Annotated in this window: 53 protein-coding genes (1 of these 53 cut by a window edge); 14 read left to right on the top strand and 39 right to left on the bottom strand. The window is 62.4% G+C overall.

Annotated elements, in window-relative coordinates; translation table 11 throughout:
- Positions 1-7 precede the first annotated feature (7 nt).
- Together BM321_RS09050 and BM321_RS09045 are read right to left on the bottom strand one after the other, a co-directional pair.
- Positions 8-3073 carry an efflux RND transporter permease subunit gene (locus BM321_RS09050; protein WP_092442258.1) on the bottom strand — a complete coding sequence of 1022 codons (3066 nt, stop codon included), beginning with the start codon at positions 3071-3073 and terminating at the stop codon, positions 8-10.
- A gap of 6 nt (positions 3074-3079) precedes the next feature.
- The gene (locus BM321_RS09045; RefSeq protein WP_092330718.1) at positions 3080-4180 is read right to left on the bottom strand and encodes an efflux RND transporter periplasmic adaptor subunit; all 1101 of its coding nucleotides are present in this window, start codon (positions 4178-4180) and stop codon (positions 3080-3082) included.
- Positions 4181-4274: 94 nt separating this feature from the next.
- Here BM321_RS09045 and BM321_RS09040 point away from each other — a divergent pair, with 94 nt between their 5' ends.
- Complete coding sequence (locus BM321_RS09040) at positions 4275-4910, top strand: TetR/AcrR family transcriptional regulator (protein WP_092330720.1); 636 nt, start codon at positions 4275-4277, stop codon at positions 4908-4910.
- 125 nt (positions 4911-5035) lie between these two features.
- Here BM321_RS09040 and BM321_RS09035 read toward each other — a convergent pair whose 3' ends face one another.
- Entirely contained in the window at positions 5036-5818 is a 783-nt protein-coding gene (locus BM321_RS09035; RefSeq protein ID WP_092253813.1) for a class I SAM-dependent methyltransferase, read from the bottom strand.
- 91 nt (positions 5819-5909) lie between these two features.
- Here BM321_RS09035 and BM321_RS09030 point away from each other — a divergent pair, with 91 nt between their 5' ends.
- A complete protein-coding gene (locus BM321_RS09030; RefSeq protein WP_092442257.1) occupies positions 5910-6530 on the top strand; it encodes an energy transducer TonB in 621 nt (206 codons plus the stop codon).
- Between the two features lies 1 nt (position 6531).
- On the opposite strand, the gene BM321_RS09025 is transcribed toward BM321_RS09030, so the two are convergent.
- The 7 genes from BM321_RS09025 to ppc all read right to left on the bottom strand — a co-directional run bounded on the left by BM321_RS09025 (position 6532) and on the right by ppc (position 13810).
- On the bottom strand, positions 6532-7230 hold the full coding sequence (locus tag BM321_RS09025) for an extensin-like domain-containing protein (RefSeq protein ID WP_092330728.1): 699 nt from the start codon (positions 7228-7230) through the stop codon (positions 6532-6534).
- Positions 7231-7246: 16 nt separating this feature from the next.
- Positions 7247-8068: an isocitrate lyase/PEP mutase family protein gene (locus BM321_RS09020; RefSeq protein ID WP_092330731.1), complete on the bottom strand. Its 822-nt coding sequence runs from the start codon at positions 8066-8068 to the stop codon at positions 7247-7249.
- 33 nt (positions 8069-8101) lie between these two features.
- The gene (locus tag BM321_RS09015) at positions 8102-8962 is read right to left on the bottom strand and encodes a DUF72 domain-containing protein (RefSeq protein WP_092442256.1); all 861 of its coding nucleotides are present in this window, start codon (positions 8960-8962) and stop codon (positions 8102-8104) included.
- Positions 8962-9270: a hypothetical protein gene (locus BM321_RS09010; RefSeq protein WP_092442255.1), complete on the bottom strand. Its 309-nt coding sequence runs from the start codon at positions 9268-9270 to the stop codon at positions 8962-8964. The genes BM321_RS09015 and BM321_RS09010 overlap by 1 nt, the downstream gene beginning before the upstream one ends.
- Positions 9271-9469: 199 nt before the next feature.
- A complete protein-coding gene (tsaB, locus tag BM321_RS09005; RefSeq protein ID WP_092442254.1) occupies positions 9470-10147 on the bottom strand; it encodes a tRNA (adenosine(37)-N6)-threonylcarbamoyltransferase complex dimerization subunit type 1 TsaB in 678 nt (225 codons plus the stop codon).
- 93 nt (positions 10148-10240) lie between these two features.
- On the bottom strand, positions 10241-10888 hold the full coding sequence (adk, locus tag BM321_RS09000) for an adenylate kinase (protein WP_092165800.1): 648 nt from the start codon (positions 10886-10888) through the stop codon (positions 10241-10243).
- Positions 10889-11179: 291 nt separating this feature from the next.
- Positions 11180-13810 carry a phosphoenolpyruvate carboxylase gene (gene ppc, locus BM321_RS08995; protein ID WP_092442290.1) on the bottom strand — a complete coding sequence of 877 codons (2631 nt, stop codon included), beginning with the start codon at positions 13808-13810 and terminating at the stop codon, positions 11180-11182.
- A gap of 180 nt (positions 13811-13990) precedes the next feature.
- On the opposite strand from ppc, the gene BM321_RS08990 reads away from it, so the two are divergent.
- The 3 genes from BM321_RS08990 to BM321_RS08980 all read left to right on the top strand — a co-directional run bounded on the left by BM321_RS08990 (position 13991) and on the right by BM321_RS08980 (position 15974).
- Entirely contained in the window at positions 13991-14335 is a 345-nt protein-coding gene (locus tag BM321_RS08990; protein ID WP_025212083.1) for a hypothetical protein, read from the top strand.
- A 385-nt stretch (positions 14336-14720) separates the two neighbouring features.
- Positions 14721-15134, top strand: coding sequence for a DUF4398 domain-containing protein (locus BM321_RS08985; RefSeq protein ID WP_092202253.1), 414 nt, complete (start codon positions 14721-14723; stop codon positions 15132-15134).
- 51 nt (positions 15135-15185) lie between these two features.
- Positions 15186-15974 (top strand): lipotoxin F family OmpA-related lipoprotein LptF, encoded by a 789-nt coding sequence (locus tag BM321_RS08980; RefSeq protein WP_092202370.1) that lies wholly within the window; start codon positions 15186-15188, stop codon positions 15972-15974.
- A gap of 167 nt (positions 15975-16141) precedes the next feature.
- Here BM321_RS08980 and BM321_RS08975 read toward each other — a convergent pair whose 3' ends face one another.
- The 15 genes from BM321_RS08975 to BM321_RS08905 form a co-directional block, all read right to left on the bottom strand.
- The gene (locus BM321_RS08975) at positions 16142-16471 is read right to left on the bottom strand and encodes a PA3694 family proteiin (RefSeq protein WP_092253816.1); all 330 of its coding nucleotides are present in this window, start codon (positions 16469-16471) and stop codon (positions 16142-16144) included.
- On the bottom strand, positions 16468-17373 hold the full coding sequence (locus BM321_RS08970; RefSeq protein WP_092442253.1) for an alpha/beta hydrolase: 906 nt from the start codon (positions 17371-17373) through the stop codon (positions 16468-16470). The genes BM321_RS08975 and BM321_RS08970 overlap by 4 nt, the downstream gene beginning before the upstream one ends.
- 147 nt (positions 17374-17520) lie before the next feature.
- Positions 17521-18798: a flavohemoglobin expression-modulating QEGLA motif protein gene (locus BM321_RS08965; RefSeq protein ID WP_092442252.1), complete on the bottom strand. Its 1278-nt coding sequence runs from the start codon at positions 18796-18798 to the stop codon at positions 17521-17523.
- Positions 18799-18834: 36 nt separating this feature from the next.
- Entirely contained in the window at positions 18835-19389 is a 555-nt protein-coding gene (locus tag BM321_RS08960) for a hypothetical protein (RefSeq protein ID WP_092202259.1), read from the bottom strand.
- Positions 19390-19432: 43 nt separating this feature from the next.
- On the bottom strand, positions 19433-20149 hold the full coding sequence (locus tag BM321_RS08955) for a TetR/AcrR family transcriptional regulator (RefSeq protein ID WP_053118752.1): 717 nt from the start codon (positions 20147-20149) through the stop codon (positions 19433-19435).
- Between the two features lie 101 nt (positions 20150-20250).
- On the bottom strand, positions 20251-21753 hold the full coding sequence (gene lysS / locus BM321_RS08950) for a lysine--tRNA ligase (protein ID WP_092442251.1): 1503 nt from the start codon (positions 21751-21753) through the stop codon (positions 20251-20253).
- 108 nt (positions 21754-21861) lie between these two features.
- Positions 21862-22957 (bottom strand): peptide chain release factor 2 gene (gene prfB / locus BM321_RS08945; protein ID WP_106273574.1). Its coding sequence is split into 2 segments (ribosomal slippage): positions 21862-22884 and positions 22886-22957, totalling 1095 coding nucleotides; the frame shifts between segments, so codons are not numbered across the junction.
- Positions 22958-23217: 260 nt separating this feature from the next.
- Positions 23218-24219 (bottom strand): response regulator, encoded by a 1002-nt coding sequence (locus BM321_RS08940; protein ID WP_092442250.1) that lies wholly within the window; start codon positions 24217-24219, stop codon positions 23218-23220.
- 45 nt (positions 24220-24264) lie between these two features.
- Positions 24265-25275: a chemotaxis response regulator protein-glutamate methylesterase gene (locus tag BM321_RS08935; RefSeq protein ID WP_092330754.1), complete on the bottom strand. Its 1011-nt coding sequence runs from the start codon at positions 25273-25275 to the stop codon at positions 24265-24267.
- Positions 25272-27536: a hybrid sensor histidine kinase/response regulator gene (locus BM321_RS08930; protein WP_092442249.1), complete on the bottom strand. Its 2265-nt coding sequence runs from the start codon at positions 27534-27536 to the stop codon at positions 25272-25274. The genes BM321_RS08935 and BM321_RS08930 overlap by 4 nt, the downstream gene beginning before the upstream one ends.
- Positions 27533-28201 (bottom strand): chemotaxis protein CheW, encoded by a 669-nt coding sequence (locus BM321_RS08925; protein ID WP_092442248.1) that lies wholly within the window; start codon positions 28199-28201, stop codon positions 27533-27535. Before BM321_RS08925 ends, BM321_RS08930 begins: the two co-directional genes overlap by 4 nt.
- Entirely contained in the window at positions 28198-29454 is a 1257-nt protein-coding gene (locus BM321_RS08920; RefSeq protein ID WP_092442247.1) for a CheR family methyltransferase, read from the bottom strand. Before BM321_RS08920 ends, BM321_RS08925 begins: the two co-directional genes overlap by 4 nt.
- Positions 29451-29987, bottom strand: a complete 537-nt coding sequence (locus BM321_RS08915) for a chemotaxis protein CheW (protein ID WP_092442246.1) — start codon at positions 29985-29987, stop codon at positions 29451-29453. Before BM321_RS08915 ends, BM321_RS08920 begins: the two co-directional genes overlap by 4 nt.
- Positions 29987-31609 carry a methyl-accepting chemotaxis protein gene (locus BM321_RS08910; protein ID WP_092442245.1) on the bottom strand — a complete coding sequence of 541 codons (1623 nt, stop codon included), beginning with the start codon at positions 31607-31609 and terminating at the stop codon, positions 29987-29989. The genes BM321_RS08915 and BM321_RS08910 overlap by 1 nt, the downstream gene beginning before the upstream one ends.
- A 491-nt stretch (positions 31610-32100) precedes the next feature.
- Complete coding sequence (locus BM321_RS08905) at positions 32101-32811, bottom strand: tellurite resistance TerB family protein (protein ID WP_092442244.1); 711 nt, start codon at positions 32809-32811, stop codon at positions 32101-32103.
- A 183-nt stretch (positions 32812-32994) separates the two neighbouring features.
- Here BM321_RS08905 and BM321_RS08900 point away from each other — a divergent pair, with 183 nt between their 5' ends.
- The 7 genes from BM321_RS08900 to BM321_RS08870 all read left to right on the top strand — a co-directional run bounded on the left by BM321_RS08900 (position 32995) and on the right by BM321_RS08870 (position 41367).
- Entirely contained in the window at positions 32995-33909 is a 915-nt protein-coding gene (locus BM321_RS08900; protein ID WP_092442243.1) for a LysR family transcriptional regulator, read from the top strand.
- Positions 33910-34112: 203 nt separating this feature from the next.
- On the top strand, positions 34113-35570 hold the full coding sequence (locus tag BM321_RS08895) for a gamma-aminobutyraldehyde dehydrogenase (protein WP_092442242.1): 1458 nt from the start codon (positions 34113-34115) through the stop codon (positions 35568-35570).
- 90 nt (positions 35571-35660) lie between these two features.
- Positions 35661-36812: a putative ABC transporter substrate-binding protein YdcS gene (gene ydcS, locus BM321_RS08890; RefSeq protein ID WP_092442241.1), complete on the top strand. Its 1152-nt coding sequence runs from the start codon at positions 35661-35663 to the stop codon at positions 36810-36812.
- Positions 36813-36989: 177 nt separating this feature from the next.
- Positions 36990-38027 (top strand): ABC transporter ATP-binding protein, encoded by a 1038-nt coding sequence (locus tag BM321_RS08885; RefSeq protein WP_092202285.1) that lies wholly within the window; start codon positions 36990-36992, stop codon positions 38025-38027.
- Position 38028: 1 nt separating this feature from the next.
- Positions 38029-38976 carry an ABC transporter permease gene (locus BM321_RS08880; RefSeq protein ID WP_092442240.1) on the top strand — a complete coding sequence of 316 codons (948 nt, stop codon included), beginning with the start codon at positions 38029-38031 and terminating at the stop codon, positions 38974-38976.
- Positions 38966-39784 carry an ABC transporter permease gene (locus BM321_RS08875; protein ID WP_092442239.1) on the top strand — a complete coding sequence of 273 codons (819 nt, stop codon included), beginning with the start codon at positions 38966-38968 and terminating at the stop codon, positions 39782-39784. The genes BM321_RS08880 and BM321_RS08875 overlap by 11 nt, the downstream gene beginning before the upstream one ends.
- A 158-nt stretch (positions 39785-39942) precedes the next feature.
- On the top strand, positions 39943-41367 hold the full coding sequence (locus BM321_RS08870) for a gamma-aminobutyraldehyde dehydrogenase (protein WP_092442238.1): 1425 nt from the start codon (positions 39943-39945) through the stop codon (positions 41365-41367).
- 55 nt (positions 41368-41422) lie between these two features.
- On the opposite strand, the gene BM321_RS08865 is transcribed toward BM321_RS08870, so the two are convergent.
- The 3 genes from BM321_RS08865 to BM321_RS08855 all read right to left on the bottom strand — a co-directional run bounded on the left by BM321_RS08865 (position 41423) and on the right by BM321_RS08855 (position 42433).
- Positions 41423-41824 (bottom strand): type II toxin-antitoxin system VapC family toxin, encoded by a 402-nt coding sequence (locus BM321_RS08865; protein WP_092442237.1) that lies wholly within the window; start codon positions 41822-41824, stop codon positions 41423-41425.
- The gene (locus BM321_RS08860; protein ID WP_256573426.1) at positions 41824-42057 is read right to left on the bottom strand and encodes an AbrB/MazE/SpoVT family DNA-binding domain-containing protein; all 234 of its coding nucleotides are present in this window, start codon (positions 42055-42057) and stop codon (positions 41824-41826) included. The genes BM321_RS08865 and BM321_RS08860 overlap by 1 nt, the downstream gene beginning before the upstream one ends.
- A 190-nt stretch (positions 42058-42247) precedes the next feature.
- Positions 42248-42433: a hypothetical protein gene (locus tag BM321_RS08855; protein WP_003198116.1), complete on the bottom strand. Its 186-nt coding sequence runs from the start codon at positions 42431-42433 to the stop codon at positions 42248-42250.
- A gap of 361 nt (positions 42434-42794) precedes the next feature.
- Here BM321_RS08855 and BM321_RS08850 point away from each other — a divergent pair, with 361 nt between their 5' ends.
- The gene (locus tag BM321_RS08850; RefSeq protein ID WP_092331522.1) at positions 42795-44423 is read left to right on the top strand and encodes a glucan biosynthesis protein D; all 1629 of its coding nucleotides are present in this window, start codon (positions 42795-42797) and stop codon (positions 44421-44423) included.
- Positions 44424-44607: 184 nt separating this feature from the next.
- Here the strand turns inward: BM321_RS08850 and BM321_RS08845 are convergent, their stop codons facing one another.
- The 3 genes from BM321_RS08845 to BM321_RS08835 all read right to left on the bottom strand — a co-directional run bounded on the left by BM321_RS08845 (position 44608) and on the right by BM321_RS08835 (position 48495).
- Positions 44608-45714: an NADH:flavin oxidoreductase/NADH oxidase gene (locus BM321_RS08845; protein ID WP_092331525.1), complete on the bottom strand. Its 1107-nt coding sequence runs from the start codon at positions 45712-45714 to the stop codon at positions 44608-44610.
- A 361-nt stretch (positions 45715-46075) separates the two neighbouring features.
- Positions 46076-47785 (bottom strand): single-stranded-DNA-specific exonuclease RecJ, encoded by a 1710-nt coding sequence (gene recJ, locus BM321_RS08840; protein WP_063322820.1) that lies wholly within the window; start codon positions 47783-47785, stop codon positions 46076-46078.
- A gap of 167 nt (positions 47786-47952) precedes the next feature.
- Positions 47953-48495, bottom strand: coding sequence for a YaeQ family protein (locus BM321_RS08835; protein ID WP_092442235.1), 543 nt, complete (start codon positions 48493-48495; stop codon positions 47953-47955).
- A gap of 148 nt (positions 48496-48643) precedes the next feature.
- Here BM321_RS08835 and BM321_RS08830 point away from each other — a divergent pair, with 148 nt between their 5' ends.
- Positions 48644-49843 (top strand): CaiB/BaiF CoA transferase family protein, encoded by a 1200-nt coding sequence (locus tag BM321_RS08830; protein WP_092442234.1) that lies wholly within the window; start codon positions 48644-48646, stop codon positions 49841-49843.
- 324 nt (positions 49844-50167) lie between these two features.
- Here the strand turns inward: BM321_RS08830 and BM321_RS08825 are convergent, their stop codons facing one another.
- The 8 genes from BM321_RS08825 to trmD form a co-directional block, all read right to left on the bottom strand.
- Entirely contained in the window at positions 50168-50455 is a 288-nt protein-coding gene (locus BM321_RS08825; protein ID WP_092442233.1) for a DUF3509 domain-containing protein, read from the bottom strand.
- Between the two features lie 163 nt (positions 50456-50618).
- On the bottom strand, positions 50619-52007 hold the full coding sequence (locus tag BM321_RS08820) for a transporter substrate-binding domain-containing protein (RefSeq protein WP_092442232.1): 1389 nt from the start codon (positions 52005-52007) through the stop codon (positions 50619-50621).
- A gap of 120 nt (positions 52008-52127) precedes the next feature.
- Positions 52128-53537, bottom strand: coding sequence for a threonine synthase (gene thrC / locus BM321_RS08815; RefSeq protein ID WP_060739054.1), 1410 nt, complete (start codon positions 53535-53537; stop codon positions 52128-52130).
- 104 nt (positions 53538-53641) lie between these two features.
- On the bottom strand, positions 53642-54946 hold the full coding sequence (locus tag BM321_RS08810) for a homoserine dehydrogenase (RefSeq protein WP_092442231.1): 1305 nt from the start codon (positions 54944-54946) through the stop codon (positions 53642-53644).
- 132 nt (positions 54947-55078) lie between these two features.
- Positions 55079-55810, bottom strand: a complete 732-nt coding sequence (locus BM321_RS08805) for a DsbC family protein (protein ID WP_092202309.1) — start codon at positions 55808-55810, stop codon at positions 55079-55081.
- A gap of 300 nt (positions 55811-56110) precedes the next feature.
- Positions 56111-57007 carry a site-specific tyrosine recombinase XerD gene (gene xerD / locus BM321_RS08800; protein WP_092202311.1) on the bottom strand — a complete coding sequence of 299 codons (897 nt, stop codon included), beginning with the start codon at positions 57005-57007 and terminating at the stop codon, positions 56111-56113.
- Positions 57008-57139: 132 nt separating this feature from the next.
- Positions 57140-57490 carry a 50S ribosomal protein L19 gene (gene rplS, locus BM321_RS08795; RefSeq protein WP_003175895.1) on the bottom strand — a complete coding sequence of 117 codons (351 nt, stop codon included), beginning with the start codon at positions 57488-57490 and terminating at the stop codon, positions 57140-57142.
- A gap of 45 nt (positions 57491-57535) precedes the next feature.
- Positions 57536-57671: the 3' end of a tRNA (guanosine(37)-N1)-methyltransferase TrmD gene (trmD, locus tag BM321_RS08790; protein ID WP_170842268.1), read on the bottom strand. Its footprint extends 638 nt past the window's final position; the window shows 136 of its 774 coding nt (coding positions 639-774); its start codon lies beyond the right edge, outside the window; the stop codon is at positions 57536-57538.

The raw sequence follows: 57671 nt of genomic DNA, 5'->3' as shown, positions 1-57671 counted from the left end.
GATCGGTTCAGGTTTTCTTGACCCTGAACCACGCCGCATACAACGCCGGCAGGAACAACAGCGTCAACGCCGTGGCCACGATCAAGCCGCCCATGATCGCCACCGCCATCGGCCCGAAGAACAGGCTGCGTGACAATGGGATCATCGCCAGCACCGCGGCCAGTGCGGTGAGCACAATCGGGCGGAAGCGGCGTACCGTGGCTTCGATGATCGCCTGCCAGGGCGTCAGGCCAGCCTTGATGTCCTGTTCGATCTGGTCCACCAGGATCACCGAGTTACGCATGATCATCCCCGACAGCGCGATAGTGCCGAGCATGGCGACGAAGCCGAACGGCTGGCGGAACACCAGCAGAAACAGCGTGACGCCGATCAACCCCAGGGGAGCGGTGAGAAACACCATGGCCGTGCGGGAGAAACTGCGCAGTTGCAGCATCAGCAACGTCAGCACCACCACGATGAACAACGGCACACCGGCATTCACCGACTTCTGGCCACGGGCCGAATCCTCCACCGTACCGCCCACCTCCAACAAATAACCATCCGGCAGTTCGGCACGAATCGGCTCCAGGGTCGGGAAGATCTGCTGGACCAGGGTCGCCGGTTGCTCCTTGCCGTAGATATCGGCCCGCACAGTCACGCTCGGCAGGCGATTGCGGTGCCAGATCACACCCTCTTCGAAGCCGTATTCCAGGGTCGCGATCTGCGACAGGGCCACGCTCCGGCCGTTGTCGGTTGGCACCGCCAGGCTCGACAGCAACGACAGCTCGGTGCGTTCATGCACCGTACCGCGCAGCAGGATTTCGATCAGTTCGTTGTCTTCCCGATACTGGCTGACGCTGGAGCCGGTGAGGGAGCTGCGCAGGAAACTCGCCAGATCGGTGGTGCTGACGCCCAGGGCCCGGGCGCGGTCCTGGTCGACGTTCAGGTACACCACCTTGCTCGGCTCTTCCCAATCCAGGTGCACATTGACCACGTAGGGGTTTTCGCGAACTTTCGTCGCCACTTTCCGCGCCAGGGCCCGGACTTCTTCGATGTGCTCGCCCGTGACGCGGAACTGCACCGGATAGCCGACCGGCGGGCCGTTTTCCAGGCGCGTGACCCGCGAGCGCAGGGTCGGGAATTGCTCGTTCAGGGTCGCGATCAACCAACTGCGCAAAGGCTCGCGGTCTTCGATGGTCTTGGCCAGCACCACGAACTGGGCAAAGCTGGAAGCCGGCAGTTGTTGATCCAGCGGTAGATAGAAACGCGGTGAACCGGTACCGACGTAGGCCACGTAGTTGTCGATGCCGGCATGGTCCTTGAGCAGCGCTTCCAGGCGCTTGACCTGTTCGGCGGTGTTGCTCAGGGAGGCGCCTTCCTGCAGCTTCAAGTCGACCATCAGCTCCAGCCGCCCCGATGCCGGGAAGAACTGCTGCGGCACGAACCGGAACAACACCACCGAGCCGACGAACAACAGCACGGTCAGCAGGATGACGGTTTTGCGCCGACGCACGCACCATTCCACCATCCGCCGGACGCGCTGATAAAACGGCGTGCCGTAAGGGTCGGTCTGGCCGTCAGTCGTGCCATGTTTGGCCGCATGAATTTTCGCCAGGTCTGGCAGGAGCCTTTCCCCCAGGTACGGCACGAACACCACGGCGGCCACCCAGGACGCCAGCAACGCCAGGGTCACCACCTGGAAAATCGAACGGGTGTATTCGCCAGTGCCCGATTGCGCGGTGGCGATCGGCAGGAAGCCCGCCGCCGTAATCAACGTACCGGTGAGCATCGGAAATGCGGTGCTGGTCCAGGCGAAGCTGGCGGCCTTGATCCGGTCGAAGCCCTGCTCCATCTTGATCGCCATCATCTCCACCGCAATGATCGCGTCGTCCACCAGCAGTCCCAGGGCCAATACCAGCGCGCCGAGGGAAATCTTGTGCAGGCCGATCCCCAGGTAGTACATGGCGGCGAACGTCATCGCCAGCACCAGCGGGATCGCCAGGGCCACCACCATCCCGGTGCGCAACCCCAGGGAGAAGAAGCTCACCAGCAACACAATCGTCAGCGCTTCCACCAGCACTTGGACGAACTCTCCGACCCCGGTCTTTACCGCCGCCGGCTGGTCCGAAACCTTGCGCAACTGCATGCCGGCCGGCAGGGTGTTCTGGATACGGGCAAAGTCGGCTTCAAGGGCCTTGCCCAGAATCAGGATATCCCCGCCTTCCTTCATCGCCACGGCCAGGCCGATGGCGTCCTCGCCCATGAAGCGCATGCGTGGCGCTGGCGGGTCGTTGAAACCACGACGCAAGTCCGCCAGGTCGCTGATGCGGAACGTACGATCGCCGACCCGGATCGGGAAGTTGCGGATCTCTTCCACCGTCTGGAAATTCCCCGAAACCCGTAGCTGCAAACGCTCGCTGTCAGTTTCGAAGAAACCCGCGGTGGAAACCGTGTTCTGCGCCTCAAGCGCCTGCTGGACCGCGGCCAAGGGCAGGCCGAGGGTCGCCAGCTTCACGTTCGACAATTCGATCCAGATCTTTTCATCCTGCAAGCCGAGCAGCTCGACCTTGCCCACGTCCTTGACCCGCTGAAGCTGGAGCTGGATGCGATCGGCGTAGTCCTTGAGCACGGCATAGTCGAAGCCGTCGCCGGTCAGTGCGTAGATATTGCCGAAGGTGGTCCCGAATTCGTCGTTGAAGAACGGCCCCTGGATACCCGGCGGCAAGGTGTGGCGAATATCGCCGATCTTCTTGCGCAACTGGTACCACAGCTCGGGGATCTGCGCCGAATGCAGGGAGTCGCGGGCCATGAAGGTCACTTGGGATTCCCCCGGCCGGGAGAACGAGACGATCCTTTCGTAGTCGCCGGTTTCCATCAGCTTCTTTTCGATGCGCTCGGTGACTTGCCGCGAAACTTCTTCGGCCGTGGCGCCTGGCCAGTTGGTGCGGATGACCATGGCCTTGAAGGTGAACGGCGGGTCTTCGCTCTGGCCAAGCTTGGTGTAGGAAAGCGCGCCGACGATGGCCAGCAATAGCATCAGGAACAGTACGATCTGGCGGTTACGCAGCGCCCATTCGGAAAGATTGAAACCCATCGCGGATTACTCCTTGGCCGTCAGGTTGACCACGCGGTTGGAGCGATCCACCGGCCGCACCTGCTGGCCGTCGAGGAGCACATGCACGCCGGCAGCCACCACCCAGTCATCGGGGCTGAGGCCTTCCAGCACCGGCACCGTCTTTTCGCCGAAGGCGCCGACCCGCACCGGGACTTTTTTCAAGGTGTTGTTGGCGTTGACCACCCAGACATACGTCGCGCCGTTTTCAGCCGTCAGGGCCGACAAGGGCACCGACAGCGGCACATTGTCGGCGGTCTGGATGAACACCCGCGCGCTCTGGCCCAACTCGGCCGGAACGCTGCCGGCGGTGAAGGCCACGCGGGCGGCGAAGGTACGGGATCTGGGGTCGGCGGCGGGTGACAGTTCGCGAATACGCCCGCTGAAACGCTGGTCAGGCTGGCTCCACAGTTCGACCGAGACCGGCTGGCCGATCTTGAACCGCCCAAACCCCTGTTCCGGCAGACTGATCAGCACCTCACGTTCACCGTCGGTGGCCAAGGTGAAGACGGTTTGCCCGGCCGAGACCACCTGCCCGACTTCCACCGAACGCCGTGCCACCACGCCATCCTGGGGCGCACGCAGCACCGAATAGCTGGCCTGGTTGTTGGCGACATCGAACTCGGCCTTGATCTGCTTGAGCCGCGCGGTGCCGGAGCGATAAAGGTTTTCAGCGTTGTCGTACTGGGAGCGGCTGACCATCTGCCGCTCCATCAATGTCTTGTAGCGGTCACGCTCGGCGCGGACCAGGTTCAGGTTGGCCTCGGCGGCGGCGACCTGGGCACGGGTCGCTTCCAATTGCAGGCGCACGTCTTCGGGATCGAGCTCGGCCAACGGTTGATTGGCTTTGACCCGCTGCCCCTCTTCCACCAGTCGTCGGCTCACCTTGCCGCCAATGCGAAAGGCCAGGTCGGGCTCGAAACGCGCCCGCACTTCGCCAGGGTAACTGTCCATCGCCTGGGCCGACGGCTCGGGCTTGACCACCATGGCCGGGCGCACGGCAACGGGCACCGGCTCGTCATGACCGCACGCAGACAATAAAAAAACCAAGGTGACTGGCACAGCGAGGGGCAGGGCATAGCGGAACATGGCGAGTGACCTTTCGCTAATGGTGCTTGGAATAATTATACTGGCGAGTATGTTATTAATAGCAAACTCACCAGTCCAGTATTAAAGCGAAGAAATGTCGAACAATCCTTCACCCCCCAGCGGCCCTGGTCGCCCCAAGGACCTGGCCAAGCGCCAGGCCATTCTCGACGCGGCGAAACGCCTGTTCCTGAGCCTGGGTTATGCCAATACCAGCATGGACGCCGTCGCCACCGAGGCCGGGGTTTCTAAACTGACGGTCTATAGCCATTTCAACGACAAGGAGACGCTGTTCTCCGCTGCCGTGATGGCCAAATGCGAAGAGCAAGTGCCGTCGCTGTTTTATGAATGGCCCGACGGCGTTCCGGTCGAAGAGGTATTGTTGAACATCGCCCGCGGGTTCAACCAACTGATCAACAGCGACGAATCCCTGAACCTGCATCGGCTGATCATGGCCCTGGGCAGCCAGGATCCGAAGCTGTCGACGATTTTCTACGAAGCAGGCCCACAGCGGATGCTCTCAGGCATGGAGCGCCTGCTGACCAAGGTCAACCAGAGCGGTGCCCTGAGCATCGATAAACCGCGCAATGCCGCCGAGCATTTTTTCTGCCTGATCAAGGGCGCGGCGAATTTCCGGTTATTGTCTGGCTGCGGCGAACCCCAGGAACCGGAAGCGGCCGAGGCTCATGTGCAGGAAGTGGTGGGGTTGTTCATGCGGGCTTATCGGCCTTAGCTCGACCGGTAGCCTTTCGCAGGCTGGAAGGGCCTCATCGCGAGCAAGCTCGCTCCCACATTGGATCTGTGGTGCACATCAAACCCTGTGGGAGCGAGCTTGCTCGCGATGCAGGCGACCCGGTCTCAGGGCTTGAGCGCTTTCTTCGGGTAGATGTCGTAGCGACTGGATTTGCCGTCGAGCCCATGGCTCGGCTTCGGCCCTTCGATGCACGGGGCTTTGCGCGGGCGCTTGACCACCACCCGGTGCGTCGCCAGCGCCAGGGCCGCGGCGAGCAGTGCCGGGGCGTCCGGGTCGTCGCCCACCAGGGGGCGGAACAGGCGCATTTCCTTTTTCACCAGGGCGGTTTTCTCACGATGAGGGAACATCGGGTCGAGGTAGATCACCTGGGGCGGTTCGCCTTCCCAGTTGCGCATCACCTCGATGGAATTGCCCTTGAGCAAACGCATGCGCGCTACGATCGGCGCCACCTCGAAGTCCTCGGCCCCGCGGGCCAGGCCATCCTCCAGCAAGGCGCCAATCAACGGCTGGCGCTCGATCAGGCTCATGTCGCAGCCCAGGCTGGCCAGCACAAACGCATCCTTGCCCAACCCGGCCGTGGCATCCAGCACCCGCGGACGCACACCCTGGGCGATGCCGACCGCCTTGGCGATCATCTGGCCGCTACCGCCGCCGTACAAGCGCCGGTGGGCCGCACCGCCTTCGACGAAGTCCACGCGCACCGGCCCGGGTGCATCCGGGCCCAACTGCTGCAATTGCAAACCCTGCTCACCGACCTGCAAGGCAAACTCGCCATCGTCCACTTGCAAAGGCAGGCCAAGCCGCTCGGCCCAGTGTTCGGCCTGCGGTTGGAAGGCCGGGGCCAGGGCCTCGACATGGATGCGGCAGGCCGCGGGTTGCTCACTCATGGAAACATGCTCAAAAAATTAAGGATCGGCAAAAACGGCCGATAACAACGGTGAACGGCATTTTGCCAGAGCTGAGCGTCGACCGAGAAAAATGTCAGACATTCAATCCACATCGATAGGCGTTATCTCCCCTTACGGCGATTACAGCCTGCGTAACACCCAAGCGCTGAGCGGCGTCAGTCACCTGTGGCAGGATTTTTTTGCCCGGGCCCTGGCCGATCAACTGGGTGATAACGCACCGGCGCCTGGCAGCTACCAGCCAGAGCCCCTCGATGAGGCCGTTGAACCGACCCTCGGCGCCGAGCTGCTGGCGCACATCGTCAGCCAGCGCACCTGTGAAGTGACCGAAACCCCGGTCAAGCCGCCTGAACCGCTGTTCCTGCCCATCGCCGAATTCGAACTCGACCTGCTGGACAAGCCCTTCCCCCCCTTCCCGCCGGAAGAAATCGCCGCCCAGCAAAAACAGCAGACCTTCGAAAGCAACTGGGTTCGCCCACTCGTCCTCGCCAACGGCCAACCGCTGCCAGAGCCAGGCCCGGCACCACAACCGCGCCCCTTGCACTTGCCGATCGCCGAGTTCGAACTCGACCTGCTGGACAAACCGTTCCCGCCCTTCCCGGGAGAAGAGCTCGTGGCACAACAGAAACAACTGGACTTCGACACCCGCTGGGCGCGTCCGATCGTGCTGCAGAACCTGCGCATCGCCGCCTGAATCAGCGACAGATCCACCATGGCCCCACGTCCAGATGAAAATGGTTGCGGTGCGCCGCGTTGTAATCCGGGCTCAAGACCACACTGAACATATCGCAGGCGCTATCCCGTGCCTGCCGCAGAAAACGTGCATCGGCATTGTCCTTGGGCCAGTCCCTGAGCACGCTGATCGTGCGCCCATCGGCCAGGCGAAACCCGGCGATGTCCAACGCACTGGCGGTGGCGTGCTGGCTACGCGCACCGCTCTCACGCCCGTACATGTTGCGGCAGGCGAAACTGCCAAGGTGATCGACCCGCGTCACTCTCTGTCCGTAGGCCGCCACCGCCGCCGGCTGCAACCCATGGCGCTCGAACAGGGCGAATGCCACCGCCAGCGGACAACTGGCGAGGAAACTGCTGCTCAGCGCCACCTCACCGCCCTGCACCCTCAACACATTGGTCAACGGGCACGACGTATTGGCGCCACTGTCGGCCTGGCGCGCGGTGCGCAGCCCCGAGGTGGCGAGGGCCTGGTCACACAGCTGCGGGTCGTTGCGCAGGGCCATGAGCTTGTAGCGGGTCAGCAGATTGGGCGCCAGGTTGACGTCCAGGGGCGCCCAGGGGTTCCACTGTGGCGGCAGCGACAGCCAGCCGCGCCATACCGCCAGCACGGCAACGCCAACGAGCAGTGCCACGATCGCAAGAGCTTTCAAAAACCGCACGACAATGCCTCGGGCATCAACCCTTGAATAATTGGTTGGCCTGCTTGAACGGCATCGAGCGGCGCGTGAAGGTGAACGTGCCCTGTTGCTGGATTTCCTCGGCGGCGCGGAAGAACTCGCCATACGCGGCCAGGGCCAGCGCCGACCCGACGCTGATGCGCTTGACGCCCAGCTCGCTCAACTGCGCGACAGTCAGGTCCAGCGCCCCGGACATCAGTACATTCACCGGTTTCGGCGCCACGGCCTGCACCACTGCGAGCACTTGCTTGGCGCTGCTCAGCCCCGGGGCGTACAGCACGTCGGCCCCCGCGTCCGCGAAAGCCTTCAGGCGGCGAAGGGTGTCGTCCAGATCCAGATTGCCGTGCAGGAAGTTTTCCGCCCGGGCCGTCAGCAGAAAGGGATACGGCAAGCTGCGCACGGCCTCGGCGGCGGCCTTGACCCGCGCCACGGCGTGGTCGAAGCAATAGATCGGGCTGTCTTCGCGCCCCGTGGCATCCTCGATCGAACCACCCACCGCACCGGCCTGCGCCGCACGGAGCAGGTTACGGGCGCAGTCCTCGGGGGCATCGGCAAAACCGTTCTCCAGGTCGACGGCCACCGGCAGGTCAGTGGCCGCCACAATCGCCCGTACGTTAGCCAGCGTGTCCTCCAGGCCCAGCGCGCCATCGGGTCGGCCCAAGGAAAAGGCATGACCGGCACTGGTGGTCGCCAAGGCTTCGAAGCCGAGGCTGGCCAGCATCTTGGCCGAACCGGCATCCCACGGGTTGGGAATGACAAAAGCCCCTTCGCGTTCGTGCAAGGCCTTGAACGCCTGGGCTCGACGAGTTTGCGCATCCATGTAGTTCGCTCCTGAGCAGAGAAGGAGTGGGCCTCAGAGCAAACCCAGTTGCTCGGCGGCGGGCTCTCTGTATAGCGCAGGCAGGGCCGGCAAGCCAGGCAGTCGACTCATCAAACGCTCGTGAAAGCGTTGCGCGAGCCGGGCCGCCAGCCGGTTGTCGGCAGTGTGCAGGAAGATATAGGGCGTGCGCCCCTCTTCGATCCAACCGGCGATTTTCTCCACCCAGGGCGTCAGGAACGGCTCGTTGGCTTCCAGCACCGGATGGCCGATGAAGCGCACTTGCGGACATTGGGTGAACGCCGCGGGGCGGGGCGGCACGCGGGGCTTTTTCGATTGCGCGTGAAGCACGGCGGGATCAAGGGAGGTGCAACTGAACAAGGCCCGGGGATCGAGGCAGATGCGTTCGACGCCGCGATCGAGCAACAGACGATTGAGGCGTCGCTCGGCATCGCCCTTGGCAAAGAACTCATCGTGACGGACTTCCACGGCCAAGGGGCGCTGCAAGGCGTCGATGAACCCCGCCAGTTCCGCTAACCGATTCGGGGTAAAGGCCTTGGACAGTTGCAGCCAGTACGGCGCGACGCGCTCGCCCAATGGGCTGAGCAGTTGCAGGAAGGTTTCGGTGGCCGTCAGGCGCTCGCGCAAGTCGCCATTGTGGCTGATATCACCGGGAAACTTGGCGGTGAAACGAAAGTGTTCGGGCATGATGTCGGCCCAGCGCTGGACCGTGGCCGCAGACGGGCTGGCATAGAAGGTCGTATTGCCTTCCACTGCGTTGAACACTTGGGAATAGAGATCGAGGAAGTCGGTGCTTTTGGCGTCCTGGGGATAAAGGTAATCGCGCCAGGCGTTTTCGCTCCAGGACGGACAGCCCAGGTAGTAAGGCAAGACCATCAGATGTAGAGATCGAGTCCCAGCACTTCCATATCCCAATCGACGAAACCGGCGGTGCTCAGGTAGCTCGCCAGGGCCGTAGCGACACTGCGGCTCATCGCACGGTGATAAAGCATGTCTTGCTGACGGGCGGGAAGATTGCTCAGGCGTTGCGCGGAAGCTTTGGCGGCGCGGGCGGCCAATTGTTCCTCGGACGGAAATTCCAGGTCACCGTCGATGTCATCGAAGTTTTCCGGCTCAGTGGCTTTACCCGCACGAGGCCGACGCTTGATGGGGTAGGACTGGGATGAAAAGCCGTCTATACGCATAACAGAATGCTCGGTATCAATGATGGCAATTTAGCGGCACTTTCGCAGCCGCGCAAATGCGCAAGTGATAACTAGAACACATAAAATCCAAAAGGTTTAAAAACGGGCCGAAAAAGTGACGACTGGCAATATCGGGTGTGACTTTTGGAGGTGCAAATGACTTTGTGGCGAGGGAGCTTGAATACCCGTCGCTGTCGAGTTACCGCTCGGACTTGGGTGTTGCAACCTTGTCCCGCAGGTACACCGGCTGCGCATCATCGGCTGGAATGGCTTCGCCGCGTGCCCAGGCGAAACGGGCCAGGGCCAGCAGGTCTTCGGCGTGAGGCAACAGGGTGGCGTCCTGGCCGGCCAGGCTGACCGCGATGCGCTCGCCGTAACCCCAACCTGTGCCGGCGCCAAACCAGTCACCGTCGGCCCCGCTTGGCAACGCCGCGGCCTCGGGTGGCAATACCGCCTCGGAACCGACCAGGCGCATCTCACCGGCGGTTTCGCGGTAGCAACCCCAGTACACCTCGTCCATACGCGCATCGATGGCCGCCGCCACCTGGCGAGCGCCGTGCTCACGCATCGCCCGCTGGGCCAGTACCGCCAGGTTCGAGACCGGCAACACCGGCCGCTCCAGGGCAAAGGCCAACCCCTGCACCACTCCGATGGCGATGCGCACGCCAGTAAATGCCCCTGGCCCGCGACCGAAGGCAATCGCGTCCACCGCCTGCAAGGTCGTCCCGGCATCGCTCAACAGTCGCTGGATCATCGGCAACAGTTTCTGCGCATGCAGGCGCGGGATCACCTCGTAATGGCTCGTGAACTTGCCGTTGTGCAGCAAGGCAACGGAGCAAGCTTCAGTCGCGGTGTCCAGGGCCAGCAAGGTGCTCATCGATGTGTCCGTAAATCAGGTGGAAAAAAGTGCGCCAGTATAAACAACTACGGCCCGCAAGCGGGCCGTAGTTGATGCAACGGATCAGACTTTTCAGCTCAAGGCTGCAAGCACCTTGGCCGTGATCGCTTCAACCGAACCGACACCTTCGATGTGGCTGTATTTCGGCTTGCCATTGGCAGCCGACAGTTTCTGGTAGAAATTCACCAGCGGCTTGGTCTGGGAATGGTAGACCGACAGGCGATGACGCACGGTTTCTTCGGTATCGTCCTTGCGTTGCACCAGGTCTTCACCTGTCACATCGTCCTTGCCTTCGGTTTTCGGCGGATTGTAAACGGTGTGGTAAACGCGACCGGAAGGCTCATGAACGCGTCGACCGGCAATGCGCTGGACGATTTCCTCGTCTTCGACGGCAATTTCAACCACCGCATCCAGCTCGACGCCAGCCGTCACCAGGGCTTCAGCCTGGGGAATGGTGCGCGGGAAGCCATCGAACAGGAAGCCATTGGCGCAGTCGGGTTGAGCGATGCGATCCTTGACCAGGGCGATGATCAGGTCATCCGACACCAGGCCGCCGGCATCCATGATGCTCTTGGCTTGAACGCCCAGTGGAGTGCCCGCCTTGACCGCGGCACGCAGCATGTCGCCAGTGGAGATTTGCGGGATACCGAATTTTTCGGTGATGAACTTTGCCTGAGTACCTTTACCGGCCCCGGGAGCTCCCAGCAGAATGACGCGCATCGATGTGCTCCTCAATTTTTTTATGTAAAACGCTCGGATTCGCCTCGTGGGGCCAATCTTCGAAAAACAGGATCGTGACCGCCCAAACGGCCAAAGGCTGATCAAGATACACAGCAGGCCCGACCCACACAAGCCGCCGAAAGTCGGAGGAACCCGCGCCCGATACGACCTTCGGAGGGGGTGGCGAGCGTCGCAACCGAACAACAAACTGTCGCCTGCTCGACCTGCCCCCTCCCCCTGCAGGCAACGCCCGGCAATGCCGGACGAGCCGTTTCGGTGCGCTGCCTGATGTTAGCCGGTATTACGCAAACCGGCGGCGATCCCCGCCACAGACACCAGCAACGCCTGTTCCACGGGGCTGCCCTGGGCCACGTCCTGCTGCCGCGAACGCGCCAACAGTTCGGCCTGCAACAGGTGTAACGGGTCGAGGTAGGTGTTGCGCAGGCGAATGAATTCCAGTGTGGCTGGGCTATGTGCCAGTAGCTGCGACTGACCGGTCAAGCCAAGGACCACCGAGCAGGCCTGCGACAATAGGTCGCGTAAGTGCGCACCCAAAGGCAGCAGCCCAGGTTCCACCAAACGCTCGTCGTAAGAGCGCGCGATATCGGCGTCGGCCTTGGCCAGCACCATCTCCAGCATATCGATGCGGGTCCGGAAGAACGGCCATTGCTCGCGCATCTGCCCCAGCAACTCACCTTCGCCGCGCTCCAGGGCCTTGCTCAGCGCGGTTTCCCAGCCGAGCCAGGCCGGCAGCATCAGACGGGTCTGGGTCCAGCCGAAGATCCACGGGATCGCCCGCAGGCTTTCGATGCCGCCGGCCCGACGCTTGGCCGGACGACTGCCCAGGGGCAGGCGCCCGAGTTCCTGCTCGGGGGTGGACTGGCGGAAGTACTCGACGAATTGCGGGTTCTCCCGCACCGCGGCGCGATAGGCACTGACGCCATCGGCCGCCAGTTCGTCCATCAAGTCCCGCCACTGCGGCGTGGGTGGCGGCGGTGGCAGCAACGTCGCTTCAAGCACCGCGGCGAGGTAAAGATTGAGGTTCTGTTCGGCGATGTCCGGCAGGCCGAATTTGAAACGAATCATTTCGCCTTGCTCGGTGGTGCGGAAACGCCCGGCCACCGAACCGGGTGGCTGGGACAGGATCGCCGCGTGCGCCGGACCGCCGCCACGGCCCACGGTGCCGCCACGGCCGTGGAACAACAGCAGTTCGACTTGCTGCTCGCGGCAGATATCCACCAGCCGCTCCTGGGCCCGATACTGTGCCCAGGCCGCCGCCGTGGTTCCGGCATCCTTGGCCGAGTCGGAGTAGCCGATCATCACTTCCTGAGGACCTTGCAACCGCGAGCGATAGCCGGGCAGCAGCAACAGCCGCTCGATCACCGGCCCGGCGTTGTCCAGGTCGGCCAGGGTTTCGAACAGCGGCACCACCCGCATCGGCCGCAACACGCCAGCGTCCTTCAACAACAATTGCACGGCGAGGACATCGGAAGCCGCGCCGGCCATGGAGATCACATAGGAACCCAGGGACGCCGCCGGCGCCGCCGCCACTTCCCGGCACGTCGCCAACACTTCCGCGGTGTCGGCCGAGGGCTTGAAATGGGCCGGCAGCAGCGGGCGCCGGTTGTTCAGCTCCTCGAGCAGGAAGCCGATGCGCTGCTCCTCGTTCCAATCCTCATAGCGGCCCAGGCCCAGGTAGTCGGTTATTTCCGTCATGGCGGCGCTATGGCGCGTCGAGTCCTGGCGCACATCGAGGCGCACCAGGAACAAGCCGAAGGTCACCGCCCGGCGCAGGCAATCGAGCAACGGCCCGTCGGCAATCACGCCCATGCCGCACTCATGCAGGGAGTGGTAGCACAGCTCCAAGGGGTCCAACAGTTCGCGGTTGTGCTGCAACACCTCGGCGCCGGGTGGCGTGGCGGCACTCAAGGAGGCGTGGGCCCAGTTGCGGGTGGCGCGCAGGCGTTCGCGCAGTTGCTTGAGCACGGCGCGATACGGTTCGGCGCTATCGCCGGCCTGGGCACGCAAGGCCTCACTGGCGTTTTGCATGGACAGCTCGGCCGCCAGTTGGTCGACGTCACGCAGGTACAGGTCGGCCGCCATCCAACGCGCCAGCAACAGCACCTCGCGGGTCACGGCGGCAGTGACATTCGGGTTACCGTCACGGTCGCCACCCATCCACGAGGCAAAGCGGATCGGTGCGGCCTCCAGCGGCAGACGCAAGCCGGTAGCGGCATGCAGGGCCTGATCGGCCTTGCGCAGGTAATTGGGGATGGCGTGCCACAGCGAATGCTCGATCACCGCGAACCCCCACTTGGCTTCATCCACCGGGGTCGGCCGGGTGCGGCGAATCTCTTCGGTGTGCCAGGCTTCGGCGATCAAGCGTTGCAGCCGTTCGTGAATCTGCGCGCGCTCGGCGCTGGTCAGGTCGCGGTGATCCTGGGCGGCCAGTTGCGCGGCGATGGCGTCGTATTTCTGGATCAGCGTGCGGCGAGCCACTTCCGTGGGGTGGGCCGTGAGGACCAGTTCGATCTCCAGGCGACCCAACTGCCGGGCCAGGGCCTCGGCGCCATGGCCCTCGGCCCGCAACCGGGCGAGCAGCTCGGGCAGGACCCGTGCTTCGAAGGGCGCCGGTTGCGACTCGTCGCGACGATGGATCAGTTGGTACTGTTCGGCAATGTTGGCGAGGTTGAGAAACTGGTTGAACGCGCGCGCCACCGGCAGCAATTCGTCCTCGCTCAGTTGGTTGAGGCTGGCGCTGAGTTCGGCGTCCACGGAGCCGCGTCGGTCAGCCTTGGCCCCTTTGCGGATCTGCTCGATCTTGTCGAGAAACGTGTCCCCGTACTGTTCGCGGATGGTATTGCCCAGCAGTTCGCCGAGCAGGTGGACATCCTCGCGCAAGCGGGCATCGATATCGGTCATCAGCATTTCTCCAGCAAAAAAGTCCGGACAGCTCTTGGCTTAGAGAGTGCCGATGCCCGCCGCTTATGACAAGCGACGAAGGGACTTTAAACCTTGTCCAACAAAGCTAGTCTCATGAGTAAGCCACACAACGGCTTGTCACTCACCGCGCCTGCCACGAGCAGACTGATTGAGGTCATCATGAAAATTCGTGAGCTTGCCCAGCATTGGGAAGAGAACGCCAAGGGTCGCCTGACCCAGACTGGCTACACGATCCATCTGGACGTGGAAGCCGCCGCGCGCCTGGCGGCGATTTGCGACATGTACCCCAAGCGCCACCCCGAGGAGCTACTGGGCGAACTGATCGGGGCGGCGCTGGAAGAGCTGGAAGCGAGCTTCCCCTACATCAAGGGTTCGCAGGTGGTGGCCACCGATGAAGAAGGTGACCCGCTGTACGAAGATGTGGGCCCGACCCCGCGATTCCTCGCGTTGTCCCGTCGGCATCTGCACGAACTTTCCTCGCAGAACGACAAATCCAAACACTGATTTCCCAACGGCGCAAAGCGTTGTAGGCGCTACCGAAGGCTGCGATCTTTTGATCTTTCGCTTGAGACTCAAGCGGCAAGGGAAAGATCGCAGCCTCGCTTCGCTCGGCAGTGCCTACACACGCCCTCCAAAAAACACACGTCTCCCTACGCCGGGAATACCGCTGCGCGCCCTGAAAGTTCAGCTTTTCTGTCGCTGACCGATCAGTCAGTCATTCCTTTTGGCGAATGGCCATCCTCGCTGAACTTTTGAAAAACGCCTCGGGTCACACCGAGTAACCATACTGGAACGGTTGTTTAAATAAACGCGCCTTGGCGCCAGCGCCTAACCAGACGTCACGGTTTCGGTCCCAGCATGGATTTGTCGTTTTTTCAGGAGTTTTCCAATGGAGTTGAAGCCTATGAATACCTGCACTGCCAAACCCTCATCCACTGGCCTGCGCGGCTTGAAGCTGGCTGCCCTGGCGATCGGTAGCAGCTTCATTCTCGCCGGTTGCGCCGGTAATCCACCGTCTGAGCAGTACGCGGTGACCCAATCGGCGGTCAACAGCGCGGTCAGCGCCGGCGGCACCGAATTCGCCGCTGTGGAAATGAAATCGGCCCAGGACAAACTGAAGCAAGCCGAAATCGCCATGCATGACAAGAAGTACGACGAAGCCAAGCGACTGGCCGAACAGGCCGAGTGGGATGCCCGCGTCGCCGAGCGCAAGGCCCAGGCCGCCAAGGCTGAACAAGCACTCAAGGATTCTCAGAAAGGGGTTCAGGAACTGCGTCAGGAAGGCATGAACAAGCTTCAGTAATCCGTTCACGCCACGACGTACTTCTCATTGATAAAAGGACGACAGACTATGATGCACAAACACTTGATGATGCCCGCCCTGCTCGCAGCCTGCGTAGCCCTGGCCGCTTGCTCCCATGACCCGAACGCGAACCTGGAACAGGCGCGGACCAACTTCAACGGCCTGCAGGCCGACCCGGCGGCGACTAAAGTGGCGGCCCTGGAAACCAAAGACGCGGCGGACTTCCTGGCCAAGGCCGACAAGGCCTACCTGGACAAGGAAGACGAAGCCAAGGTCGACCAGTTGGCCTACCTGACCAATCAGCGCGTCGAAGTGGCCAAGCAGACCATCGCCCTGCGCAACGCCGAAGCCGAGCTGAAAAACGCCGGCGACGAACGCGCCCGTGCGCTGCTCGACGCTCGCAACGCGCAGATCAAGCAACTGCAGGACAGCCTGAACGCCAAGCAGACCGAACGCGGCACCCTGGTGACCTTCGGCGACGTGCTGTTCGCCACCAACAAGTCCGACCTGCGCGCCAGCGGCATAACGAACGTGAACAAACTGGCGCAGTTCCTCCAGGAAAACCCGGACCGCAAGGTGATCATCGAAGGCTACACCGACAGCACCGGTTCGGATTCCTACAACCAGTCGCTGTCGGAACGCCGCGCGAGCTCCGTGCGCACCGAGCTGGTGAAGATGGGCGTCGACCCAGCCCGTATCGTAACTCAGGGCTACGGCAAGGAATTCCCGGTGGCTGACAACACCAGCGTCTCGGGCCGCGCCATGAACCGTCGCGTGGAAGTGACCATCTCCAACGACAACCAGCCAGTGGCTCCGCGTTCGACCATGAGCGCCAACTGATCGGCTGAGAGCAACAAAAAAGCCCCGCCTGACTTCAATCAGGCGGGGCTTTTTAATGGCTTATTCCCCTGTGGGAGCGAGCTTGCTCGCGATGGCGGCAGGTCAGTCGACATAGGTGTCGACTGATCCACCGCTATCGCGAGCAAGCTCGCTCCCACAGGGAATTGTTACGGCTGAAGCTTCTGCGGCGTCTCCTGGCCCATGCAGCGCACCGCGCGTTTCTTCTCGTTGATCAGCACACCGGTCAGGCCTTTCTGCTCGGTGTCGAACAACACCAGCACACCATCGATGCACTGGGCGACCTCGGGGGCCGGCTCCAGGGAGACCTTGTAGTCCTCCCCCGGCACGGTCTTGAGCATGGTGAATTGGTTGAGCAGCAACGCGTCCTCGGGCTTGGCGAAGTGCAGGTAGCCGTAGTACCACAGCACCGCAACGGTGCCGAGGATGCTGCAGATACCGGTGATGATCAGGGGGATGGCGTTACGTTCTTCGCTCATTGCGGATTCTCTGGTGATTCAACGGGTGATTTCGGGTAGTTCGGGACTTCGCCCAGGCGGCGCAGGCCGTCAAAGTGCTGGGGGTCGTCGAGGTAGCGCAGCATCACGGTGCGCCAGGTCGGGTCGGCGAATGTCTGTACATGGCCGCCGCGGGTCAATTGCAGGACCCGCGGTGGCGGCGCAGCTTGATACAGGCGGATGCCGTTGGAAAGAGGCACGATAGGGTCATCCAGGCTGTGGTAGATCAATTTCGGTACGCCATTCAATTGCGCCACGGAACTGATCGCGCTGTCACCGTCCGGCACCAGCCAGGACAACGGCACCTGGAACGGCCAGGTCAGCCACGATGTGCTCAGGGCAAAACGTCCGACGTCGCGGTAACTGGCGGGCACGCCATCGAGCACCAAGGCCTTGAGCTGCCGTTGCCGCTGGGGATGTTCCACCAAGTAATGCACCGCCAGCGCGCCGCCCAGGCTCTGGCCGAGCAGCACCAGCGGCTTGCCCTGGACCTCGGGCGACTGGTCGAGCCATTGGAACGCGGCGTCGATGTCCTGGTAAATCGCCGGCAGGCTCGGCTCGCCTTCGGACACGCCGTAACCCCGGTAATCGACCATCAACACCTGGTAACCCTGCTCCGGCAACCACCAGCTCCCGCCCAGGTGCCAGGCCAGGTTGCCGCCGTTGCCGTGCAAATGCAGCACCGTGCCCTTGACCTCCACGCCTGGCTTGACGGGCAGCCACCAGCCTCGGAGCTTGAGGCCGTCAGCGGTGGTCAGGGTGACGTCGCGGTACTCGAGCTTGGCCCGCTCGGGGGTAAACGGCAGACCGCGCTCGGGGTAGAACAGCAGTGAGCTGCAGCCGCTCAGGGCCAGCAGCAGGCAAAAGATGCCGAGGATTCGCATCCGGTGAAACCTCGCAAGATCAGGTTGAAACATAACCCCCTTGTGGGAGCGAGCTTGCTCGCGATAGCGGCGGTTCAGTCACGGCTGTGTTGACTGTCCTGCTGCTATCGCGAGCAAGCTCGCTCCCACAGGGGGTGGGTGTTGTGTTCAAAGGATATTGGAATAATCCGCCTCGATCCGGTCCAGGCTCAGGTGGTTCAGGAAGTTGGAGAAACACATCCAGGCCGACAGGGCGTTCATGTCGCGGAACTGCTCGGGCAGGTATTTGGGCGGCACCACCAGGCCTTCGTCCACCAACTGGCGCAACGTGCGCATGTCCTCCAGGGTGGTCTTGCCGCAGAACAGCAGCGGCACCTGCTCCAGCTTGCCTTTGCGCACGGCCAGCTGAATGTAGTTGTAAACCATGATGAAGCCCTTGAGGTAGGACAAGTCTTTGGTGAATGGCAGCCCGGTCGGCACCGAGCCACGGAACACCCGGCTGGCGTTGCCGTAGCTTTCGGCCATTTCAAAACCCTGCTCGCGGAAGAATTCGAAGATCTGCAGGAAATCGGCGCCCTCCTCCACCATATGAATGGCCCGGGTGCGGTTGGTCAGTTTGCGCAGGCGACTCGGGTAAGAGGCGAAGGTGATGATTTCCATCAGGATCGCCAGGCCTTCCTGGGTCACCGTTGACGAGGGCGGGCCCTTGGACAGGAAGGTGCAGATCGGCTGGTTCAGGCCGTTGAGGGTGGTGCCGACGTGCACCAGCCCTTCATGGACCTCCAGCGCCCGCACATCGCGTTCGTTGAACATCGCATCGGTGCGGATCTTGATGTAGTCCGCGCCCGCCGCCGCGTCGGCCACGATGCCGTCGGACTCGAACACCCGGATGGTTTCCTCGGCTTCGCCGAACACCCGGTTGAGACGGTGTTGCAACAGGTTGACGGCTTCCTTGGCGCTGAGGAGTTTCGGCTCGTCCTTGAGGTCGCCACGGCCATCGATGTTATTCAGGTAATCGGAAAGCATCAGGCCCAGGTCGGCCAGGGTCGGGTCGCCGGCGTGGAAGGCATCGGAGGCGGCGCCATAGAGTTCCTGGGAGATCAGCCCGAAATCCTCGGTGCCACGCGCTTCGAGCATGCGCACCACCATGCGGTATTCCTTGCACATGCGGCGCATGATCTGGCCAACCGGGTTGAACTGCCCCAGTTGACGGGTGATGTCACGCTCGATGTTCTGGAACTCCAGCTTCACTTTGCTGGAATCGAAGGACAGTGGCCGGTTGAGGTAATAGTCGCGATCCACCGCAGGCATTTCCTTGCCCTTGGCCTTGAGAAACCCTTTGCGGATGTTCTCGTCCCACTTCACCGCATCGAGGATGCGAATCGGCGTTTGCGCCAGCACAATGCGATCGGACAAGTTGCGTATCGTCTGCTGGTAATCGTCCACCCGGAACTCCTGTGAAAAAACGTCCGCTTGTAGCAATTATTGGGATTTGGCCGGTCTTTGGTAACGCACGGCTTCCGAGAACACATCGGAATTGGCCGGGTCGTCGAGGTAGCTGAAAACCTTGTTCATGTCGCTGTCCACCAACACGCCTTCGCCCTCCTCGCTCTGGTTCGGCTGGCCGCTGAGGAGCTTCTGGTCGATCGCCTGGTTGATCTGTTCCAGATCCAGGTTGTAGACCACCAGTTCCTGTTTATCGGTCAATTCGAAACCGGCGATCAGGAAATGTCCGCCATAGCGGGCCGGCACCTTGGCCGACAGGTACCAGCGGCTGCCGTGCCGGGACACCGTCAGGGGAATGGCTTCGCGTTCATGGGGCCTGGCCCTGAAGTAGCTGATGGCCTGGTAGCGGTGCTTGCCGACCTGCGTCAGTTCCAGGTTCAACGGTTCACCCCAGGCATTGGTGCTGGTCCAGTGGCCGAGCAGGCCCGCGGGCGCGGCTTCGCTGTCAGGCAACGGCGCCTTGAACGACACCAGGCAGCCACTGAGCAGCAGCAACGACACGGCCAGTACAACGGCACGCCAGGCTTTCATTTGAACTCCCTCGCCACAAAGGCTGTGGTGGCCCACAAATGGGTCACACCGACGCCAGTACCAGATGCATGTAGCGGGTCAGGATGCCGAGCATATCTTCATCGGCGACCGGCTCGGCACCATTGAGCAAGCCCTGATATTCCATCCGTCCGATAATCGCCGTCAACACTTTGGCATCCTGTTGCGGCTCGCGGGAGCCTAATACCTGGAAAAACTGACACGTGCCGTGCAGCAAAATCTGCTGGTGGGAACGCACCAACTCCGCCAGGCGCGGGTTGAGCAGGGCTTCCTGGCGAAAGGCCTGCTCGGCCATCAGGTATTCACGACGACTGTCCAGCTGATGCCGCACGTAGTCGGCGGTCATCCGGGCAATGTCGTCAGCCAGCTGCGAGCGCGATTGGGCGCTGCCGTCACCATAGGCGACCATTTCCCGCAGCAGGCCTTCGTTGTTGGCCCACAGCTTGCCCATGAACGCCGCGCTACGCTCCACGTACTGGGCGAAGGTGTCGGTGAGCAGGTCGTCGATGTCCTTGAAATAATAGGTGGTGGCCGACAGCGGCACGCCCGCTTCGGCGGCCACCGCGCGGTGACGCACCGCACGCACGCCATCGCGCACGACAATGCGCATGGCCGCATCGAGAATCTCCTGGCGACGCTGCTCACTGCCCTGTCGGCTGGCCTTGCGGCCCTGGTACTGAACACTTTCAGCGACAGCCGTGGCGACGCCCGCTGCACCTTCTGAAGCCATTGCACGATTCACGACAGGTCTTCCTCGCTCTTTGAAAAACTAACCAATTGATACGTTTGTACCAGACAGGCAATAAAAAGCCGCCCATCGAGGCGGCTTTTTAATTGAAGCACTTACGCTTGAGGCCGCATGTGCGGGAAGAGAATGACATCCCGGATCGACGGTGAGTTGGTCAGCAGCATCACCAGGCGATCGATGCCGATGCCTTCGCCGGCGGTCGGCGGCATGCCGTACTCCAGGGCGCGCACGAAGTCAGCATCGTAGTGCATGGCTTCGTCGTCGCCAGCGTCCTTGTCGGCCACCTGGGCCATGAAACGCTCGGCCTGGTCTTCGGCATCGTTGAGCTCGGAATAGGCGTTGGCGATTTCACGACCACCGATGAACAGCTCGAAACGGTCGGTCACGCTTGGGTTCTCGTCGTTGCGACGGGCCAGCGGCGACACTTCGAACGGGTACTGGGTGATGAAATGCGGCTGTTCCAGCTTGTGCTCGACCAGTTCTTCGAAAATCATCACTTGCAGCTTGCCCAGGCCTTCGAAGCCGAGCACCTTGGCGCCGGCCTTCTTGGCGATGGCGCGGGCCTTGTCGATGTCCTGCAGGTCGGCGGCGGTGATCTCAGGGTTGTACTTGAGGATCGAGTCGAACACCGACAGGCGCACGAACGGCTCGCCGAAGTGGAACACCTTGTCGCCGTACGGCACATCGGTAGTCCCGAGAACAAGCTGCGCCAGCTCGCGGAACAGCTCCTCGGTCAGGTCCATGTTGTCTTCGTAGTCGGCGTAGGCCTGGTAGAACTCGAGCATGGTGAACTCGGGGTTGTGCCGGGTCGAAACGCCTTCGTTACGGAAGTTGCGGTTGATCTCGAAGACTTTCTCGAAGCCACCGACCACCAGCCGCTTGAGGTACAGCTCCGGCGCGATGCGCAGGAACATTTCCATGTCCAGGGCATTGTGGTGGGTTTCGAACGGCTTGGCCGCGGCGCCGCCAGGGATGGTCTGCAGCATCGGCGTCTCGACTTCCAGGAAGTCGCGCTTCATCAGGAAGCTGCGGATGTGAGCGATGACTTGCGAACGCACGCGGAACGTCTGGCGCACGTCTTCATTGACGATCAGGTCGACGTAGCGCTGGCGATAGCGCTGCTCGGTGTCGGTCAGGCCGTGGTGCTTGTCCGGGAGCGGGCGCAGGGACTTGGTCAGCAGGCGCACGCTGGTCATCTCGACGTACAGGTCACCCTTGCCGGAACGGGCCAGGGTGCCTTCGGCGGCAATGATGTCGCCCAGGTCCCAGGTCTTGACGGCCGCCAGGGTTTCTTCCGGCAGGGTCTTGCGGTTGACGTAGACCTGGATACGCCCGGTCATGTCCTGGATCACCATGAACGAACCACGATTGAGCATGATACGACCGGCCACCTTGACTGGAATCGCCGCCTCGGCCAGCTCTTCCTTGGTCTTGTCCGCATACTGCTTCTGCAAGACGTCGCAGTAGGCGTCGCGGCGGAAGTCGTTGGGGAAGGCCTGGCCCTTGGCGCGCTCGGCAGCAAGCTTTTCCTTGCGCAGGGCGATCAGGGAGTTTTCTTCCTGTTGCAGGGCTTGCGGGTCGAGTTCTAGGTCGCTCATGTCTTTAAGGTTTCCATCACAGGTTCGTTGCCCCCGGCCCGGGCCGGAGTTTGCGGGCGAGCCGCGCGTCCTGATGGAAGCGTGCCCGACCGCCGCATGGGTGTCGCGTTACAGCCCTTGTTTGAGGCTGGCGATCAGGTATTCATCGATATCGCCGTCGAGTACCTTGTCGCAATCGCTGCGTTCGATGCTGGTACGCAGGTCCTTGATCCGCGAGGCGTCGAGCACGTACGAACGGATCTGGTGACCCCAGCCGATGTCCGACTTGGTGTCTTCCAGCGCCTGGGACGCCGCGTTGCGTTTCTGCACTTCCTGCTCGTACAGGCGGGCCCGCAGCATCTTCATCGCGGTGTCTTTGTTGGCGTGCTGGGAGCGCTCGTTCTGGCAGCTGACCACGGTGTTGGTCGGTACGTGGGTAATCCGTACCGCCGAGTCGGTGGTGTTGACGTGCTGGCCACCGGCCCCGGAGGAACGGTAGGTGTCGATGCGCAGGTCCGCCGGGTTGATCTCGATCTCGATGTTGTCGTCGATTTCCGGCGAAACGAACACGGCCGAGAACGAGGTGTGGCGACGGTTGCCGGAGTCGAACGGGCTCTTGCGCACCAGGCGGTGCACGCCGATCTCGGTCCGCAGCCAGCCAAAGGCGTATTCGCCCTTGATGTGCACGGTGGCGCCCTTGATCCCGGCGACTTCACCGGCCGACAGTTCCATGATGGTGGCGTCGAAACCGCGCTTGTCTGCCCAGCGCAGGTACATGCGCAACAGGATGTTGGCCCAGTCCTGGGCCTCGGTGCCGCCGGAACCGGCCTGGATGTCCAGGTAGGCGTTGTTCATGTCCATCTCGCCGCTGAACATGCGACGGAATTCCAGCTTGGCGAGGTTCTCGTCGAGGCGTGTCAGCTCGGCGACGACATCGCCGACCGCGCCTTCATCGTTCTCTTCGACAGCCATGTCCAGCAGGTCGCGGCAATCGGCCAGGCCGCTGGACAACTCGTCCAGGGTCTCGACGATCTGCGCCAGCGCAGAACGCTCGCGGCCCAGTTCCTGGGCGTACGAAGGGTTGTTCCAGACACTCGGATCTTCAAGCTCGCGATTGACCTCGGTCAGGCGCTCATGCTTTTGATCGTAGTCAAAGATACCCCCGAATAGTTTCGGAGCGCTCGGACAGGTCCTTGATGGTGTTCAGGATCGGGTTGATTTCCATGGCGGGCAGCACTCGTTGGCGAACTTTTGAAAGCCGGCGAGTATAACGTAATCAAGCGCCAGCGGCAGCCCGCCTGGCGGCTTTAGGGGATTGAGGTTTGCTCAGCGCAGATCGCTCGTGGCAAGTGAGCTGTGGGAGCAAGGCTTGCCCGCGATGAAGTCGGTGCGGTTTCAAGTGGAACCAAGGTGCCTTCATCGCGGGCAAGCCTTGCTCCCACAAGCTTATGCCTCGCCACATAACACCTCTTCAGCAACCGCTAGCTACTCGAAGCCCACCCGATTACGCCCATTGTGCTTGGCCAGGTACAGCCCCTTGTCCGCCGCCGAGATAAGTTGCCGCCAATCGCCACCTTGCTGCGGGGTGACGGTCGAGACGCCAATGCTGACGGTCAGGTTCTCGCCGCCGTCGGGCGTGGTGTGGGGGATTTTCAGGGCGACGACGCTCTGGCGCAGTTTTTCGGCCATCAACCGGGCGCCGCCCGGCGAGGTGCCCGGCAGCACCAGGGCGAACTCCTCGCCGCCGTAGCGGGCCGGCAAGTCGGACGGACGGCTGCACGCCTCGCGGATCGCCGTGGCGACCTTGCGCAGGGCTTCGTCGCCCTCCAGGTGACCGAAATTGTCGTTGTAGGCCTTGAAGTAGTCCACGTCGATCATCAGCAGCGACAGTTGGCTCTGGTCGCGCAGCGCCCGGCGCCATTCCAGTTCCAGGTACTCATCGAAATGCCGGCGATTGGACAACCCGGTCAGGCCATCGGAGTTCATCAACCGTTGCAGCACCAGGTTGGTGTCGAGCAGTTGCTGCTGGCTGACCCGCAGTGCGCGATAGGCCGCGTCGCGCTGCAACAGCATCATGTAGGAACGCGAGTGATAGCGGATGCGCGCCACCAGTTCGATGTTGTCCGGCAACTTGACCAGGTAGTCGTTGGCCCCGGCCGCGAACGCCGCGCTCTTGACCAGCGGGTCCTCCTTGGTGGACAGGACAATGATCGGGATATCGCGGGTGGAGGGATGGTTACGGTACTCGCGCACCAGGCTCAGGCCATCCAGGCCGGGCATCACCAGGTCCTGGAGAATCACCGTCGGCTTGATGCGAATCGCGTGGGCGATGGCCTGATGGGGGTCGGAGCAGAAATGGAAGTCGATGTTTTCTTCATTCGACAGCCCGCGCCGCACCGCTTCGCCGATCATCGCCTGATCGTCGACGAGCAAGACCATGGCGGCGTTCTCATCGCGCTTGAAATCGTCGAGCTGCAGATCATTCATGATGGCTTACCTGGGTACGGCCCGGGGCAAGGCTCGCGGGGTTCTTCATGGGGTCACAATCTCCAACAGCCGTGGCGCGATGGCGTCCAGGGCAAGAATATGGACGGCGGCATCGATAGCGGCCGCTGCTTTGGGCATGCCGTACACCGCGCTGCTGCGCTGGTCCTGAGCGATGGTCACATAGCCCTGCTGGCGCATGAGTTTAAGCCCTTGCGCACCGTCGCGGCCCATGCCGGTGAGCAATACGCCCACTGCGTCACCGCTCCAGTACTGGGCGACACTTTCAAAAAACACGTCGATGGAGGGCCGGTAGATCTCGTTCACCGGCTCGGCGGTATAGGCCAGGGTGCCGTTCTTCAACAAACGCAGATGATGGTTGGTCCCGGCCAGCAACACCGTGCCACTTTGCGGCGTTTCGCCGTGCCGGGCCAGGCGCACCGTGTGGCCCGACACGCTGCCCAGCCACTCAGCCATGCCCGCGGCGAACACCTCGTCGACATGCTGGACCAGCACGATCGCTGGGGCAAAGTCCCGTGGCAACGCCTTGAGCAGCACTTCCAGCGCCGCCGGCCCGCCCGCCGATGACCCGATGGCCACCAGGCTCTTGCGCGACACCGCCGTACGCTGCGCCGCTGGCGCGGGGCGCTCATGCTTGTTGCGCTCGCCGATCAGCCAGCCGATGTTGGCGATCTTGCGCAGCAGCGGTGCAGCAGCGTCCGCCGGATTACCGACCCCCAGGGCCGGGGTGTCGACCACATCCAGTGCGCCATGGCCCATGGCCTCGAACACCCGGTGGACATTCTGCTGGCTGTCCCCGGTGACAATCACGATAGCGCAGGGGCTGTCGGCCATGATCCGCCGAGTGGCCTCCACCCCGTCCATGATCGGCATGAGCAAGTCCATCAGGATCAGGTCCGGGGTGTACTCGGCGCAGCGCTGCACCGCCTCGGCCCCGTTGGCGGCCACCCAGACCAGTTGGTGCGCCGGCTCGAACGCCAGGGCCCGGCGCAGGGCCTCGACCGCCAGGGGCATGTCATTGACGATGGCGATCTTCAAGCGCGCGCCCCTCCGATCAGTTCAACCACGGCGTCGAGCAAGGCGTCGTCGTGGAAACTCGCCTTGGCCAAATAATAGTCGGCGCCGGCGTCGAGGCCACGGCGACGATCTTCTTCGCGATCCTTGTAGGACACCACCATCACCGGCAGCGACTGCAAGCGGTTGTCGCGCCGCAACAGCGACACCAGCTCGATACCGTCCATGCGCGGCATGTCGATATCGGTGATCAACAAGTCGAAATCCTCTGAACGCAATGCATTCCAGCCATCCATGCCATCCACCGCCACTGCCACGTCATAGCCGCGATTGAGCAGCAACTTGCGTTGCAGCTCGCGCACGGTCAGGGAATCGTCCACCACCAGGATCCGCTTGCGCGGGGCCAGGGCCTGGTTCTGCCGGGCGATGCGCTCCAGGCGCCCGGTATCGAGCAATTTTTCCACCGAGCGCAACAGGTCTTCGACATCGATAATCAACACCACCGAGCCGTCGTCGAGCAGGGCCCCGGCGGAAATGTCCTGGACCTTGCCCAGGCGTTCGTCCAGGGGCAGGACGACCAGGGTTCGCTCGCCGATGAACCGCTCCACCGCCACCCCGTAGATCGTCTCGCGCTCGCGGATCACCACGACCTTGAGGGTCTGGCCGCCGTTCTGCGTCGACGGGCGATCGAGCAACTGGCTGGCGGCGACCAAGCCGATATGCCGGCCTTCGTGCCAGAAATGCTGACGCCCTTCGACCTGGACGATGTCTTCCGGCGCCAGGTCGCACATGCGTTCGATGTGGGCCAGGGGAAAGGCGTACGCCTCATTGCCGACTTCCACAACCAGGCTGCGCACCACCGACAGCGTCAGTGGCACCTCCAGATGGAAACGACTGCCCTCGCCCGCCGTCTGCTCCAGCACCACCGCCCCGCGCAACTGCCGGACCATGTGCTGGACCGCGTCCAGGCCGACGCCGCGCCCGGACACTTCGGTGACTTTGTCGCGCAGGCTGAAACCGGGCAGGAACAGGAAGGTCAGCAGTTCCTCTTCGCTCAGGCTGGCGGCGGTTTGCTCAGGGGAAAGACCGCGCTCGACGATGCTGCGGCGCACCCGCTCCAGGTCCACCCCGGCGCCGTCATCCACCAACTCCAAGACCAGCAGACCCGCCTGATGAGAGGCGCGCAGGCGGATCAGGCCTTCGGCGGGCTTGCCGGCCAGTATTCGTTGCTCCGGGGCTTCGATGCCGTGGTCCACGGCGTTGCGCAGCAAGTGGGTCAGTGGCGCTTCGAGCTTTTCCAGGACATCGCGGTCGACCTGGGTTTTCTCGCCTTCGATTTCCAGGCGCACCTGTTTGCCCAGGCTGCGGCCCAGGTCACGGACCATACGCACCTGGCCCGAAAGCACATCGGCGAACGGCCGCATGCGACAGGCCAGCGCCGTATCGTAGAGCACCTGCGCCCGTTGGCTGGCCTGCCAGGCGAACTCATCCAGCTCGGCGGTTTTCTGCGCCAGCAACTGCTGGGTCTCGGCGAGCAAGCGGCGGGCATCGCCAAGGGCTTCCTGGGCCTGCAGGCTCAGGGCGTGATCCTTGAGGTGCATGTTCAGCTCTTCAAGGGCGCGCAAGCCAGTGCCTTGTTGGCGCTTGAGCCGTTGCATCGTCGCCAGCCAGGGCTTGAGGCGGTGGGTCTCGACCAAGGACTTGCTCGACAGGTCGAGCAAGCTGTTGAGGCGTTCGGCCGTGACCCGCAAGACCCGCTCGCCGCCTTCGGTGACCCGTTTATTCTTCGGAGCCGGCTCCGGTGCCGCGAACGGTTCCGGAACGGGCAGCTCGACACTGACGGGGTCGACGGGCACCTCGATGCTTGTCGGCACCGGCGCTGGCATTGGTGCGGCGCTAGGGTCGAGCAAACGCCCCATCAACGCCACATAGGCGTCGATGTCCGGGGCGCCGACGTTGTTGCCCGGCGTGGCGATGCGCGTCAGCAGGTCGGTGCCTTGCAGCAAGGCATCGATGTGCTCGGCCCCCAGCATAAGGCGCCGTTCCTGGGCACCGACCAGGCAATCCTCCATGACGTGGGCCACGCTGACGCCGGCGTCCACCCCGACGATACGTGCCGCGCCCTTGAGGGAGTGCGCCGCGCGCATGCACGACTCAAGGTAATCGGCCTGGGTCGGATCGCGCTCCAGGGCCAGCAAACCGGTGCTCAGCACCTGGACCTGGGCTTCGGCCTCCAGGCTGAACAGTTCCAACAACGAAGCGTCGCGCATCTGGTCAGGGGTCATGACAGACTCCGGGCCACGGCGGACAACAGTTGTTCTTCATCCAGCCAGCGCAGGCTGCGGCCTTTGTAGGGCAACACGCCACGGGTGTACTTGCCCGCCGATGGCGAAGCGTTCGCCAGGATGCGCTCATCGATGGCGTGAATGCCGTCCACCTCATCCACCGGCACCACCACCGGCCCGCCCTTGGCCGCGACAATCAACATGCGCGGCATGACCCGTGTACCGGCCACCGCCGCGCCGGGCTCCAGGTCCAGCAGCTCCACCAGCGACAGGCAGGCCACCAGTGCCCCGCGTACATTCACCACGCCCAGCAAGGCCCGTGAGCGTTGGTGGGGCAACGAGTGGATCGGCTGCAACGGTGCCACTTCCACCAGGCTGCGCGTTGTCAGGCCCAGCCATTCCTCGCCGAGGCGGAACATCAGCAGCGAGCGTGTGACCACCTCGTTGTCCACCGGGGCCAGGGACAAGTCCCGTTGATCCTGCGGCAAGGTGTAACGGTCGAGCAGCCGGGTAGCGGCCGCCGAGTACACCGAGCAATTGCGGCAGTGGATATGCTCGACCAACAGTGGACAGGATTTATCGCCATGCACCCCGATGCGGTTCCAGCAATCATCGATCGCTTGGGCATCGTCATGGGTAACGTTGTAAGAAGCCGAACCGCTCATCGTTTGTGCTCGCTGTCTACCGTGCGCCCGCTACGGGCGGCGCGTTCCTGCAATCGACGGGCTCCGGCCGCGTCTCCCTGGGAAGCCAGCAGCGTCGCCAGATGCACCAGGGCCTCGGCGTGTTGCGGTTCAAGATAAAGCGCCTTGCGATAAAAACCCTGGGCTTCAAGCGCACTGCCGGCCATGTCGCTAAGCAGACCCAGCCAATAGAACACCTGGGCGTTCGGCGCATGGCTGCGCAAATACTCTTCGCACGCCCCACGGGCCTCGGCGCTTTTGCCACCGTTGGCCAGGGCGGCGATATTGGCCAGCAAGGTCGCGGCGTCGCTGCTCTTGGGTGGGGCAATCGGCGTGACGTTCGCGGCAAACGGCCGCGGCCGAATCACTGGCGCAACGCCCCGGGGCGGCGGCTGACGAACCGGCAACGGCGGCGGCGGCACCGATTGAGGCTCCACAGCCCCGTGGCGACTGAAGGCGAACGATTGGGCTATCCCGATCGAGCGCATGCCCAGGCGTCCCAGCAAGCTGCCCTCGGCGGGGCCGATAAACAGCACGCCGTCCTGATGGGTCAGGCGCTTGAGCACCTCGAACACCTGCTGCTGGGTCGGCTGGTCGAAATAGATCAGCAAGTTGCGACAGAACACAAAATCATAAGGCGCCTCGTTCACCAGCAACGCCGGATCCAGCAGGTTGCCCACCTGCAAGCGCACCTGTTCACGCACCCGTTCGCTGAGGCGGTAACCCTCGTCCGCGACGTCGAAATGCCGTTCGCGAAAAACCAGGTCGGCGCCACGGAAGGAGTTTTTGCCGTAGCGCGCGTCCTTGGCCCGCGCCACCGACAGCGGGCTGACGTCCAGGCCGTCGACCTTGAACTGATGTGGCCCCAGGCCTGCGTCGAGCAAGGCCATGGCGATGGAATAAGGCTCTTCGCCCGTGGAACACGGCAAGCTGAGGATGCGCAGCGCACGCAGGTGCTTGATCTCGGCCAGGCGCTTGACGGCCAATCTGGCGAGGGTCGCGAAGGATACGGGATAGCGGAAAAACCAGGTCTCCGGGACGATCACCGCTTCGATCAGCGCCTGCTGCTCCGGGGCCGAATGCTGCAGGGCCTGCCAATACTCATCGGCGGTTCGCCCGGGCACGGCACTGATCCGTTGGCGCACGGCCCGCTCGATGATCGCGGTGCCGACGGAGGTCACATCGAGGCCGATGCGTTCCTTGAGAAAGTCGAAAAAACGTTGATCGTTGTTCATGGCGTTGCCCCGAGGTCGTCGAGGTCCAGCGGCGGCGCAGGAAACAGCAGCGCCCGAACGGATTCGTCGAGCAGGTCGTTGACCCGCACCCATTGCAGCAACCCGTGGGCATCCTCGCGTACGGGGCCGAGATACGGCGCCTGCCGATTGTCCAGGCCATAGGGTTTGAAATCGGCCGGATCACAACGCACAGTGTCGGTCGCTTGTTCCAAGATCAATCCCAGCACTTGCCCGGCTTGTTGCCCATCGCTTCGATAACGCACCAGCACCAGCCGCGTACTGGTCCGGGCCTCGGCATTCTGGCCGAACGTCAGGGCGCACAGGTCGATCACCGGCACCATCGTGCCGCGCCAGGCAAACACCCCTGCCACCCAGGACGGCGCCCGGGCAATCGGCTTGAGGGGCAAGCGCGGCAGCACCTCCACCACATCGATGGCCTGCAGGGCGTACCGTTCGTTGCCGATGCTGAACACCAGGAACAACGCTTGGCGGGCCGTCGGTGCGGCGCCACGCCGGGTATCGATCTCGCCCATCAGACTTTGAAACGCGAGACGCCGCTGCGCAGCCCCACGGCGACCTGGCTCAGCTCGTCGATGGCGGAACTGGCCTGGCGCAGGGACTCAACAGTCTGGCTGCTGGCATCGCCCAGTTGCACCAAGGCGTGATTGATCTGCTCCGCGCCGGTGGCCTGGGCCTGCATGCCTTCGTTGACCATCAACACCCGCGGGGCCAGGGCCTGGACCTGATGGATGATCTGCGACAGTTGCTCGCCGATCTGCTGCACTTCGGCCATGCCCCGGCGCACTTCTTCGGAGAATTTGTCCATGCCCATCACACCGGCCGACACCGCGGACTGGATCTCGCGCACCATCTGCTCGATGTCATAGGTCGCCACGGCGGTCTGGTCGGCCAGGCGCCGCACCTCCGTGGCCACCACGGCGAAACCGCGCCCGTACTCACCGGCCTTCTCGGCCTCGATGGCCGCGTTGAGGGATAGCAGGTTGGTCTGGTCGGCCACCTTGACGATGGTCACCACCACCTGGTTGATGTTGCCAGCCTTCTCGTTGAGGATCGCCAGCTTGGCGTTCACCAGGTCGGCGGCGCCCATCACCGAATGCATGGTTTCCTCCATGCGCGCCAGGCCTTGCTGGCCGGAGCCGGCGGCCACCGAAGCCTGGTCGGCGGCGGTGGAGACTTCGGTCATGGTGCGCACCAGATCCCGGGAGGTGGCGGCGATTTCCCGGGACGTCGCGCCGATCTCGGTGGTGGTGGCGGCGGTTTCGGTGGCTGTGGCCTGCTGCTGGCGGGAGGTGGCGGCGATTTCGGTGACCGAGGTGGTGACCTGCACGGAAGAGCGCTGGGCCTGGGACACCAGCGAGGTCAGTTCAGCCATCATGTCGTTGAAGCCGGTTTCCACGGCGCCGAATTCGTCTTTGCGCGCCAGGTTCAGGCGCCCGCTCAGGTCGCCGCTGCGCATGATCGCGAGGATCTCGACGATACGGTTCATCGGCGCCATGATCGCCCGCATCAGCAATAGGCCGCAGAGCAAGGCGATGATCAGTGCGACCAGGAACGACAGGCCCATGGCGACCTTGGCCGCCGTCACCGCATCGCCAATGGTCTGGGTGGCGCTCTCCGCCAGCTCGCGATTACGCTCGATGATCTGATTCAAATGCCCACGGCCACCGATCCATGCGGGCGTCAGGTCTTTCTCCAGCGCCAGCCGTGCCCCCTCGTAGTCCTTGCGCTGGTACAAGTCCAGGACCTTTGCCACCGCCTGATTGAACGCCAAGTGGAAGGCCTCGAACTCGTCGAACGAGGCTTGGTCGGCCGGGTTCTGGATCAACTTCTGGTAGTTCTGTATCTCTTCGCGCAGGTGCTGCTCGAAACCCTGGTAGCGGGCCTTGTCCTCGGCGGTGATTTCCCGGTTGCCCGAGAGGCCGACGATCTGTTGGGTCAGGACGTAGCTGTCGACCCAGCCACCGCGGATCATGGAGCTGTAATACACCCCCGGCACCGCATCGGCCCGGACCCTTTCTTCACTGTCCTGGATCTTCAACAACCGTGAATAAGAGACAACCACCATCAGCAGCATAATGGCGATGATCACCGCAAAACTCGCCAGGATGCGTTGGCGCAATGTCCAATTCTTCACAGTAAAACCTCGGGCCTTTGAAATGCTGGGGAGTATAGCCGAGGGCGGCGTGGCGTCTGTATGGCGGCGCGGGAGGATTTTGATCAGGTCGAGGATCGCAATGGAGTGCGTCCCTGTGGAGCGAGCTTGCTCGCGATAGCGGTGCATCAGTCAAAAACGCTATGACTGACCGGGCGCCATCGCGAGCAAGCTCGCTCCCACAGGGAATAGCGTTGGGACACAGGGCTGCCAAACACCCCAAAACCACTGTGGGAGCGAGCTTGCTCGCGATAGCGGTGCATCAGTCAAAAACGCTGTGACTGACCGGGCGCCATCGCGAGCAAGCTCGCTCCCACAGGGAATAGCGTTGGGACACTGGGCTGCCAAACACCCCAAAACCACTGTGGGAGCGAGCTTGCTCGCGATAGCGGTGCATCAGTCAAAAATGCTGTGACTGAGCGGGTGCCATCGCGAGCAGGCTCGCTCCCGCAGGGAATCGCGTTGGGGCTGTTCTAGGCGGTCGCCTGGCGCACCTGTTTTTCCAGTTCCACCTTCAACCCCGGCTCCAGCTTGAGTTGACGCGCCAGTTCGTCGAGGTAGGACTTCTCCATGAAGTTTTCCTCGTCCACCAGCATCACGCTGGCGATGTACATTTCCGCGGCTATTTCCGGGGTGCTGGCGGCGCGGGCGACGTCGGCGGGGTCCAGGGGTTTGTTGAGTTCGGCGTGCAGCCAGTGTTGCAACTCCTGGTCGTTGTCGAGCTTGGTGAATTCACCTTCGATCAACTGCCGTTCCCGCTCGTCCACATGACCGTCGGCCTTGGCCGCCGCCACCAGGGCCTTGAGGATCGCCTGGCTATGCTGTTCAACCTGCGCCGGGGGCACGCGGTCGAGGGTCTGCGGTTCGGTTTTCGGCGCGGTGCCCTGTTGGGCCTGCCAGTTGCCATAGGCTTTGTAGGCGATCACGCCCAAGGCAGCCAGGCCACCGTAGGCCAGGGCCTTGCCGCCGAAGCTGCGAGCTTTCTTGTTGCCCAGCAACAGGCCCATGGCCCCGGCGGCCAGGGCCCCGCCGCCCGCGCCGGAAAGCATCCCGCCCAGGTTGCCGGAGCCGCCGAGCAACCCGCCCAGGCCGCCGGACGATTTGCCCTGTGAGCCGCCAGCCTTGTTCTGCAACATTTCCTGGCCGGACTTGAGAAGCTGATCGAGCAATCCACGGGTGTTCATGTGTCGCCTCCACATTGTCGGGTCAACGTAAGGCCCCCAGCCTAGATCGAAAGTGCCCTGACGCTGCAGGCGAGATTGCTTCCAGATGTTGCCTGGCTCATTCGAAGCCGCACTCGCCTACCCTTCTGAAAAAACGATATACACTCCAGCACATCGATAAAATCGCCCACCGGGTACATACCCATGATGACCCTGCGTCAGATCCGCCACTTCATCGCCGTGGCCGAAACCGGCTCCATCTCCGCCGCTGCGCAAACGGCGTTCATTTCCCAGTCCACCCTGACCCTGGCGATCCAGCAATTGGAGCAGGACATCGGCGTCAGCCTGTTCAGCCGCCACGCCAAGGGCATGACCCTGACCCACCAGGGCCATCAATTCCTGCGCCAGGCCCATTTGATCCTGGCCACTGTCGACAACGCCAAGCGCAGCCTGCAACAAAGCACCGATCAGGTGGCCGACCAAGTCACCATTGGTGTCACCAGCCTGGTCGCCGGCTATTACCTGGCGGACCTGCTCACCCGTTTCCAGCGTGCCTACCCCAACGTGGAGATCCGCGTGATGGAGGACGAACGGCCGTACATCGAGCATTTGCTGGTCAGCGGCGAAATCGACGTCGGGGTGCTGATCCTGTCCAACCTGGAAGACCGTCACGCCTTGCAGACCGAAGTCCTGACCCATTCGCCACACCGCTTGTGGTTGCCGGCGCAGCATCCGCTGCTGGAACACGACAGCATCAACCTGGCCGACGTGGCCCGCGAACCGCTGATCCAGCTGAACGTCGATGAAATGGACCGCAACGCCCAACGCCTGTGGCGCGGCGCCGGCCTGCAACCGAGGGTCACCCTGCGCACCGCTTCGACCGAAGCGGTGCGCAGCCTGGTGGCGGCGGGATTGGGCGTGTCGATCCAGCCGGACATGACTTACCGGCCCTGGTCGCTGGAAGGCGACATCATCGAAGCCCGGCCGATCGCCGACCTCAACCAGACCCTCGACGTAGGCCTGGCCTGGCGCCGGGGCACGGCGCGACCGGCGTCGGTCGACCCGTTCCTGGCCGTCGCCCGGGAACAACCTCATGGCGGCCGCAAGCCATCTATTTAATCGAATGCAGCCTTGAGTATTTCGAATTTGTAGGCCTAGAGGCTGAGCACTAGTCTTGCTGCATCACCACGATCCCTTGTGGGAGCGAGCTTGCTCGCGATAGCGGAGTGTCATTAAAGCAATTGTCGACGGATAGACCGCCATCGCGAGCAAGCTCGCTCCCACAGGTTCTGTGTTTCAACCGATAAATAGAGAAACCGGACATGGCTGGCACGCAAACCCCGTTGTGCACCGCGTTGCTGATCGACGGAGAGTTCGTTGCCGGTGAAGGCCTTGTCGAGCCGATCCTCAACCCGGCCACCGGTGAGGTGATGGCTCACATCGCCGAGGCCAGCACCGAACAGGTGGAAGCCGCGATCCTCGCCGCCCATCGCGCCTTCGACGGTTGGTCGCGCACCACGCCGCAACAACGCTCGAACCTGTTGCTGGACGTCGCCAGCGCCATCGAAAAGAACGCCGATGAGCTGGCCCGCCTCGAATCCCTGAACTGCGGCAAGCCGCTGCACCTGGCGCGCCAGGATGACCTGAGCGCCACAGTGGATGTCTTTCGTTTCTTCGCCGGTGCCGTGCGCTGCCAGACCGGCCAGCTCAGTGGCGAATACCTGCCCGGCTACACCAGCATGGTGCGCCGCGACCCGATTGGCGTGGTGGCGTCCATCGCGCCGTGGAATTACCCGATCATGATGGCCGCCTGGAAAATCGCCCCAGCCCTGGCCGCCGGCAATACGCTGGTGTTCAAGCCCTCGGAACACACGCCGCTGTCGATCCTGGCCCTAGCCCCGGCATTGGCCAGGATCCTGCCGCGAGGCGTCATCAATATCATTTGCGGGGGCGGCGAAGGTGTGGGCAGCCATCTGGTCAGCCATCCGAAAGTGCGCATGGTCTCGCTGACCGGCGATATCGTCACCGGGCAGAAGATCCTCCAGGCGGCGGCGAAAACCCTCAAGCGCACGCACCTGGAACTGGGCGGCAAGGCGCCGGTGATCGTGTGCGACGACGCCGACATCCAGGCCGTGGTCGAAGGCGTGCGCACCTACGGCTATTACAACGCCGGGCAGGATTGCACCGCAGCCTGCCGGATCTACGCCCAGGGCGGGATTCACGACCGCCTGGTGGCCGAGCTCGGCGCGGCGGTCAGCAGCCTGCGCTTTGCCGGCAAGCGCGACGCCGACAATGAGATCGGCCCGCTGATCAGCACCCGCCAGCGCGACCGCGTGGCCAGTTTTGTCGAGCGCGCCCTCGGCCAGCCGCACATCGAACGCATCACTGGCGCGGCGGTGCATTCCGGCGCCGGTTTCTATTACCAACCCACGCTGCTGGCCGGCTGCAAGCAAAGCGATGAAATCGTCCAGCGCGAGGTGTTCGGCCCGGTCGTCACCGTGACCCGTTTCGACGAACTCAGCCAGGCGGTGGACTGGGCCAACGACTCCGAATACGGCCTGGCCTCCTCGGTGTGGACGCAGAACCTGGACAAGGCCATGCAGGTGGCGGCGCGGCTTCAATACGGCTGCACCTGGATCAACAGCCATTTCATGCTGGTCAGCGAAATGCCCCACGGCGGCCTGAAACGTTCGGGTTACGGGAAGGACCTGTCCAGCGATTCGCTCCAGGACTACAGCGTGGTGCGCCACATCATGGCCCGCCACGGCCAGCATCTGTAGCCAATAGCACTACTCTAATAACAGGCCAGCCATGGCGTTTCACCCGGTTCGAAAACTGCCCCGACCATAATTAAAGCAAGAGGGATTTCCATGTACGCGCACAAGACCGTATTGCTCAGTGCACTCACCACGGCGCTGCTGACCAGCGTCAGCCTCCAGGCCGCCGAACCGCTCAAGGCCGTCGGTGCCGGCGAAGGCCAACTGGATATCGTTGCCTGGCCGGGTTACATCGAACGCGGCGAAAGCGACAAGGCCTACGACTGGGTCAGCGGTTTCGAGAAGGAAACCGGCTGCAAGGTCAATGTGAAAACCGCCGCCACGTCCGACGAAATGGTCAGCCTGATGACCAAGGGCGGCTATGACCTGGTCACCGCCTCCGGCGACGCCTCGTTGCGGCTGATTGCCGGCAAGCGCGTGCAGCCGATCAACACCGCGCTGATCGCCAACTGGAAGAATCTCGACCCGCGCCTGAAGGATGCGCCGTGGTACGTGGTCAACCAGCAGACCTACGGCACCCCGTATCAATGGGGCCCGAATGTGCTGATGTACAACACCGACGTGTTCAAGCAGGCGCCCACCAGTTGGAGCGTGCTGTTCAACGCCCAGGACCTGCCCGACGGCAAGCCGAACAAGGGGCGCGTGCAAGCCTACGATGGCCCGATCTACATCGCCGACGCGGCGCTGTACCTCAAGACCGCCAAGCCTGAGCTGGGCATCAAGGACCCGTACCAACTCGACGAAACCCAATACAAGGCCGTGCTGGAGTTGCTGAGGGCTCAGCAGCCGTTGATCCACCGCTACTGGCACGACACCACCGTGCAGATGAGCGACTTCAAGAACGAAGGCGTGGTGGCGTCCGGTGCCTGGCCGTATCAGGTCAACGGCCTGATGAACGAGAAGCAACCGATCGCCTCGACCATTCCGAAAGAAGGCGCCACCGGCTGGGCCGATACGACGATGCTCCACGCCGAGGCCAAGCATCCCAACTGCGCGTACAAGTGGATGGACTGGTCGCTGCAACCGAAAGTCCAGGGTGACGTGGCTGCGTGGTTCGGTTCCTTGCCTGCGGTGCCGGCAGCGTGCAAAGGCAGCGAACTGCTGGGCGCCGAAGGCTGCAAGACCAACGGCTTCGATCAGTTCGACAAGATCGCCTTCTGGAAAACCCCACAGGCCGAGGGCGGCAAGTTCGTGCCGTACAGCCGCTGGACCCAGGACTACATTGCGATCATGGGTGGGCGCTAAGCCCAATCAGCCGGTGTAGTTCTCTGTGTGGGAGCAAGGCTTGCCCGCGATGAAGAGGACGCGGTTTCTTGGAAAACCGAGGCGCCCGTATCGCGAGCAAGCTTTGCTCCCACCAAGCCCCTCGCCCGACGATTCAGCCATGTTCAACACAAGCCCCGTTTTTTGGAGCCCCGCACCATGACGCTTGCAGTCCAGTTCACCCAGGTATCCCGTCAGTTCGGCGATGTGAAAGCCGTTGACCGGGTCTCCATTGATATCCAGGACGGCGAGTTCTTTTCCATGCTGGGCCCGTCCGGCTCGGGCAAGACCACCTGCCTGCGGCTGATCGCCGGGTTCGAGCAACCCAGTGCCGGTTCGATTCGTATCCACGGCGAAGAAGCCACCGGGCTCGCGCCGTACCAGCGGGACGTCAACACCGTTTTCCAGGATTACGCCCTCTTCCCCCACATGAACGTGCGCGACAACGTGGCCTACGGCTTGAAAGTCAAAGGCGTCGCCAAGGCCGAGCGCATCCAGCGCGCCAACGAAGCTTTGGAAATGGTCGCCTTGGGTGGCTATGGCGAACGCAAGCCGGTGCAGCTCTCCGGCGGCCAGCGTCAACGCGTGGCCCTGGCCCGGGCGCTGGTCAACCGTCCGCGCGTGTTGTTGCTTGATGAACCGTTGGGCGCCCTGGACCTGAAGCTGCGTGAACAGATGCAGGGCGAATTGAAGAAGCTGCAACGCCAGCTGGGCATCACCTTCATTTTCGTCACCCACGACCAGACCGAAGCGCTGTCGATGTCCGACCGCGTGGCGGTGTTCAACAAGGGGCGCATCGAACAGGTCGACACCCCACGCAACCTGTACATGAAACCGGCGACCACCTTCGTCGCCGAATTCGTCGGCACCTCCAACGTGATTCGTGGCGAGCTGGCCCGGGAACTGAGCGGTTATCCACAGCCCTTCTCGATCCGCCCGGAACACGTGCGTTTTGCCGAGGGCCCGTTGGCCAGCGATGAAATCGAGGTCCACGGCCTGCTGCACGACATCCAGTACCAGGGCAGCGCCACACGCTACGAATTGAAACTTGCCAATGGCCAGACCCTGAACCTCAGCCAGGCCAACACCCAGTGGCTCGACAACGCGGCCCAGCACCAGACCGGCCAGCACCTCAGCGTTCGCTGGGCCCGTGAGGCGATGGTGGCGCTGCACGACACCGTCAGTGGCGAGGTGTGAGATGAACACCCTGGCCATCACCCAAGCGCCTGCGCCCGGTTCGCCGCTGCGGCGCTTTGCCAACCTGCTGTACCGACGGCCCAACCTGTACCTGTCGATGTTGCTGGTGCCGCCACTGCTCTGGTTCGGCGCGATCTACCTCGGCTCGCTGCTGACGTTGCTGTGGCAAGGTTTCTACACCTTCGATGACTTCACCATGGCGGTCACGCCGGACCTGACCCTGGCGAACTTCGCGGCGCTGTTCCAGCCCTCGAACTTCGACATCATTTTGCGCACCCTGAACATGGCGATTGCCGTGTCCATCGCCAGCGCCATCGTCGCGTTCCCGATCGCCTACTACATGGCGCGCTACACCCGCGGCAAGACCAAGGCGTTTTTCTACATCGCGGTGATGCTGCCGATGTGGGCCAGCTATATCGTCAAGGCCTACGCCTGGACGCTGCTGCTGGCCAAGGGCGGCGTGGCGCAGTGGTTCGTCCAGCACCTGGGCCTGGGACCGGTGTTGCAGTTCGTGCTGGGGATCCCAGGCGTGGGTGGCAGCACCTTGTCCACCTCGCACCTGGGGCGTTTCCTGGTGTTCGTCTACATCTGGCTGCCGTTTATGATCCTGCCGATCCAGGCGTCCCTGGAGCGCCTGCCGCCCTCGCTGCTGCAAGCCTCGGCGGACCTGGGCGCCAAGCCACGCCAGACGTTCACGCAGGTGATCCTGCCGCTGTCGATCCCGGGCATTGCCGCCGGCTCGATCTTCACCTTCTCGCTGACCCTGGGGGATTTTATCGTGCCCCAGTTGGTGGGCCCGCCGGGTTACTTCGTCGGCAGCATGGTCTACGCCCAGCAAGGCGCCATCGGCAACATGCCCGTGGCCGCGGCGTTCACGCTGGTGCCTATCGTGCTGATCGCGGTCTATCTATCCATCGTCAAGCGACTGGGAGCTTTCGATGCGCTCTGACTCTCAAGACCGGGCCTCGTGGGGCTTGCGGATCGCGGCGTGGGGCGGGCTGGTGTTCCTGCATTTCCCGATCCTGATCATCTTCCTCTACGCCTTCAACACCGAGGACGCGGCCTTCAGTTTCCCACCCAAGGGCCTGACCCTGAAGTGGTTCAGCGTCGCCTTCTCGCGCCCGGATGTGCTGGAGGCGATCAAGCTGTCGTTGCAGGTCGCGGCCATCGCCACGCTGATCGCCATGGTGCTCGGCACCCTGGCTTCGGCGGCGCTGTACCGCCGCGAGTTCTTCGGCAAACAGGGCATTTCGCTGATGCTGATCCTGCCGATTGCCTTGCCGGGGATCATCACCGGCATTGCCTTGCTGGCGACCTTCAAGACCCTGGGCATCGAACCGGGGATGTTCACCATCGTCGTCGGCCACGCCACCTTCTGCGTGGTGATCGTCTACAACAACGTGATCGCCCGCCTGCGCCGTACCTCCCACAGCCTGATCGAGGCCTCGATGGACCTGGGCGCCGACGGCTGGCAGACCTTCCGCTACATCATCCTGCCCAACCTGGGGTCGGCACTGCTGGCCGGTGGGATGCTGGCCTTCGCGCTGTCGTTCGACGAAATCATCGTCACCACCTTCACCGCGGGCCACGAACGCACCCTGCCGCTGTGGCTGCTCAACCAGCTCAGCCGCCCGCGCGACGTGCCGGTGACCAATGTGGTGGCGATGCTGGTGATGATGGTCACGATGTTGCCGATATTGAGCGCGTATTACCTGACCCGTGGGGGTGAGAGCGTGGCCGGTAGCGGCGGGAAATAATCAACAGTGATCGCTCACTGGGGAACCGCAATCCTGTGGGAGCGAGCTTGCTCGCGAAGGCGTCGTGTCAGTCGCTGCAAAGGGTCAATGACCACAGCCATCGCGAGCAAGCTCGCTCCCACAGGGGACTTGGGAAACATTCAAGAGAGGACTTGGACATGCAAACCAAACTGCTGATCAACGGCCATCTGGTAGACGGCGAAGGCCCCGGCCAGGCCGTGTTTAACCCCTCGTTGGGGCGAGTGCTGGTGGAAATCAACGAGGCCAGCGAAGCCCAGGTCGATGCCGCCGTCCGTGCGGCCGACAGCGCCTTCGACAGCTGGTCGCAGGTTGCGCCCAAGGACCGGTCCCTGTTGCTGCTCAAACTGGCCGACGCCATCGAAGCCCACGGCGAGGAACTGGCGAAGCTGGAGTCGGACAACTGCGGCAAACCCCTTAGCGCCGCACTGAACGACGAGATCCCGGCGATTGCCGACGTGTTCCGCTTCTTTGCCGGTGCCAGCCGCTGCATGAGCGGTTCGGCGGGCGGCGAGTACCTGCCGGGGCACACTTCGATGATCCGTCGCGACCCGGTGGGCGTCATCGCCTCCATCGCGCCGTGGAACTACCCGCTGATGATGGTCGCCTGGAAAATCGCCCCGGCCCTGGCCGCCGGCAATACCGTGGTGCTCAAGCCGTCGGAGCAAACCCCGCTGACGGCGCTGCGCCTGGCGGAACTGGCCTCGGAGATTTTCCCGGCCGGCGTACTCAACGTGATCTTCGGCCGTGGGCAGACCGTCGGCAACCCGCTGGTCACCCACCCGAAAGTGCGCATGGTGTCGCTGACCGGCTCCATCGCCACCGGCTCGAACATCATTTCCAGCACCTCCGACAGCGTCAAGCGCATGCACATGGAACTGGGCGGCAAAGCCCCGGTGATCATCTTCGACGATGCCGACATCGACGCGGCCGTGGAAGGCATCCGCACCTTCGGTTTCTACAACGCCGGCCAGGACTGCACCGCCGCCTGCCGCATCTATGCCCAGCAAGGCATCTACGAGCAGTTCGTCGAGAAACTCGGCGCCGCGGTGGGCAGCATCAAGTACGGCCTGCAAACCGCATCCGACACCGAGATGGGCCCGCTGATCACCGCCCAGCACCGCGACCGCGTGGCCGCTTTCGTCGAGCGGGCCATCGCCCAGCCGCATATCCGCCTGGTCACCGGTGGCAAGGCCGTGGACGGCAACGGGTTCTTCTTCGAACCGACGGTGCTGGCCGACGCCCAACAGGATGACGAAATCGTCCGCCGGGAAGTCTTCGGGCCGGTGGTGTCCGTCACCCCATTCGTCGACGAAGCGCAAGTGCTGGCCTGGGCCAACGACTCGGACTACGGCCTGGCTTCATCGGTCTGGACCGCCGACATCGGCCGCGCCCATCGCCTGTCGGCACGCCTGCAATACGGCTGCACCTGGGTCAACACCCACTTCATGCTCGTCAGTGAAATGCCCCATGGCGGTCAGAAACGTTCCGGCTATGGCAAGGACATGTCCATGTATGGGCTGGAGGACTACACGGTGGTGCGGCATGTGATGTTCAAGCACTGAGCCGTGGCCTCCCACCATGGCCGGACGTTAGCGTCGGGTCATGGTGACGTCCCCGTCAGGAGGGCACCACCAACTTGACTGAGGGGAAGTAGTTTCTATAACGCTTGGCGTCCCGGGTGAGCAGCGGCAAGCCATTTACCGCCGCATGGGCTCCGATGAAGAAGTCCGCCAGCACATTGTTCTTCCCGCCCCCCGCTTTTCGATAGCGCACGAATGCCTTCCCCGCCAAAAACAATGCTGGCCGTGATATATCCTGCACCAGCAGCCTGAGCTCGGAAATCACCTCGTCCAGCGCCTCGAACGTGGAGAAGGTCTGGGACAGTTCGGCGTAGATGATCGGATTGATGACAAGATCATGGGCTTGGGATTGGGCGCGCAGTTGTTGGATTGACCAGTCAGCCCACACGGGATCGTCTTCCAGCACATCGATCAAGACATTGGTGTCGACCAATATCATCAATCTTCACCGCGCAACAGCGCCATGAGGTCATCCGTACGCCACTTGATATCCGCTTTGCCACGGACGGCCTCGAAGCGATCGCGGGTGGCCTTGGATGGCATTGGAGGCTTGCCGGCATGGAGCACCACTTCACCTTGGGCATTGACGCTGAACTCAATCGCAGAACCTGGAATCAAGTGCAATGCATCACGAATTGGCTTGGGGATCGTGACCTGCCCCTTGCTTGTCATTGTTGTCGACACCTTTGATACCCCCTTGAAGTATTACCTCTTCAAAAAAAGTAATACTTCCTTTCCAAAGTCGCAACCGCCACTGATCGTAAGCTTACTTGCCTCGTCGCTCCGCCGTTGTCCTGGATGCGGGCGGCATCAGTACACGGCTGACCTGGGCGGCACTTTCGCCAATAACAGTTCCAGGTCCTCAGAACCTCGAAACACTCCTCATCGCATCCACCAGGTAGCGCATGGCGATACGGTCGTTTTCCGACAACTCCCGATAGCGTTCCACCAGTCTCAATTCTTCAAGGCTGAGCCGGCGTGTCCTGCGCGGGTTGGTCAGGCCTGGAAAGATCCCCAGCATTTCGGTAATGCCCTGTATTTTCGTCATGAGTTGTCCTTCTTTACGTCGAGGTTGACCTGATAGCGCCGTCTGAACCCGGGTTAGATCGTCTATCACGCTAAAGAATAGGGAGGATTCAAAGCGTGAGAAGGGAGTTTTAGAGTAATTAGTCAAAAAATGCCGCAATCCTTATAAAAAAAGAAATAACTGTAAGAAAATTTGACCAAGCCACGCTTTCCTTTCTCTCAAAACCCACATTTCCCCTATGATTTTGCGCCTCGGTGAACCGATCCAGCTCTCAGGCATCTGTTCTAACGTTCGTCGCGTTTGGCCAAAGGCATGTCCGAACTCATTTACCAATCTCTGTCGCCAGGATCGGCGCGGGATTGTTTCGAGAAAGGTTGTATTTATGCACCGCAGGAATCTGCTCAAGGCCTCCATGGCCTTCGCCGCCTACACCGGGCTGTCGGCCTCCGGGCTCATGGCCGCACGCGCCTGGGCCGCCGATCAGACTGCCGACGGCGAAGCCCGTCCCTTCGATTTCAACGGTTTGAAGGATCAGGCCCGGCGGCTGGCCGAGAGCCGCTACGTCGACACCAAGCAAGTCCTGCCACCCACCCTGGCGCAAATGTCGCCGCTGCAGTTCAACGCCATCCAATACGACGTCAATCACTCGTTATGGAATGACCTGGAAGGGCGACAACTGGATGCACAGTTCTTCCATGTCGGCATGGGCTTCAAGCAGCCGGTACGCATGTACAGCGTCGACCCGAAGACGCGTATGGCCCGTGAGGTGCACTTCCGTCCGGAACTGTTCAACTATGAGAAAACCACGGTCAACACCTCGCAACTGACGGGTGACCTGGGCTTCGCCGGCTTTCGTGTCTTCAAGGCGCCGGAGCTGGATCGGCACGACATCGTTTCGTTCCTGGGGGCCAGCTATTTCCGCGCCGTGGATGCCAGCGGCCAGTACGGGCTGTCGGCCCGCGGCCTGGCCATCGACACCTACGCCAAGAAGCGTGAGGAATTCCCGGACTTCACCAAGTTCTGGTTCGAAACCCCGGACAAGAACAGCACCCGTTTCGTGGTCTACGCCCTGCTCGACTCCCCCAGCGCCACCGGTGCCTATCGGTTCGACATCGATTGCCAGCCGACCCGGGTGGTGATGGAAATCGATGCGCACATCAATGCCCGTACCGCCATCGAGCAACTGGGTATCGCCCCCATGACCAGCATGTTCAGCTGCGGCACCGTCGAACGGCGCATGTGCGACACCATTCACCCGCAAATCCACGACTCCGACCGGCTGGCCATGTGGCGCGGCAATGGTGAGTGGGTCTGCCGTCCGTTGAACAACCCTGCCACCCTGCAATTCAATGCCTACGCCGACAAGAATCCGAAAGGTTTCGGCCTGGTGCAGACCGACCACGACTTCGCCAGTTACCAGGACACGGTCGACTGGTACAGCAAACGCCCAAGCCTGTGGGTCGAACCGACGACGGCGTGGGGCGAAGGCTCGGTGGACCTGCTGGAAATTCCTACCACCGGAGAGACCCTGGACAACATCGTCGCGTTCTGGACGCCGAAAAAACCGGTGGCCGCCGGTGATTCGCTGAACTATGGCTACAAGCTCTACTGGAGCGCGCTGCCGCCGGTCAGCACCGACCTGGCCCACGTCGACGCCACCCGTTCAGGCATGGGCGGTTTCATCGAAGGCTGGGCACCGGGGGAGCATTACCCGACTGTCTGGGCACGTCGTTTCGCCGTGGACTTCAGCGGCGGCGGCCTCGATCAACTGCCGCCGGGCACCGGCATCGAACCGGTGGTGACCTGCTCCCACGGCGAAGTGAAGGACTTCAATGTGTTGGTGCTGGATGCGATCAAGGGCTACCGCATTACCTTCGACTGGTACCCGACCGACGACCGGGTGGACCCGGTGCAGATGCGCCTGTTCATTCGCACCAAGGACCGCACCTTGAGCGAGACCTGGTTGTACCAGTACTTCCCGCCGGCACCGGATAAGCGCAAGTATCCCTGATCGCTATCCAGCGCCTGGGCTGGCCCCATCGCGAGCAAGCTCGCTCCCACACGGGATCTGTGGTTACAGAAATCCCTGTGGGAGCGAGCTTGCTCGCGATGAGGCAAGTACAGGCACCGAACATTTCAGCCAGATAAAAAAAACCCCGGCCAACACGACCGGGGCTTTTTGTTTTACGGGGCACTCAATCGCGCAAATCCGACTCATGAATCGGCTGGTCCCGATGCGTGGCCCGCTGGTACTGCGCCGGCCACGTGGCCTTGCGGCCGCCCAGGTCATCATCGGCATGCAGGGCCCAGTACGGATCGCGCAACAATTCGCGGGCCAGGAAAATGATGTCGGCCTGGCAGGTGCGCAGGATATGTTCGGCCTGGGCCGGCTCGGTAATCATCCCGACGGTGCCGGTGGCGATTTCCGATTCCTTGCGCACCCGTTCGGCGAAGCGTGTCTGGTAACCCGGGCCGGTGGGGATTTCCGCATTGGCGGCCGTGCCGCCCGATGACACATCGATCAGGTCCACTCCCAGCGCCCTGAAGCGCCGCGCCAGCTCCACGGTTTCATCCGGGTTCCAACCGTCCTCGACCCAATCGGTGGCGGAGACGCGAACGAACACCGGCAGCTCTTGCGGCCATACGGCCCGGATCGCTTCGGTGACTTGCAGCGCCAGGCGGATGCGGTTCTCGAACGAGCCGCCGTATTGGTCGCGCCGCTGATTGCTCAAGGGCGACAGGAACTGATGCAGCAGATAACCATGGGCCGCGTGGACCTCGACCACCTTGAAGCCGGCCGTGAGGGCGCGCTTGGCCGCATCCACGAAGGCCTGGATCACCCCGGCGATCTGCCCTTCGTCCAACTGCACCGGCGGGGTGTGTTGCGGGTCGAAGGCAATCGGCGACGGACCGACCGGCACCCAACCGCCATCCTCCGGTTTGACGCTGCCATGCTTGCCCAGCCAAGGTCGCCAGGTGCTGGCCTTGCGCCCGGCATGGGCCAGCTGTATGCCCGGCACGGCCCCTTGGGCAGTGATGAACCGGGTGATGCGTTGCAAGGGTTCGATCTGTTCATCGTTCCACAGCCCCAGATCCTGGGCGGTGATACGACCGTCGGCGGTCACGGCGGTGGCTTCGGTAAACACCAGGCCGGCACCGCCCACGGCGCGACTGCCCAAATGCACCAGGTGCCAATCGTTGGCCAGGCCATCGGTGCTCGAATACTGGCACATCGGCGATACCGCGATGCGATTGGGCAGGGTCAATTGGCGAAGGGTATAGGGTTCCAGCAGCAGACTCATGGGGCACCTCTCGAATCAGTGGGCAGGCTCCAGGGTTCTGTTTGAAAAGTCGACGAGTGACAAAAAGGTGCAACACCCGCCCCCGCGGGCAAAAAATTCGACAAGACGTCACAAGGGCTATCAAGCAGTGCTTAGAGCCTAGTCGACAACCCGGGAGGCGGGAGGGTTCAGAACTTAAAAACCGACGGTGTGGCCAGATTACTCTCGATCGGGCCTGTGACTTTGTGGCGAGGAGATTTATCCCCGTTCGGCTGCGAAGCAGCCGTGAACCCGACCAATGCCGTTTGCTGGGATATTTTGGGGTCTGCTGCGCAGCCCAGCGGGGATAAATCCCCTCGCCACAGGAACTAACAGCTAGAGGCTAGCGCGGTTCGATATGGGCAATCATCAACTGCACCGTTTCCTGGCCGCGGAACTCGTTGAGGTCGAGTTTGTAGGCCAGTTCCACCCAGCGCACGGTAGGGTTTGGCCAGATCTCGCGGTCGATGCCGAAGGCGATGCCGTCGAGCTTCACCGAGCCGCACTCGCTCTTGAGAATGACCTTCAGGTGCCGCTCGCCCACCACGCGTTGTTCGACCAACTGGAATACGCCATGGAACATCGGCTCCGGGAAATGCTGGCCCCAGGGACCGGCATGGCGCAACGCCCGGGCCAGTTCGAGGTGGAACTCCTCCACCGCCAGGGTGCCATCCGACAACAGCCGGCCGGTCAGGTCTTCTTCGCGCAATTGCCGGCGCACTTCCGCGTCGAACGCTTCGGCGAACAACGGAAAATTCGCTTCCGGCAACGTCAACCCCGCCGCCATGGCGTGACCGCCGTACTTACTGATCAAGGTCGGATGCTGCGCCGCCACCACGCTCAGCGCATCGCGAATGTGAAAGCCCGGTACCGAGCGCCCCGAGCCCTTGAGCAAACCGTCCCCGGCATCGGCAAAGGCAATGGTCGGGCGGAAATAGCGCTCTTTCATCCGCGAGGCGAGAATGCCGATGACTCCTTGGTGCCACTGTGGATCGAACAGGCACAAACCGAATGGCATCGACTCCACGGGCAGGTCCTTGAGCTGAGCCAGGGCTTCACGCTGCATGCCTTGCTCGATGGACTTGCGGTCCTGGTTCATGCCGTCCAGTTGCGCCGCCATCTCCCGCGCCAGGGCCGGGTCGTCGGTGAGCAGGCATTCGATGCCCAGGCTCATGTCGTCCAGGCGCCCTGCCGCATTCAGACGCGGCCCGAGGATAAATCCGAGGTCGGTGGAGGTAATCCGTGAAGCGTCGCGCTTGGCCACTTCCAGGATCGCCTTGATGCCGGGACGGGCGCGTCCGGCGCGAATCCGTTCCAGGCCTTGGTGCACCAGGATCCGGTTATTCGCGTCCAGGGGCACCACGTCGGCCACGCTGCCCAGGGCCACCAGGTCGAGCAATTCGCCGATGTTCGGCTGGGGGGTACTGGCATACCACCCGAGGCTGCGCAGACGCGCCCGCAGGGCCATCAGTACGTAAAAAATCACCCCGACACCGGCCAGGGCCTTGCTCGGGAATTCGCAGCCCGGCTGGTTCGGATTGACGATGGCATCGGCCGCCGGCAATTCGAGGCCAGGCAAGTGGTGGTCGGTGACCAGCACCTGGAGCCCCGCCGCTTTCGCCGCCGCCACGCCTTCCACGCTGGAGATGCCGTTATCCACGGTGATCAGCAACTGCGGTTCGCGGGCCAGGGCGACTTCGACGATTTCCGGGGTCAGCCCGTAGCCATATTCGAAGCGATTGGGCACCAGGTAATCGACATGGGCTGCACCGAGCAGGCGCAACCCCAGCATCCCCACGGTGCTGGCGGTCGCGCCATCGGCATCGAAGTCACCCACGATCAGGATGCGCTGGCGCTGCTCCAACGCCGTCACCAGCAGATCCACCGCGGCGTCGATCCCCTTGAGCTGCTGAAAGGGAATCAGGCGCGCCAGGCTCTTGTCCAGTTCAGCCTCGGACTGCACGCCGCGTGCCGCGTACAGGCGCGTCAACAGGGGCGGCAGGTCACCGAGAAATGGCAGGGTATCGGGCAGTTGGCGGGGTTCTATGCGCATGGGGTGACGACATTTCTCTGGATAATCGTGAAAATTCTGGCAGGGAGCTTGTGTGGGAGCGGGCTTGCTCGCGAAAGCGGCGGCACATTCAACATAAATGCAAACTGATCTACCGTATTCGCGAGCAAGCCCGCTCCCACAATGAGTTCACTTGATGCCGGGGCGGCTCAACCACGCTCGCCCAGCAACCATTGCAGCTGGACTTCATGCTGGCCACGGTCGTCGGTCACGAAAATCGTGCCCTCGCTGATCATCACATCCCACTTGATCACCCGGGGCATGTCCTGGGCCAGGGTTTCGAGCACTTCCTGGGGCACGGCGGCGATGTTGACGTTCTTCAGGTTCTTGACCGCCGGGATCACCTTGCCATCCCAGACCCGCAGGCTGCCATAGGCCAGCAGGCTGGTGCGCTCGGTCCGGCGCGAGCACCAGGTCAGGCGATCGGCATCCGGCTGGCCGACTTCGATCCAGTGCAGCACACGGTCATCCAGGCTTTTTTCCCACAGCGCAGGCTCATCGACGTCTGACAGACCACGACCAAACGCCAGCAGCTCGTTGTACCAGAACGCGTAGGCCAGCAGGCGCACGGTCATGCGCTCTTCGGTTTCCGAAGGGTGGCGGGCGATGGTCTGCTTCACATTCTCGTACACATTGCGGTCGAGGTCGGTGAGGTTCAGTTCAAACTTGTAGGTCGTGGACGGCTGGGCCATGAACGGGCTTCTTGATACGAGGAAAGGCGGCAAGTCTAACCGATGACGCAGGCAATCCACGAATTGCCGACCATCGACCTGCGGCGACCGGCCCTGGCCTGTGATAAAACGCTCTATTCGTTCTGCCTTTGTCCTACAGGATCCGTTCATGTCGCTTACTGCCAAACCCCTTGCCGGCGTCAAAGTCATCGAACTGGGCACCTTGATCGCCGGGCCCTTCGCCTCGCGCATCTGCGGCGAATTCGGTTCCGAAGTCATCAAGGTCGAATCGCCCGACGGCGGTGATCCGCTGCGCAAGTGGCGCAAGCTGTACGAAGGCACCTCGTTGTGGTGGTTCGTCCAGGCACGCAACAAGCAATCCCTGACCTTGAACCTCAAGCACCCCGAAGGCCTGGCGATCCTGAAAAAACTGCTCGGCGAAGCCGACATCCTGATCGAAAACTTTCGCCCCGGCGTGTTGGAAAAGCTCGGCCTGGGCTGGGATGTGCTGCATGCCCTGAACCCGAAACTGGTGATGGTGCGGCTTTCGGGCTTCGGCCAGACCGGGCCGATGAAAGACCAGCCGGGGTTTGGCGCGGTGGGGGAATCCATGGGCGGCCTGCGCTACATCACCGGGTTCGAAGACCGCCCACCGGTGCGCACCGGGATCTCCATCGGCGACTCCATCGCCGCCCTCTGGGGCGTGATTGGCGCATTGATGGCCCTGCGTCACCGGGAGATCAACGGCGGCACCGGGCAAGTGGTGGACGTGGCCTTGTACGAGGCGATTTTCGCCATGATGGAAAGCATGGTGCCGGAGTTCGACGTGTTCGGCTTCATCCGCGAGCGCACCGGCAACATCATGCCCGGCATCACCCCCTCGTCCATCCACACCAGCGCCGATGGCAAGCACGTGCAGATTGGCGCCAACGGCGATGCGATCTTCAAGCGTTTCATGCAGATCATCGGCCGTGACGACCTGGCCAATGACCCGCAACTGGCCAGCAATGATGGCCGTGACAGCCGGCGTGACGAGCTGTACGGGGTCATCGATCGCTGGGTCAACGCGCTGCCGCTCGATAGCGTTATCGACCAACTGAACCAGGCCGGGGTGCCGGCCAGTCGGATCTTCAGCGCCGAGGATATGTTCAGCGACCCGCAGTTCCTCGCCCGTGAAATGTTCCTGCAGGCCAAGCTGCCGGACGGCAAGGCGTTCAAGATGCCGGGGATCGTACCAAAGCTCTCCGACACCCCGGGCGCCTGCGAATGGGTCGGGCCGGCACTGGGTGAACACAACGCGCAAGTGCTCGGTGAGCTGGGCTACGACCCACAGCAGATCGCCAAACTGCGCAGCGACGGCGCCATTTGAGACAAGGCAGGGGCAGCCACTGGAGATCAAACTGTGGGAGCGAGCTTGCTCGCGATAGCGTCGGCCCAGTCGACTTGATGTTGACTGGCACACCGCTATCGCGAGCAAGCTCGCTCCCACAAAAGCTTCCAGCGTCCGACAGAACACACCAGAAACATAAACGCCGGGCAAAAAGAAACCCCGAGAAGTGGGGAGACGACTCGGGGTTAAACGTGACCATTCAAGGTCCGTACAACAAGCGACAAGCACCGGAGCACAATGCTCGCTCTTGCTGGTAAAGGGTCTGACTCGTCAAGACGTAGGAAGGTTCCCACAAAAGCCCAGTCAATTCGCCGCGATCATGACCTTGTCGCGCGCCAGATTGCGCAGCGCCGCAATCACACAGGGCTCCAGGCGCCCCTCGGCAATCAGCACATCGCGATGCAGGCCATCGACTACGTCCGTCAACTGACGCTTGTCGGTCAATTGGGCCTGATTGAACACTCGCTCGACCATGGTGACCCCGCTGGTATTCTTCAGCGTCACCCGGCATTCGCCCTTGGCGCCGGAGGGAGTCAGCGAGACCTGATACGGGCTCAAGGCTTCATTCAGCAATAGGCTGATACTTTCCATTCGCTCACCCTTCAATAGTCCGAAACAACTGCATGTGCACAGTAAATGACCGTGGGCCGCAGCAGAAAGTTCGTCAGCGCACCGAACCGGCATGCCTTCAACCTGTTCAACCGAGCATGCGCGTCCAATATGACAGGCAAACAACAGCGTTCTCCGACAACCGTTACGGGGTGACGGCCGGCTCAGCCAGGCCCCTGTCGCGACGGCGCCAGCGCCGCCCGACATCGGTCCAGCCGCCCAGAATGCCGCGCAGCTGTCCATCAGCCCCATAGAACGGCACCGACCAATGATAGATTTCCCGCAATCCGCCGCTGAACATCAATTGCCGGTCGACGAATCGAGATTGGCCGGTGCGCAATTGCTCCATCACTTCCCCATGCAGCAGCTCGGCGGTGGCCGGCGGGAATGACGCCGAGTCGGTAAGCCGCGTGCCCCGCAGTTTTTCGAAGCGGGTCGCAAACTGGTCTTCATAGCTTTTGTTGCACATGATCAGGCGCCCTTCCAGATCACAGATGAAAATCGGGTCGGGAATGGCATCCATCAAGGCCCGCTGGAGCATCAACTGGTCCTTGAGGACCGCTTCCGCCTTGAGGCGTTGGTCGATCTGTATCTGCAGCCGGCGGTTCCACAGCAGGGACAAGAGGCCAAACACCACGACCACGGTCACACACCAGTAGCCCCAGCGGGAGATCCGCTCCCAGAGCGATGGCGCCTGGACGGGAGTCGCACCGGCCATCCATTTCGAACGCAGTGCACGCATGTCCTCGGCGGGGAAGGCTTCCAGCGCTTTATTCAAGATGCTCAACAGCACAGTCAGGTCCTGGCGCACCGCCAGGTAGTCCGGTTCCCACTTGCCCTCGAGGCCGCTGCCGACCTGCAACTGTCCGGCGGGATAGAGATGCACCCCGGTTTCATTTTCGATGGTGGCATAGGCTTCCCGGCTCTCCACCAGCGCCCGCGCCTCGCCAAAGGTCTTGGTCGTGCGCAATTCGATCGCCGGGTAATCGCGCCTGATTTCCGCTTCCAATGCATGGCGTGCCGGCAGTGCCAGGACCTTGCCTTCGAGCTGCTCGAGCGAATGCAGGGACGACTCCCCGTCACGGCCGACGAAGACCCAACCGGAACCACCGAATGCATGGCTGAAACTCAGGAAGTCCCGACGCTCTTCATTCATCGCCAGCAGGGTCGTCATGTCGGCTTCGCCATTTTCCAGCATGGTCAGCAACTCGCCGGGGGAGAACGATTCCCGATGCACGAACTCAAGGCCGGTCATGTGAGCGATGCGCTGGAGAACGTCGTGGTTCAGCCCATTCCACTGCCCCTGTTCATTCTTGAACAGGTACAACGGAAACTGCATCGTGGCCACGATGACCCGGGGGTTCTCCTTGATCCATTTCAACTCCTGCGCGTCCAGCACCAGCCGTTCGACAGGGTTGGGCGGGGGTGTTTCGAAAGCCGCCAACTGCGCCGCGTTGCCTCCCTGCGTCCAGTACATCAGGGCCAGGCCCATTACCCAGCCCAGGGCTGGTTTGCCTTTGATAAAAAACGACATCTGCATTTCCTTCGAGATGACTCGCCCATCCCTCCAAGGGCGAAAACCCGGCCAGTTTGGCATGCAGAAACAAGAAAGCCCGTCAGGAGACGGGCTTCAAAATGTGACAGGTTTACCCGGTCAGAGTGGCTTGCCGCGATTGCCATGCTGGCTGACAAAGGCCTGCACGGCTTTCAAGTCGTTGGGCAACACGGTGCAACGCTCATCTCGCTCAAACAAATCAGAAAGATGCGCAGGCAGTTCGAGCGCTTTTCCTACACCGGCTTTCTCCACCGCTTCCGGGAACTTGACCGGGTGAGCCGTGCCCAGGATCACCATCGGGAGGTCCAGGCTGCGACGGCATTCACGGGCCGCCCTGACGCCGATGGCCGTGTGCGGGTCGAGCAGTTCGCCGCTCTGGGCGAACACCTCGGCGATGGTTTCGCAGGTCTGCTCATCGTCCACGGCCAGGGAGTCGAACAACTTGCGGGCTTCGGTCCAGCGCTCGGGCTCGACGCTGAAACCGCCGCCCTGGCGGAAGCTGTCCATCAGCCCGGCAATCGCCGCACCGTTGCGACCGTGCAGGTCGAACAGCAGGCGCTCGAAGTTCGACGACACCATGATGTCCATCGAAGGCGACAGCGTGGCGTGCAGGGTTTCCTTGACGTACTGATTGCCGCTCATGAAGCGGTGCAGGATGTCGTTGCGGTTGGTGGCGACGATCAATTGGTTGATCGGCAGCCCCATGTTGCGCGCCAGGTAACCGGCGAAGATATCGCCGAAGTTGCCGGTCGGCACCGAGAACGATACGGAACGGGCCGGACCGCCCAATTGCAGGGCCGCGTGGAAGTAATAGACGATCTGGGCCATGATCCGCGCCCAGTTGATCGAGTTCACCGCCACCAGCCGCGTGCCCTTGAGGAAGCTCTGGTCTGCGAAGCTGGCCTTGACCATTTCCTGGCAGTCATCGAAGTTGCCTTCGATGGCGATGTTGTGGATGTTATCGCCGAAAATCGTCGTCATCTGGCGACGCTGCACTTCCGAGACCCGGTTGTGCGGGTGCAGGATGAAAATATCGACGTTTTCGCAATGCTTGCAGCCTTCGATGGCCGCCGAACCGGTGTCGCCAGAGGTGGCACCGACGATCACCACGCGCTCGCCACGCTTTTGCAGCACGTAGTCCAGCAGGCGACCGAGCAGTTGCAGGGCGAAGTCCTTGAACGCCAGGGTCGGGCCGTGGAACAGCTCCATGACCCATTCGTTACCGTTGAGCTGGCGCAGCGGTGCGATGGCATTGTGGGAAAAGACCCCATAGGTCTCTTCCAGGATCTTTTTGAAATCGGCGTCCGGAATGCTGCCGGTGACGAACGGGCGCATGACCCGGAACGCCAGCTCGTGGTACGGCAGGCCGGCCCAGGAGGCGATTTCCTCCTGGGTGAAGCGCGGCAGGTTTTCCGGCACGTAGAGACCGCCATCCGTGGCCAGGCCGGCCAGGAGGACATCTTCGAAATTCAGGGCCGGTGCCTGGCCGCGGGTGCTGATATAGCGCATTTTTTGGCAAACCTTCGGTTTGAGCTTCAAGGTCAAGCGGCAAGCGTCAAGTCAAAGCGGCTCGGCTTCTAGTTGCGGCTTGCAGCTTATAACTTGCCGCTAAATTAATTCAAATGTTCGACGCGGATACGGACCACCGGCCCAACGACACCCTGGAGCGCTTCCAGCGCGGCAATCGCGTCGTTGATGTTCTGCTCGACCACGCGGTGGGTCAGCAGGATCATTGGCACCAGGCCGTCGTGTTCCTCGACTTCCTTCTGCATGATCGACTCGATGTTGATGCCGCGTTCCGAGAGGATACTCGCCACTTGGGCCAGCACGCCCGGATGATCCTTGGCCTGGATGCGCAGGTAGTAGGAGCTTTCGCACGCCTCGATCGGAAGAATCGGGTGCGCCGATAGCGAATCCGGCTGGAAGGCCAGGTGCGGCACACGGTTTTCCGGGTCCGAGGTCATGGCGCGAACCACGTCCACCAGGTCAGCAATGACCGAAGAGGCCGTCGGTTCCATGCCCGCGCCCGCGCCATAGAACAACGTCGAGCCAGAGGCATCGCCGTTGACCATCACCGCGTTCATCACGCCGTTGACGTTGGCGATCAGGCGGTCGGCCGGGATCAGGGTCGGGTGCACACGCAGCTCGATGCCGCTGGCGGTGCTGCGCGCCACGCCCAGGTGCTTGATGCGGTAGCCCAAGGCTTCGGCGTAGTTCACGTCAGCAGTGGTCAGCTTGGTGATGCCTTCGGTGTAGGCCTTGTCGAACTGCAACGGAATGCCGAACGCAATGGACGCCAGGATCGTCAGCTTGTGCGCTGCGTCGATGCCTTCCACGTCGAACGTCGGATCGGCCTCGGCGTAGCCCAGGGCCTGGGCTTCGGCGAGCACGTCTTCGAAGGTGCGACCCTTCTCGCGCATCTCGGTGAGGATGAAGTTACCGGTGCCGTTGATGATCCCCGCCACCCAGTTGATGCGGTTGGCCGACAGGCCCTCGCGGATCGCCTTGATCACCGGGATACCACCGGCCACGGCGGCTTCGAATGCCACGATCACGCCCTTCTCGCGGGCCTTGGCGAAAATCTCATTACCGTGAACGGCGATAAGCGCCTTGTTCGCGGTGACCACATGCTTGCCATTCTCGATGGCCTTGAGTACCAGCTCGCGGGCAACGGTATAGCCGCCCAACAGCTCTATGACGATGTCGATCTCAGGGTTCGTGGCCACTTCGAAGACATCGTTGGTAATCGCAATACCGGTCGTCTGGAACTGAGGCTTTGGCGTGCGCGTGGCAATTTGTGCCACTTCGATCCCACGCCCGGCACGACGAGAAATTTCCTCGGCGTTGCGCTGAAGTACGTTGAAGGTGCCGCCACCGACGGTACCTAACCCACAGATGCCTACTTTGACCGGATTCACTCTTGACTCCCCATGAAACGGCCGACGCAAGGTCGGCCGTGAAATACAGCCGCGCAGCAACGCGGCTCTGTGTTTAACGGCCCGACGAATGTGTTCGCCGAGCCGTGATCTTCAAAAGCGGACCGCCCATGTTCATTTCGCGCCCAGGGCCAGTTTGGCCACTTGTGGCGCCGGCTGGTAGCCCGGAATTACCTGACCATCGGCCAAAACAATCGCCGGCGTACCGTTCACGCCTATTGACTGTCCGAGCGCAAACTGCTTGGAAACCGGATTCTCGCACTTGGCGGCCTTGATTTCCTTGCCGTCGACCATCTTGTCCATGGCCGCTTTCTTGTCCTTGGAGCACCAGACCGCCTGCAACTGCTCATCGCCCGGCGAGCCCAGGCCCTGGCGTGGGAACGCCACATAGCGCACTTCGATGCCGCGCTTGTTCAGCTCCGGCACTTCGGCGTGCAGCTTGTGGCAATACGGACAGGTGGTGTCGGTGAACACGGTGATGTGGGACTTGGTTTCGCCGATCGCCGGGTAAACCACGGTTTCAGCGACCGGAATGCCGTTGATCAACTTGGAAATGCCCTGGCGCTCGGTCATCTCGGTGAGGTTGACCGGCTTGCCGTCCTTGAGCTCGAACAGGTTGCCCTGGACGATGTACTGACCGTCGGCGCTGGCGTACAGCACGCGGCTGCCCTTGAGCTTGACCTCATACAGGCCGGCCATGGGGCTGGCCGAGATGGCTTCGATCGGCACTTCGAGCTGGAGGTTTTCCAGGCTTTTGCGGATAGCCTTGTCGGCCGCGTCATCGGCGACAGCGAAGGTGCTGGCCAACGCAATGGCGGCGGCGGTGAACATCTGGATCAAACGCATGGGGACTCCTGAGGCGAACAAATGAGACGGGAAACGCCGACCCGCAGATTCGGGTTCCAACCGCCCACTGTGCAAACCGGCAAAGCCTACCACATAAGGCTGGCGTGGCCGAATGCCGCTGACGCACGACGCTTTTGTAAGCACACACAGGATTGATGTCGGCTGACACGCCGTCATCGCGAGCAAGCTCGCTCCCACAGGGATTTGTGGTGGACACGCAATTGCGGTCCGGCACCGCTCCAAAATGTGGGAGCGAGCTTGCTCGCGATGGCGTCAGCATTGACAACACCGCGGCAGATGTCAGCCACGAGGGTGGTGTTTGGCATGCAAGTCCTGCAACCGCGCCCGGGCGACGTGGGTATAGATCTGGGTGGTGGACAGGTCGCTATGGCCCAGCAGCATCTGCACCACCCGCAAGTCGGCACCGTGATTGAGCAGGTGTGTGGCGAAGGCATGGCGCAAGGTGTGGGGCGAGAGGGATTTATTGATCCCGGCCACCTTGGCCTGGTGCTTGATGCGGTGCCAGAACGTCTGGCGAGTCATCTGCTCGCCGCGCAAGCTGGGGAACAGCACATCGCTGGGGCGCCCGCCCAGCAATTCATGACGGGCATCGCGCATATAACGCTCGACCCAGACAATCGCTTCCTCGCCCATCGGCACCAGCCGCTCCTTGCTGCCCTTGCCCATCACCCGCAGCACGCCCTGGCGCAGGTTGACCTGTTCCAGCGTCAAGCTGATCAACTCGGTGACGCGCAAGCCACAGGCATACAGGACTTCCAACATGGCCCGGTCGCGCTGACCGATGGCCTCGCTGAGATCGGGTGCCGCCAGCAGCGCTTCCACATCGGCTTCCGACAGGGACTTGGGCAGCGGACGCCCCAGTTGCGGCATTTCCACGCGCAAGGTCGGGTCTACCGCAATCAGCTTTTCCCGCAGCAAATAGCGATAAAACCCACGCAGACCGGAGAGAAACCGCGCGGTCGAGCGGGGTTTGTAGTTCTGCTCCAGGCGCCACGCCAAGTGATCGAGGATCAACTCGCGGCCGGCATTGACCAGTTCCAGGTGATTTTCCTGCAACCAGCCGTTGAACAACGCCAGGTCGCTGCGGTAGGCATCGCGGGTGTTATCGGACAGGCCCTTCTCCAGCCACAGGGCGTCGAGAAACTGGTCTATCAGCGGATGATCGATGGCTGGCATAAGAACTCTTGAAGGATGCGGGCACACACGGCATCGAAATGGAAAATGAAGCCATGCAGGGTGCTCAAAGCGCAAATCGCAGGCAACAAAAAAGCAGCCCGCAGGCTGCTTTTTTTGCATCGGAAGCTGGACTTAAGCCAGTTTTTCCTTGATGCGAGCTGCTTTACCCGACAGGTCACGCAGGTAGTACAGCTTGGCTTTACGTACGTCACCGCGACGCTTGACAGCCATGCTGTCGATTTGCGGGCTGTAGGTCTGGAAAGTACGCTCTACGCCAACACCGTTGGAGATTTTACGAACGGTGAATGCACTGTTCACGCCACGGTTACGCTTGGCGATAACGACGCCTTCGAACGCTTGCAGACGGGAACGGTCACCTTCCTTCACTTTCACCTGAACGACAATGGTGTCGCCTGGGGCAAAGGTAGGGATTTCTTTGGTCATCTGCTCTGCTTCGAGTGCAAGGATGATTTTGTTAGTCATGCTGTGCTCCTAAGGCGAGTCGTCGGACTCACCATCGATACGTTGTTAACTATCGTCCCGCTCGCGGATGTATTCCTCGAGCAGCTTCTTCTCTTCTCCAGAAAGCGAGCGGCTTTCCAGAAGATCGGCGCGTCGTTCGTAGGTCCGACCAAGGGACTGCTGCAAACGCCAACGCCGGATG

It is taken from the genome of Pseudomonas sp. NFIX10 (genome assembly GCF_900111955.1).
Lineage (GTDB): Bacteria > Pseudomonadota > Gammaproteobacteria > Pseudomonadales > Pseudomonadaceae > Aquipseudomonas > Aquipseudomonas fluorescens_AA.
The sequence above is the reverse complement of the archived record's forward strand: the minus strand, read 5'-3'. Positions and strand labels throughout refer to the sequence as shown.

Coding starts and splice junctions, on each gene's coding strand:
- BM321_RS08830 (WP_092442234.1), top strand. CDS start 48,644: ATGTCGCTTACTGCCAAACCCCTTGCCGGCGTCAAAGTCATCGAACTG.
- BM321_RS08970 (WP_092442253.1), bottom strand. CDS start 17,373: ATGCGAATCCTCGGCATCTTTTGCCTGCTGCTGGCCCTGAGCGGCTGC.
- BM321_RS08960 (WP_092202259.1), bottom strand. CDS start 19,389: ATGAAAGCCTGGCGTGCCGTTGTACTGGCCGTGTCGTTGCTGCTGCTC.
- BM321_RS09035 (WP_092253813.1), bottom strand. CDS start 5,818: ATGAGTGAGCAACCCGCGGCCTGCCGCATCCATGTCGAGGCCCTGGCC.
- BM321_RS08835 (WP_092442235.1), bottom strand. CDS start 48,495: ATGGCCCAGCCGTCCACGACCTACAAGTTTGAACTGAACCTCACCGAC.
- BM321_RS08925 (WP_092442248.1), bottom strand. CDS start 28,201: ATGAGCGGTTCGGCTTCTTACAACGTTACCCATGACGATGCCCAAGCG.
- BM321_RS09045 (WP_092330718.1), bottom strand. CDS start 4,180: ATGTTCCGCTATGCCCTGCCCCTCGCTGTGCCAGTCACCTTGGTTTTT.
- BM321_RS08885 (WP_092202285.1), top strand. CDS start 36,990: ATGACGCTTGCAGTCCAGTTCACCCAGGTATCCCGTCAGTTCGGCGAT.
- BM321_RS08850 (WP_092331522.1), top strand. CDS start 42,795: ATGCACCGCAGGAATCTGCTCAAGGCCTCCATGGCCTTCGCCGCCTAC.
- BM321_RS08825 (WP_092442233.1), bottom strand. CDS start 50,455: ATGGAAAGTATCAGCCTATTGCTGAATGAAGCCTTGAGCCCGTATCAG.
- recJ (WP_063322820.1), bottom strand. CDS start 47,785: ATGCGCATAGAACCCCGCCAACTGCCCGATACCCTGCCATTTCTCGGT.
- BM321_RS08975 (WP_092253816.1), bottom strand. CDS start 16,471: ATGAGCGAAGAACGTAACGCCATCCCCCTGATCATCACCGGTATCTGC.
- xerD (WP_092202311.1), bottom strand. CDS start 57,007: ATGCCAGCCATCGATCATCCGCTGATAGACCAGTTTCTCGACGCCCTG.
- BM321_RS08920 (WP_092442247.1), bottom strand. CDS start 29,454: ATGAACAACGATCAACGTTTTTTCGACTTTCTCAAGGAACGCATCGGC.
- BM321_RS08980 (WP_092202370.1), top strand. CDS start 15,186: ATGCACAAACACTTGATGATGCCCGCCCTGCTCGCAGCCTGCGTAGCC.
- lysS (WP_092442251.1), bottom strand. CDS start 21,753: ATGAGCGACCTAGAACTCGACCCGCAAGCCCTGCAACAGGAAGAAAAC.
- BM321_RS09010 (WP_092442255.1), bottom strand. CDS start 9,270: ATGCGTATAGACGGCTTTTCATCCCAGTCCTACCCCATCAAGCGTCGG.
- BM321_RS08865 (WP_092442237.1), bottom strand. CDS start 41,824: ATGATATTGGTCGACACCAATGTCTTGATCGATGTGCTGGAAGACGAT.
- BM321_RS08860 (WP_256573426.1), bottom strand. CDS start 42,057: ATGACAAGCAAGGGGCAGGTCACGATCCCCAAGCCAATTCGTGATGCA.
- BM321_RS09050 (WP_092442258.1), bottom strand. CDS start 3,073: ATGGGTTTCAATCTTTCCGAATGGGCGCTGCGTAACCGCCAGATCGTA.
- BM321_RS08915 (WP_092442246.1), bottom strand. CDS start 29,987: ATGGGCGAGATCGATACCCGGCGTGGCGCCGCACCGACGGCCCGCCAA.
- thrC (WP_060739054.1), bottom strand. CDS start 53,537: ATGCGCTATATCAGCACCCGCGGCCAGGCACCGGCCCTGAATTTCGAA.
- BM321_RS09015 (WP_092442256.1), bottom strand. CDS start 8,962: ATGGTCTTGCCTTACTACCTGGGCTGTCCGTCCTGGAGCGAAAACGCC.
- BM321_RS08940 (WP_092442250.1), bottom strand. CDS start 24,219: ATGAATGATCTGCAGCTCGACGATTTCAAGCGCGATGAGAACGCCGCC.
- BM321_RS08870 (WP_092442238.1), top strand. CDS start 39,943: ATGCAAACCAAACTGCTGATCAACGGCCATCTGGTAGACGGCGAAGGC.
- BM321_RS08900 (WP_092442243.1), top strand. CDS start 32,995: ATGATGACCCTGCGTCAGATCCGCCACTTCATCGCCGTGGCCGAAACC.
- BM321_RS09030 (WP_092442257.1), top strand. CDS start 5,910: ATGTCAGACATTCAATCCACATCGATAGGCGTTATCTCCCCTTACGGC.
- BM321_RS08930 (WP_092442249.1), bottom strand. CDS start 27,536: ATGACCCCTGACCAGATGCGCGACGCTTCGTTGTTGGAACTGTTCAGC.
- BM321_RS08820 (WP_092442232.1), bottom strand. CDS start 52,007: ATGTCGTTTTTTATCAAAGGCAAACCAGCCCTGGGCTGGGTAATGGGC.
- BM321_RS09040 (WP_092330720.1), top strand. CDS start 4,275: ATGTCGAACAATCCTTCACCCCCCAGCGGCCCTGGTCGCCCCAAGGAC.
- BM321_RS08855 (WP_003198116.1), bottom strand. CDS start 42,433: ATGACGAAAATACAGGGCATTACCGAAATGCTGGGGATCTTTCCAGGC.
- ppc (WP_092442290.1), bottom strand. CDS start 13,810: ATGACCGATATCGATGCCCGCTTGCGCGAGGATGTCCACCTGCTCGGC.
- ydcS (WP_092442241.1), top strand. CDS start 35,661: ATGTACGCGCACAAGACCGTATTGCTCAGTGCACTCACCACGGCGCTG.
- tsaB (WP_092442254.1), bottom strand. CDS start 10,147: ATGAGCACCTTGCTGGCCCTGGACACCGCGACTGAAGCTTGCTCCGTT.
- BM321_RS08990 (WP_025212083.1), top strand. CDS start 13,991: ATGAAAATTCGTGAGCTTGCCCAGCATTGGGAAGAGAACGCCAAGGGT.
- BM321_RS08985 (WP_092202253.1), top strand. CDS start 14,721: ATGGAGTTGAAGCCTATGAATACCTGCACTGCCAAACCCTCATCCACT.
- BM321_RS08895 (WP_092442242.1), top strand. CDS start 34,113: ATGGCTGGCACGCAAACCCCGTTGTGCACCGCGTTGCTGATCGACGGA.
- rplS (WP_003175895.1), bottom strand. CDS start 57,490: ATGACTAACAAAATCATCCTTGCACTCGAAGCAGAGCAGATGACCAAA.
- BM321_RS08805 (WP_092202309.1), bottom strand. CDS start 55,810: ATGCGTTTGATCCAGATGTTCACCGCCGCCGCCATTGCGTTGGCCAGC.
- BM321_RS08875 (WP_092442239.1), top strand. CDS start 38,966: ATGCGCTCTGACTCTCAAGACCGGGCCTCGTGGGGCTTGCGGATCGCG.
- BM321_RS08880 (WP_092442240.1), top strand. CDS start 38,029: ATGAACACCCTGGCCATCACCCAAGCGCCTGCGCCCGGTTCGCCGCTG.
- adk (WP_092165800.1), bottom strand. CDS start 10,888: ATGCGCGTCATTCTGCTGGGAGCTCCCGGGGCCGGTAAAGGTACTCAG.
- BM321_RS08905 (WP_092442244.1), bottom strand. CDS start 32,811: ATGAACACCCGTGGATTGCTCGATCAGCTTCTCAAGTCCGGCCAGGAA.
- BM321_RS08845 (WP_092331525.1), bottom strand. CDS start 45,714: ATGAGTCTGCTGCTGGAACCCTATACCCTTCGCCAATTGACCCTGCCC.
- BM321_RS09020 (WP_092330731.1), bottom strand. CDS start 8,068: ATGGATGCGCAAACTCGTCGAGCCCAGGCGTTCAAGGCCTTGCACGAA.